This is a genomic window from Mycobacterium sp. E735 (assembly GCF_001666955.1).
Lineage (GTDB): Bacteria > Actinomycetota > Actinomycetes > Mycobacteriales > Mycobacteriaceae > Mycobacterium.
This window is the reverse complement of record NZ_LZIX01000178.1, coordinates 1-51,243: the sequence shown is the minus strand read 5'-3', so window position 1 is coordinate 51,243 and position 51,243 is coordinate 1. Positions and strand designations below refer to the sequence as shown.

At 69.4% G+C, this 51,243-nt stretch carries 49 protein-coding genes; 38 read left to right on the top strand and 11 right to left on the bottom strand.

Going from position 1 to position 51,243, the window contains the following annotated elements; translation table 11 throughout:
- The 3 genes from A5704_RS14210 to A5704_RS14200 form a co-directional block, all read right to left on the bottom strand.
- Positions 1–1,694, bottom strand: a 1,694-nt coding sequence (locus tag A5704_RS14210; protein ID WP_231969105.1) for a beta-ketoacyl synthase N-terminal-like domain-containing protein, incomplete at its 3' end; no start/stop codon positions are given.
- The gene (gene fadD26 / locus A5704_RS14205; RefSeq protein ID WP_067889520.1) at positions 1,691–3,445 is read right to left on the bottom strand and encodes a long-chain-fatty-acid--AMP ligase FAAL26/FadD26; all 1,755 of its coding nucleotides are present in this window, start codon (positions 3,443–3,445) and stop codon (positions 1,691–1,693) included. The genes fadD26 and A5704_RS14210, both read right to left, overlap by 4 nt.
- A gap of 563 nt (positions 3,446–4,008) precedes the next feature.
- Positions 4,009–4,749 carry a thioesterase II family protein gene (locus A5704_RS14200; RefSeq protein ID WP_067889514.1) on the bottom strand — a complete coding sequence of 247 codons (741 nt, stop codon included), beginning with the start codon at positions 4,747–4,749 and terminating at the stop codon, positions 4,009–4,011.
- A 334-nt stretch (positions 4,750–5,083) separates the two neighbouring features.
- Between A5704_RS14200 and sepIVA the strand changes: the two genes are divergently transcribed.
- The 14 genes from sepIVA (at position 5,084) to A5704_RS14130 (ending at position 21,542) form a co-directional block, all read left to right on the top strand.
- On the top strand, positions 5,084–5,821 hold the full coding sequence (sepIVA, locus tag A5704_RS14195; protein WP_055405516.1) for a cell division protein SepIVA: 738 nt from the start codon (positions 5,084–5,086) through the stop codon (positions 5,819–5,821).
- Positions 5,822–5,877: 56 nt separating this feature from the next.
- Positions 5,878–6,462 (top strand): DUF177 domain-containing protein, encoded by a 585-nt coding sequence (locus tag A5704_RS14190; protein WP_197499236.1) that lies wholly within the window; start codon positions 5,878–5,880, stop codon positions 6,460–6,462.
- Positions 6,459–7,172 carry a ribonuclease III gene (rnc, locus tag A5704_RS14185; protein ID WP_067889512.1) on the top strand — a complete coding sequence of 238 codons (714 nt, stop codon included), beginning with the start codon at positions 6,459–6,461 and terminating at the stop codon, positions 7,170–7,172. Before A5704_RS14190 ends, rnc begins: the two co-directional genes overlap by 4 nt.
- A gap of 167 nt (positions 7,173–7,339) precedes the next feature.
- Positions 7,340–8,200: a DNA-formamidopyrimidine glycosylase gene (gene mutM, locus A5704_RS14180; RefSeq protein WP_067889509.1), complete on the top strand. Its 861-nt coding sequence runs from the start codon at positions 7,340–7,342 to the stop codon at positions 8,198–8,200.
- Positions 8,201–8,408: 208 nt separating this feature from the next.
- On the top strand, positions 8,409–8,645 hold the full coding sequence (locus A5704_RS14175) for a FeoA family protein (protein WP_067748198.1): 237 nt from the start codon (positions 8,409–8,411) through the stop codon (positions 8,643–8,645).
- Positions 8,642–10,552: a ferrous iron transporter B gene (locus A5704_RS14170; protein WP_067889506.1), complete on the top strand. Its 1,911-nt coding sequence runs from the start codon at positions 8,642–8,644 to the stop codon at positions 10,550–10,552. Before A5704_RS14175 ends, A5704_RS14170 begins: the two co-directional genes overlap by 4 nt.
- Complete coding sequence (locus A5704_RS14165) at positions 10,549–11,112, top strand: NifU family protein (RefSeq protein ID WP_067889504.1); 564 nt, start codon at positions 10,549–10,551, stop codon at positions 11,110–11,112. The genes A5704_RS14170 and A5704_RS14165 overlap by 4 nt, the downstream gene beginning before the upstream one ends.
- A gap of 125 nt (positions 11,113–11,237) precedes the next feature.
- Positions 11,238–11,651 (top strand): OsmC family protein, encoded by a 414-nt coding sequence (locus A5704_RS14160; RefSeq protein ID WP_067748193.1) that lies wholly within the window; start codon positions 11,238–11,240, stop codon positions 11,649–11,651.
- Complete coding sequence (locus A5704_RS14155) at positions 11,638–11,931, top strand: acylphosphatase (RefSeq protein WP_067748192.1); 294 nt, start codon at positions 11,638–11,640, stop codon at positions 11,929–11,931. Before A5704_RS14160 ends, A5704_RS14155 begins: the two co-directional genes overlap by 14 nt.
- Positions 11,932–12,066: 135 nt before the next feature.
- The gene (gene smc / locus A5704_RS14150; protein ID WP_067889501.1) at positions 12,067–15,675 is read left to right on the top strand and encodes a chromosome segregation protein SMC; all 3,609 of its coding nucleotides are present in this window, start codon (positions 12,067–12,069) and stop codon (positions 15,673–15,675) included.
- A gap of 131 nt (positions 15,676–15,806) precedes the next feature.
- A complete protein-coding gene (ftsY, locus tag A5704_RS14145; RefSeq protein WP_067748189.1) occupies positions 15,807–17,117 on the top strand; it encodes a signal recognition particle-docking protein FtsY in 1,311 nt (436 codons plus the stop codon).
- 187 nt (positions 17,118–17,304) lie between these two features.
- On the top strand, positions 17,305–18,696 hold the full coding sequence (locus tag A5704_RS14140; protein WP_067748186.1) for an ammonium transporter: 1,392 nt from the start codon (positions 17,305–17,307) through the stop codon (positions 18,694–18,696).
- Positions 18,693–19,031, top strand: a complete 339-nt coding sequence (locus A5704_RS14135; RefSeq protein ID WP_067748184.1) for a P-II family nitrogen regulator — start codon at positions 18,693–18,695, stop codon at positions 19,029–19,031. The genes A5704_RS14140 and A5704_RS14135 overlap by 4 nt, the downstream gene beginning before the upstream one ends.
- A 45-nt stretch (positions 19,032–19,076) precedes the next feature.
- Entirely contained in the window at positions 19,077–21,542 is a 2,466-nt protein-coding gene (locus A5704_RS14130; protein ID WP_082950485.1) for a [protein-PII] uridylyltransferase, read from the top strand.
- Positions 21,543–21,556: 14 nt separating this feature from the next.
- Here the strand turns inward: A5704_RS14130 and A5704_RS14125 are convergent, their stop codons facing one another.
- Together A5704_RS14125 and A5704_RS14120 are read right to left on the bottom strand one after the other, a co-directional pair.
- Positions 21,557–23,290: a DEAD/DEAH box helicase gene (locus tag A5704_RS14125; protein ID WP_067889498.1), complete on the bottom strand. Its 1,734-nt coding sequence runs from the start codon at positions 23,288–23,290 to the stop codon at positions 21,557–21,559.
- A gap of 105 nt (positions 23,291–23,395) precedes the next feature.
- Entirely contained in the window at positions 23,396–24,190 is a 795-nt protein-coding gene (locus A5704_RS14120) for an alpha/beta hydrolase (RefSeq protein ID WP_067748180.1), read from the bottom strand.
- 154 nt (positions 24,191–24,344) lie between these two features.
- Here A5704_RS14120 and ffh point away from each other — a divergent pair, with 154 nt between their 5' ends.
- The 4 genes from ffh to A5704_RS14100 all read left to right on the top strand — a co-directional run bounded on the left by ffh (position 24,345) and on the right by A5704_RS14100 (position 29,611).
- Positions 24,345–25,901: a signal recognition particle protein gene (gene ffh / locus A5704_RS14115; RefSeq protein ID WP_067889495.1), complete on the top strand. Its 1,557-nt coding sequence runs from the start codon at positions 24,345–24,347 to the stop codon at positions 25,899–25,901.
- A 65-nt stretch (positions 25,902–25,966) separates the two neighbouring features.
- Complete coding sequence (locus A5704_RS14110; RefSeq protein WP_156669883.1) at positions 25,967–27,046, top strand: amidohydrolase family protein; 1,080 nt, start codon at positions 25,967–25,969, stop codon at positions 27,044–27,046.
- 158 nt (positions 27,047–27,204) lie between these two features.
- On the top strand, positions 27,205–29,007 hold the full coding sequence (locus A5704_RS14105; RefSeq protein WP_067889517.1) for an amidohydrolase family protein: 1,803 nt from the start codon (positions 27,205–27,207) through the stop codon (positions 29,005–29,007).
- A gap of 1 nt (position 29,008) precedes the next feature.
- Complete coding sequence (locus tag A5704_RS14100) at positions 29,009–29,611, top strand: TetR/AcrR family transcriptional regulator (RefSeq protein WP_067889492.1); 603 nt, start codon at positions 29,009–29,011, stop codon at positions 29,609–29,611.
- Here the strand turns inward: A5704_RS14100 and A5704_RS14095 are convergent.
- Positions 29,606–30,481, bottom strand: a complete 876-nt coding sequence (locus A5704_RS14095; protein WP_067748163.1) for a D-alanyl-D-alanine carboxypeptidase family protein — start codon at positions 30,479–30,481, stop codon at positions 29,606–29,608. The genes A5704_RS14100 and A5704_RS14095 overlap by 6 nt on opposite strands.
- A 59-nt stretch (positions 30,482–30,540) precedes the next feature.
- On the opposite strand from A5704_RS14095, the gene A5704_RS14090 reads away from it, so the two are divergent.
- The 5 genes from A5704_RS14090 to trmD all read left to right on the top strand — a co-directional run bounded on the left by A5704_RS14090 (position 30,541) and on the right by trmD (position 33,501).
- Positions 30,541–30,960 carry a nuclear transport factor 2 family protein gene (locus tag A5704_RS14090; protein WP_067748161.1) on the top strand — a complete coding sequence of 140 codons (420 nt, stop codon included), beginning with the start codon at positions 30,541–30,543 and terminating at the stop codon, positions 30,958–30,960.
- A 532-nt stretch (positions 30,961–31,492) separates the two neighbouring features.
- Positions 31,493–32,017 carry a 30S ribosomal protein S16 gene (rpsP, locus tag A5704_RS14085; protein ID WP_067889489.1) on the top strand — a complete coding sequence of 175 codons (525 nt, stop codon included), beginning with the start codon at positions 31,493–31,495 and terminating at the stop codon, positions 32,015–32,017.
- Between the two features lie 7 nt (positions 32,018–32,024).
- On the top strand, positions 32,025–32,267 hold the full coding sequence (locus A5704_RS14080) for an RNA-binding protein (RefSeq protein ID WP_003878715.1): 243 nt from the start codon (positions 32,025–32,027) through the stop codon (positions 32,265–32,267).
- Positions 32,268–32,284: 17 nt separating this feature from the next.
- Positions 32,285–32,809 (top strand): ribosome maturation factor RimM, encoded by a 525-nt coding sequence (gene rimM / locus A5704_RS14075; protein ID WP_067889486.1) that lies wholly within the window; start codon positions 32,285–32,287, stop codon positions 32,807–32,809.
- Positions 32,806–33,501 (top strand): tRNA (guanosine(37)-N1)-methyltransferase TrmD, encoded by a 696-nt coding sequence (gene trmD, locus A5704_RS14070; RefSeq protein ID WP_067889483.1) that lies wholly within the window; start codon positions 32,806–32,808, stop codon positions 33,499–33,501. The genes rimM and trmD overlap by 4 nt, the downstream gene beginning before the upstream one ends.
- Here trmD and A5704_RS14065 read toward each other — a convergent pair.
- On the bottom strand, positions 33,498–34,466 hold the full coding sequence (locus A5704_RS14065; protein ID WP_067748154.1) for a hypothetical protein: 969 nt from the start codon (positions 34,464–34,466) through the stop codon (positions 33,498–33,500). The two genes, trmD and A5704_RS14065, sit on opposite strands and share 4 nt — an antisense overlap.
- A 354-nt stretch (positions 34,467–34,820) precedes the next feature.
- Between A5704_RS14065 and rplS the strand changes: the two genes are divergently transcribed.
- From rplS to A5704_RS14045, 4 genes are all read left to right on the top strand, one after another.
- Positions 34,821–35,162, top strand: a complete 342-nt coding sequence (rplS, locus tag A5704_RS14060; protein WP_055403251.1) for a 50S ribosomal protein L19 — start codon at positions 34,821–34,823, stop codon at positions 35,160–35,162.
- A gap of 69 nt (positions 35,163–35,231) precedes the next feature.
- Positions 35,232–36,122 (top strand): signal peptidase I, encoded by an 891-nt coding sequence (gene lepB, locus A5704_RS14055; RefSeq protein ID WP_067748152.1) that lies wholly within the window; start codon positions 35,232–35,234, stop codon positions 36,120–36,122.
- 2 nt (positions 36,123–36,124) lie between these two features.
- On the top strand, positions 36,125–36,919 hold the full coding sequence (locus A5704_RS14050; RefSeq protein WP_067748151.1) for a ribonuclease HII: 795 nt from the start codon (positions 36,125–36,127) through the stop codon (positions 36,917–36,919).
- A gap of 4 nt (positions 36,920–36,923) precedes the next feature.
- Positions 36,924–37,229, top strand: a complete 306-nt coding sequence (locus tag A5704_RS14045) for a DUF2469 domain-containing protein (protein ID WP_007171389.1) — start codon at positions 36,924–36,926, stop codon at positions 37,227–37,229.
- 6 nt (positions 37,230–37,235) lie between these two features.
- Here A5704_RS14045 and A5704_RS14040 read toward each other — a convergent pair whose 3' ends face one another.
- Positions 37,236–37,985, bottom strand: a complete 750-nt coding sequence (locus A5704_RS14040) for a GAF and ANTAR domain-containing protein (RefSeq protein WP_067748149.1) — start codon at positions 37,983–37,985, stop codon at positions 37,236–37,238.
- 270 nt (positions 37,986–38,255) lie between these two features.
- Between A5704_RS14040 and A5704_RS14035 the strand changes: the two genes are divergently transcribed.
- The 4 genes from A5704_RS14035 (at position 38,256) to A5704_RS14020 (ending at position 42,127) form a co-directional block, all read left to right on the top strand.
- Positions 38,256–39,236 (top strand): SDR family oxidoreductase, encoded by a 981-nt coding sequence (locus tag A5704_RS14035; RefSeq protein ID WP_067748147.1) that lies wholly within the window; start codon positions 38,256–38,258, stop codon positions 39,234–39,236.
- Between the two features lie 70 nt (positions 39,237–39,306).
- Positions 39,307–40,125, top strand: coding sequence for a formate dehydrogenase accessory sulfurtransferase FdhD (gene fdhD, locus A5704_RS14030; RefSeq protein ID WP_067748145.1), 819 nt, complete (start codon positions 39,307–39,309; stop codon positions 40,123–40,125).
- Positions 40,126–40,238: 113 nt separating this feature from the next.
- On the top strand, positions 40,239–40,616 hold the full coding sequence (locus A5704_RS14025; protein WP_067748206.1) for a YraN family protein: 378 nt from the start codon (positions 40,239–40,241) through the stop codon (positions 40,614–40,616).
- Positions 40,616–42,127 (top strand): YifB family Mg chelatase-like AAA ATPase, encoded by a 1,512-nt coding sequence (locus tag A5704_RS14020; RefSeq protein WP_067748143.1) that lies wholly within the window; start codon positions 40,616–40,618, stop codon positions 42,125–42,127. Before A5704_RS14025 ends, A5704_RS14020 begins: the two co-directional genes overlap by 1 nt.
- A 14-nt stretch (positions 42,128–42,141) precedes the next feature.
- Here the strand turns inward: A5704_RS14020 and A5704_RS14015 are convergent, their stop codons facing one another.
- Positions 42,142–42,417 (bottom strand): DUF4190 domain-containing protein, encoded by a 276-nt coding sequence (locus A5704_RS14015; protein ID WP_067748141.1) that lies wholly within the window; start codon positions 42,415–42,417, stop codon positions 42,142–42,144.
- 113 nt (positions 42,418–42,530) lie between these two features.
- Here A5704_RS14015 and dprA point away from each other — a divergent pair, with 113 nt between their 5' ends.
- From dprA to A5704_RS13995, 4 genes are read left to right on the top strand one after another with little or no spacing between them, the layout of a single operon-like run.
- Complete coding sequence (dprA, locus tag A5704_RS14010) at positions 42,531–43,697, top strand: DNA-processing protein DprA (protein WP_067748139.1); 1,167 nt, start codon at positions 42,531–42,533, stop codon at positions 43,695–43,697.
- A gap of 32 nt (positions 43,698–43,729) precedes the next feature.
- Positions 43,730–44,581, top strand: a complete 852-nt coding sequence (locus tag A5704_RS14005; RefSeq protein ID WP_067889480.1) for a siderophore-interacting protein — start codon at positions 43,730–43,732, stop codon at positions 44,579–44,581.
- A 42-nt stretch (positions 44,582–44,623) separates the two neighbouring features.
- The gene (locus tag A5704_RS14000; RefSeq protein ID WP_067889477.1) at positions 44,624–45,787 is read left to right on the top strand and encodes a lactate 2-monooxygenase; all 1,164 of its coding nucleotides are present in this window, start codon (positions 44,624–44,626) and stop codon (positions 45,785–45,787) included.
- Positions 45,788–45,820: 33 nt separating this feature from the next.
- Positions 45,821–46,717, top strand: coding sequence for a tyrosine recombinase XerC (locus tag A5704_RS13995; protein WP_067748132.1), 897 nt, complete (start codon positions 45,821–45,823; stop codon positions 46,715–46,717).
- A 108-nt stretch (positions 46,718–46,825) separates the two neighbouring features.
- Here the strand turns inward: A5704_RS13995 and A5704_RS13990 are convergent, their stop codons facing one another.
- A complete protein-coding gene (locus tag A5704_RS13990) occupies positions 46,826–47,320 on the bottom strand; it encodes a M23 family metallopeptidase (protein ID WP_067748130.1) in 495 nt (164 codons plus the stop codon).
- Between the two features lie 273 nt (positions 47,321–47,593).
- Here A5704_RS13990 and rpsB point away from each other — a divergent pair, with 273 nt between their 5' ends.
- Genes rpsB through A5704_RS13975 form a run of 3 tightly spaced genes read left to right on the top strand, consistent with a single transcriptional unit; the run spans position 47,594 to position 50,691 of the window.
- Entirely contained in the window at positions 47,594–48,427 is an 834-nt protein-coding gene (gene rpsB / locus A5704_RS13985; RefSeq protein WP_067748127.1) for a 30S ribosomal protein S2, read from the top strand.
- A 10-nt stretch (positions 48,428–48,437) separates the two neighbouring features.
- The gene (tsf, locus tag A5704_RS13980; protein WP_067748125.1) at positions 48,438–49,253 is read left to right on the top strand and encodes a translation elongation factor Ts; all 816 of its coding nucleotides are present in this window, start codon (positions 48,438–48,440) and stop codon (positions 49,251–49,253) included.
- Between the two features lie 31 nt (positions 49,254–49,284).
- Positions 49,285–50,691 carry an amidase gene (locus tag A5704_RS13975; RefSeq protein ID WP_067889474.1) on the top strand — a complete coding sequence of 469 codons (1,407 nt, stop codon included), beginning with the start codon at positions 49,285–49,287 and terminating at the stop codon, positions 50,689–50,691.
- 7 nt (positions 50,692–50,698) lie between these two features.
- Here the strand turns inward: A5704_RS13975 and A5704_RS13970 are convergent, their stop codons facing one another.
- Positions 50,699–51,118 carry a MarR family winged helix-turn-helix transcriptional regulator gene (locus A5704_RS13970; RefSeq protein WP_067748121.1) on the bottom strand — a complete coding sequence of 140 codons (420 nt, stop codon included), beginning with the start codon at positions 51,116–51,118 and terminating at the stop codon, positions 50,699–50,701.
- Positions 51,119–51,243: the final 125 nt, after the last annotated feature.

The window sequence follows — 51,243 nt, the reverse complement described above, 5'->3', positions numbered from 1 at the left end:
ATCCACTCGGCCAGCACCGACGCCGTCGCCGCCACCCGCCGCGCCGTCTTACCCGACACCACCAACGTCGACACCCCCGGATCGGCGTCTGGCCGAACCGCCGGGGCGACGTCCTGGCCCTGCTCGATCACCACGTGCGCGTTCGTCCCGCCGAATCCGAACGAGGACACACCGGCCCGGCGCGGGTGCTCGCGGACCGGCCAACTGGTTTGAGTCCGAACGACTTTCATCCGCAACTCGTCGAACGGGATGTGCGGGTTCGGGCTTTCGAAGCGCTGGTTCGGCGGGATCTGGCCGCGCTGCACCGCGAGCACCGCCTTGATGAAGCCCGCGATGCCCGCGGCCGCCTCCGTGTGGCCGAGATTCGTCTTGATCGCGCCGATGAGCAGGGGGGCGTCCTCGGGACGTCCGCGGCCGAGCACCGTGCCGAGTGCTCGTGCTTCGATGGGGTCGCCCAATAGTGTTCCGGTGCCGTGTGTTTCGACGTAGTCGACGTCGCTGGGCTGCATCCCGGCGTTGCTGTAGGCGGCTCGCAGGACGGCCATCTGCGCCGCGGGGTTGGGGGCCATCAGCCCGTTGGACCGCCCGTCCTGGTTGATCGCCGAGCCGCAGATCACGGCCAGTACCCGGTCGCCGTCCCGCTGCGCGTCGGTCAGCCGCTTGAGCACCACGACCCCCGCGCCCTCGCCGCGGACGAACCCGTCCGCCGCTGCGTCGAACGCGCGGCACTTACCCGTCGGCGATAGGGCGCCCACCTGGTCGAAGCCGCGAAACACCGCCGGTGACAACAACAGATTCACGCCGGCGGCGATCGCCAACTGGGAATCTTCGGTCCGAAGGCTCTGGCAGGCCAGGTGGATGGCCACCAACGACGACGAGCACGCCGTGTCGACCGCCACCGAGGGGCCGCGCAGGTCGAGGAAATACGAGAGGCGGTTCGCGATGATGCTCATCGCTCCGCCGGTGTTGCTCCAGCCGTCCACCCCGCAGAAGTCGTTCGAGGCGATGGCCCCGTATTCGCTCAGGCATGCACCGGCGAAGACCCCGGTCTGTGACCGGCGCAACGAGCTTGGCGGAATTCCCGCATGTTCCAACGCTTCCCAGGCGACTTCCAGCAGCAGGCGTTGCTGGGGGTCCATCTTGTCGGCTTCGCTCGGGGAGATCTCGAAGAACTCCGCGTCGAAGGCATCGACGTCCGGCAGGAACGATCCCCAGCGCGTCGTCCGGGCGAGCGCCGCCGCCACGTCGGGTGAGCCGGACTCGAACGGCTGCCACCGTTCAGGCGGCACCTGACCGATCGAGTAACCGCGCTCGCAGAGGAATTTCCATAACGCCTCGGGCCCGGCAATGCCGGGGAATCGGCACCCCATTCCGATGACGGCGATCGGCTCGTCGAGTGAGTTACGAGCCGGGCGCTTGAGTGTGGCGTCCGGCTCCGGCTCGGACTCGGGCGCGGTGAGGTAGGCGGCCAGAGCGTTGATGGTCGGGTTTTGCCAGAAATCCACGGGGGATACCTTCTTGCCCAACAACTCTGACAGTTCGCCGGAGAGCACCACCACCTCGCGGGAACTAACGCCGAGGTCGGCCAACGACAGGTTGGGATCGACTTCGTCAGGGGTGCAACCGATGTTGGTCACCAAGTAGTCCACTAACCAGTGGCGGAGGTCGTCTTCGCCACCGATGCCTGACGTCATACCGTCACGTCCAGCCTTATGAATCCGTCGCTTTGGTAGCGCTCGACGCATGCCGAGCGCCGAACCTTACCGCTGGTGGTGATCGGGATGGATCCCGGTGACACCAGAACGAGGTCGGCGATGCGCACGCTGTGCGACTTCGAGATCGCCGACGTGACTTCGCGTTTCACCGAACGCAGGCGCAGCAGTGCCTCTTCCTCGGACGCTCCGCGCCCCTTCAGCTCGATGATTGCGACCAGTTGCTCGGTGATGTCGTCCGGCACCGAGATGGCCGCGACCCGGCCGCCGGTGATCTCCTGGATGGTTGCCTCGATGTCGTCGGGATAATGATTGCGCCCGTCGACGATGAGCAGGTCCTTGATGCGGCCCATGATGAACATCTCGCCGTCGGCGATGACGCCCAGGTCGCCCGTCCGCAACCATGGACCCTTCGGACAGCCCGGAGCCGGGTTGACCAGTTCGGCCTGGAAAACGCGTGCCGTCTGTTCCGGCTTTCGCCAGTAGCCCAGGGCCACGTGGTCGCCGCGCACCCAGATCTCCCCGACCGTGCCCGCGGGGCTCTCGGTCATCGTCTCGGGGTTGACGATTCGCATGGCGGCGGGATCGGGTGAGCCATAACTGATGAGCTCGGTGCCGACCATCCCCTCGGTCCCGCACGGTCGGGCCCGGCCGGCGGTCAAGTGCTCATAGTCGAACCGGACCGTCTTGAGCATGGTGCCGGGTTCGGGACCCCCCACGTACAGGGTCGCTTCGGCGAGGCCATAGCAGGGCCGGACCGTCGTCGGGCGCAGGTTGAAGGGGGCGAAGCGGTCGGTGAAGCGCTTGACGGTGGCCACGTGGATTCGTTCGCTGCCGCTGACGATCGTCTGCACTTCGGCGAGGTCGAGTCCCGCCATGTCGTCATCCGATGTCCGGCGCACCGCCAGTTCGAAAGCGAAATTGGGTGCCGCGGAAAAGCACTGACCATTGGTGGCAAGCATTTTCATCCAACGGGCCGGGCGTTGCAGGAACGCCATCGGACTCATCAGCACAGCGCTGCGGTTTGTCACCAGCGGCGCACAAACTCCCAGAATCAGCCCCATGTCGTGGAACAAGGGCAGCCACGACACCAGAGAAAGGTTTGCCGGGAGGTTTTCCGGTTCACCGAAGAAGGCGTACATACATTGCGTCACATTGGTGACGACATTCTTGTGCGACACGATCACGCCGGCCGGTGTGCGCGTAGAACCGGACGTGTATTGCAGATAGCCCGCACCCGACGCGAACTGCTGAGCGGGCGGCAGCTCGCGAGTGGATTCCAGGTCCAGCAGGTCGACTTCGATGACTAGTGGCGCGGGGTGGCCGTCCTGGCCGCAGGCGTACTTGTTGACGTCGCTGACCACGGCCGACGTGGTGAGAATGGCGGCCGGATTACAATCCCGCAGTACGGAGGAGATCCGGTCGTCGTGGACCCCGTAGAGCGGTGTGGACAGCGGAACGGCGATGAACCCGGCCTGTAGCGCGCCGAAGAAGGCCGCGACGTATTCCAGTCCCTGCGGCGCGAGGATGGCCACACGATCTCCGGGCGAGCCGCAGAGTGACAGCTCGTCAGCAATGATGCGGGCGCGGCGGTAAACCTGGGCCCAGGTAAGGCGCTCGGCAAACCCGGCGGGGTCTTGCTCGTAGTCGATGAACGTGAAGGCGGTTGCGCCGGGCCGCCGCTCGGCTCGCTCCTGCAGCAAACCGGGGATGGACGTGTCGGTAACCGGCATTTGTGGCCCTTCCAGTTCGCTGACGCCGTTCGTGACGTGCACGCATCTCGCGTGCGGCGCGAAGAGTGGCTTCCCCGGTTACCGACAACCACTCTTGTGAAGCAACCTAAGCATTCTTTGCGGACGAGACCCTCCGATTTACAAAATCAAAAAGAGAATGTAGCCCACACCACAGTGGCGTGTCGGGGCTGCGCTCCTGCCGAGATCTGTCTGGCGGATCTTGCACGATATATATGTAGTACGCGCCCGTGGCGTATGGTGCACCTGTTATACGAGTGACAAATAGTGATCAGACGGGTGAGGGCGACTCGGTTTGCACCGGGCGACAGGCTTGGGTCCGTTGTAGTCCCAGCGCCCGGTTTTGACAACCCCTGGCAGTGCTGATATCCGCGGCGGGATGCGACGCCGGCTCGTGTCCTGACCGAACGGCGGGTACCCAGCGGCCGGCCCCGCCGGCCTCCCCGGCCGCGGGGAGTCGCCGCCGGCAAACTCACGGGCGAATCGGCAGCAGGGCCGCAGGCGGTCGGCCCGATCCGCTGACTGGCCTGCGGCCACCCGCGCAGCTATCTACTCGTGCACCGGTCGAGGACCGCTTCCTCGATGTCTTTTGCGAGCTCTGGCAAATTGTTGTTCAGGTAGAAGTGGTCGCCGGGAAACACCCGAATGCGGAAATCGTCGGTAGTGCGATCGCACCAGGCCAGCATGTTCTCCTCGGCCACGATGATGTCGTTGTCCCCGACGAACGCGTAGATCGGACACGACACCTTGACTGCCGGCGGGTGGGTATAGCCCGCGATCGCCCGGACGCTTTGCAGCGTGGGCAGGATCGTCAGGGCGAATTCATCGTTGGCAAGCAGCTCGGGGTTGGTGTCGGTCACCTGGGCGACGACGTTGAGGATGTCGCGGTCGGAGCCCTGCAGCTCCTTGTAGCGGATGTGGCCGGGCGCCGCACTCGACGACACGAACAGGGCGGAGACCGGTTGCCCGGCGGACTGGAACCTCAGTGCCACCTCGAAGGCCATCAGGCCGCCCATGCTGTGGCCGAAGAAGGCCAGCGGTGCATCGGCCGGCGCGGAAGGCGCCATCATCGAATAGATTTCGTCCGCGAGCGCGGGAATGCTCGGCAGCTGGGTCAGGCCCTTGGCGCGCCCGGGATATTGGACGGCGACGCGTCTTACATCCGCAGAGAATGCCTTGGCGAATGGAACGTAATAGCTCGCCGATCCGCCCGCATGCGGGAATATATAAAGCGTCGGCGCGGGCTGTCGCGCGTTGCCGCTATCCGGGTCCGTGGGCCTGTTCACCGCGCCACCCTATCCCGAGGTGATTCGCCGCTCGCCGGTATCGCCACGGCGATATTCGCCCGCCTCGTCGGCCTGCGCGGCGCCGGCGCAGAAGTGCTGGAACAATCGAGCTTGTGATCCGATTGTCGCCCGATTTCTGGCGCTTTTCGCCTCGAATTTCCCGCGTGCCGGGGAGCGTGGGCGCCGCGACGCCGGGTGGCCGCGGGCAGCTGCCCGGGCGGATGGGGCCGGGGCGGTCAAATGTCCGACACACCGGCCCGCCACCGCTGTCACAAGGGCAACACCAGGCACACTGGTAACAACAGGATTTTGCAGACGCCAGGAGGATATGGCCGTGTACCGAGTCTTTGAAGCGCTCGACGAACTGAGCGCCATCGTTGAAGAAGCGCGCGGCGTTCCGATGACGGCCGGCTGCGTGGTGCCCCGCGGTGACGTGCTGGAACTGATCGACGACATCAAGGATGCGATCCCCGGCGAGCTTGACGACGCCCAGGACGTCCTCGACGCGCGTGACTCGATGTTGCAGGACGCCAAGTCGCACGCCGAATCCATGGTGTCCTCGGCGACCACCGAGTCGGAGTCGATGCTCAACCACGCCCGCGCGGAGGCCGACCGGCTGTTGTCGGACGCAAAATCGCAGGCCGACCGCATGGTGAGCGAGGCGCGCCAGCACAGCGAGCGGATGGTCGGTGAGGCGCGCGAGGAGGCGATGCGCATCGCCACCGCGGCGAAACGCGAGTACGAGGCCAGCGTCGGCCGCGCCCAGGCCGAGGCCGACCGGCTGCTGGAGAACGGCAACATCTCCTACGAGAAGGCCGTTCAAGAGGGCATCAAGGAGCAGCAGCGCCTGGTGTCGCAGAACAGCGTGGTAGAGGCCGCCAACGCCGAGGCCACCCGTCTGATCGACTCGGCGCACGCCGAGGCCGACCGGCTGCGCGGTGAATGCGACATCTACGTCGACAACAAGCTCGCCGAGTTCGAGGAATTCCTCAATGGCACGCTGCGCTCCGTCGGGCGCGGACGTCACCAGCTCCGGACGGCGGCGGGCACGCACGACTACGCGGTGCGCTGACGCCTGCGGGAGGCCGTGCCCTGGCATTATGCGGCGCGCGCCGTAGGATTTCTCCTATGACGCGGCAGCACAGCACCACCTCCCAGCGCCGTCTGAGCTCGCCGATGTCGATCGACATCACCAAGCTTGGGCGACGCCCGGGAGCAATGGTGACTTTGCGCAAGAGCGTGCCCAGCCCGTCGCGCATCGGGCTGGACATGATCGCCATCGCACAGGACGCGCCGTTGGATCTGGACCTGCAGATTCAGTCCGTCTCCGAGGGCGTCTTGGTGACCGGGACGGTGGACGCCCCCACGGTCGGCGAATGCTCCCGGTGCCTGACCCCGGTCAACGGTCGGGTGCAGGTCAGCCTGACCGAGCTGTTCGCCTATCCCGACAGCACGACGGAGGCGACCACCGAGGAGGACGAGGTCGGTCACATCGTCGACGACACCGTCGACCTCGAGCAGTCGATCGTCGACGCCGTGGGGCTGGAGCTGCCGTTCGCGCCCCTGTGCACGCCCGACTGCCCCGGGCTGTGTCCTGAATGCGGGATCGCGCTCGCGGCCGAGCCCGGCCATCGGCACGACCGCATCGACCCGCGGTGGGCCAAGCTGGCCGGCCTGTTTCCCGAGCCCGACGCGCCGCGGGGTGAGCAATGACGGCACGCCAGGAACTGCTCGACGCGCTCGGGGTCGAGCTCCCCGACGAGCTGCTCTCGCTGGCGTTGACGCATCGCAGCTATGCCTACGAGCACGGCGGCCTGCCCACCAACGAACGTCTGGAATTTCTCGGCGACGCCGTGCTGGGTCTGACCATCACCGACGAGCTCTACCACCGCCACCCCGACCGCTCGGAGGGCGACCTGGCCAAGCTGCGGGCCAGCGTCGTCAACACCCAGGCACTGGCCGACGTCGCCCGCAAGCTGTCCCCGGACGGCCTGGGCGTTCACCTGTTTCTCGGGCGCGGGGAGGCCAACACCGGCGGCGCCGACAAGTCGAGCATTCTGGCCGACGGGATGGAATCGCTGCTGGGCGCCATCTATCTGCAGCACGGGATCGACACCGCGCGCGAGGTCATCCTGCGGCTGTTCGGCGGGCTGCTGGACGCCGCGCCCACGCTGGGGGCCGGGCTGGATTGGAAAACCAGCCTGCAGGAGCTGACCGCCGCTCGCGGCATGGGCGCGCCGTCCTACGTCGTCACCTCGACCGGCCCGGACCACGACAAGGAGTTCACCGCGGTCGTCGTCGTGATGGACACCGAGTACGGGTCCGGGGTGGGGCGCTCCAAGAAGGAGGCCGAGCAGAAGGCCGCAGCGGCCACCTGGAAAGCGCTCGACGAGCTGGACCCGGCCGACAAGACGTCCGTCTAGATCGATGGTGATGACCCGCTTCGCCCGGCTTCGCCGCGCTTGCGATCATCACTTGGGCCGGTGGTGATGACCCGCTTCGCCCGGCTTCGCCGCGCTTGCGATCATCACTAGGGCCGGTGGTGATGACCCGCTTCGCCCGGCTTCGCCGCGCTTGCGATCATCACTAGGTGCCCGAGCTACCCGAAGTCGAGGTGGTGCGCCGCGGCTTGCAGGCCTGGGTCGTCGGCAAAACGATCACGGCCGTTCGGGTGCATCACCCGCGCGCGGTGCGCCGCCACGAGGGCGGCCCCGCCAACCTCACCGCCCGGCTGCTCGACGCGCGCATCACCGGTACCGATCGGCGCGGCAAGTACCTGTGGCTGCTGCTCGACGGCCCGGGGGACCCGGACACGGCCCTGGTGGTGCACCTCGGCATGAGCGGGCAGATGCTGCTGGGGCAGGTGCCGCGCGCCGACCACGTGCGCATCTCGGCCCTGCTCGACGACGGGACCGTGCTGAGCTTCGCCGACCAACGCACCTTCGGCGGCTGGATGCTCGCCGACCTGGTGAGCGTCGACGGCAGCGCCGTTCCGGCGCCCGTCGCACACCTGGCCCGCGACCCGCTGGACCCGCTTTTCGACCGTGACGCCGTCGTGAACGTCTTGCGGCGCAAGCACTCCGAGATCAAGCGGCAGCTCCTGGATCAGACCGTCGTGTCGGGCATCGGCAACATCTACGCCGACGAGGCGCTATGGCGGGCGAAGGTCAACGGGGCCCGGATCGCGGCGACCTTGAGCCGCCGCCGCCTGGGCGCAATCCTGGACGCGGCGGCGGACGTGATGCGCGACGCGATGGCCCAGGGCGGAACGTCGTTCGACTCGCTGTACATCAACGTCAACGGCGAATCCGGCTACTTCGACCGGTCGCTGGACGCATACGGCCGCGAAGGGCAGAACTGCCGGCGCTGCGGCGCGGTGATACGCCGGGAGAAGTTCATGAACCGGTCGTCGTTCTACTGCCCGAGATGTCAGCCGCGCCCCCGCCTTTGAGCGTGCGAGCAGGGCTTTGAGTGTGCGCCCACGGCGGCGACACGCCGACGGACGTCACCCGGGGCGCACACTCGATGGGCGCCGGCCCGACGTTTGCAAGAAAGGTGAGGTTATCCTCACCTCGCGTCGTTATCCTGGGTGGCATGGTGAACCGATGGAGTCGGGTCGGCTAGTGCGGAGCTCACTTCGTGGATCGGGTTCGCCGACCGTGCTGGCTCAGCTCGCGCCGGGCCAGCGGGCGACCATCCTGGGCGTGGCGCCGGCGGCGTCTCCCGTGGTGGCGGGGCGACTGCGGCAGCTTGGCTTCCGGCCGGCGTCGGACGTCGAGGTCATCCGGCGTGCGCCGATGGGCGACCCGACCATCTACCGCGTCCAAGACACCGAGCTGTGCCTGCGCCGCCGCGAGGCGCGGCTGATCCAAGTCGACCCGGGGAGCGTCGCATGACGTCCTGCCACGAGGAAGGCGCCGCGGTCGCGGTTGCCGGTGCGGCGCGGGTCGCGCTGGTGGGCAGCCCCAACGCGGGCAAGACGTCGGTGTTCAACCACCTCACCGGGCTACGCGCCAAGACCGGCAACTATCCGGGCGTCACCGTGGGTCGCAGGGTCGGCATCGCGAAAATGGACGGCGTCGAGATCGCCGTCGAGGATCTGCCCGGCACCTACAGCTTGCAGCCCATCAGCCCGGACGAACAGGTAGTGGCCGACCTGCTGGCCGGCAACGTCGCCGAAGCCGGCCGTCCCGACGCGATCGTGCTGGTGGCCGACGCCACCACGCTGCACCGCTCGATCACGCTGGTGGCCCAGGTGATGCGGCTCGACGTCCCGTGCCTGTTGGCGCTGACCATGACCGACGAGTTGACCGCGCGCGGCGGCCGCATCGACATCGGCGCCTTGTCGACGGCGCTGGGCATCCCGGTGCTCCCGGTCATCGCGCACCGCGGCGGGGGCATCGACAGCCTGCGCGCCCAACTGGTGTCCTTCGACCGGTGGCAGCGTCCCCCGATTCTGCCGCCGGGTGACGACGACGCCGTCGACGCCTGGGGCAAGTCGGTGCTGCGTGCCGCCGAATACGTTGCGCCGCAGCCGGATCAGCGCACGCGCGGCATCGACAGGATCGTGCTGCACCCGCTGTGGGGAACCGTCATCTTCTTCGCGGTGATGTTCTGCTTCTTCCAGGTCGTCTTCACCGTCGCCGCGCCCCTGCAGGACCGCGTCAGCCAGGGCCTCGGCTGGCTCGGCACGCTGGTCAGCGACCACGTCGGCAACTATGTGGTGCGGGGTCTGCTCGGCCAGGGACTCATCGGCGGCGTGGGGACGGTGCTCCAGTTCATCCCGCAGATCGTGTTGCTGTTCTTGCTGATCGCGCTGCTGGAGAACGTCGGCTACATGGCGCGAGCGGCATTCCTGATGGACCGGGTGATGGCCACGACGGGTCTGGAGGGTCGCGCCTTCGTCGCGATGCTCTCTTCGTTCGCCTGCGCCATCCCGGGGATCATGGCCACCCGGACGCTGCCGTCGTCGCGCGACCGGATCGCCACCATCATCACGGCGCCGTTGATGACCTGCTCCGCCCGGCTCCCCGTCTTCACCCTGCTGGTGGGGCTGCTGGTCTCGCCGCAGACCCAATGGTGGGGGTTCAGCGCGCAGGGTGTGGCGATGTTCTTGCTATATCTGTGTGGGGGCACCTCGGCCCTGATCGCGGCGTCGTTGTTCAAGTCGACGATCCTGCGCAGCGATCTGCTCCCGTTCACGATGGAGCTGCCCCCGTATCGTTTCCCATCGCCCAAGAACGTGCTCATCACCATGTGGGATTCGGCGAAGGTGTTCCTGCGCAAGGCCGGAACCATCATCCTGGGCACCTCGGTGGTGCTCTGGGTGCTGCTCAATCTTCCGGCGCGCCAAGCGGAGACCGCGCACATGTCGCCGACGGAGACCACCGCCTACGTGATGGACCACAGCTACGCCGCCGACGTCGGAAAGGCGATCGGGCCGGTGTTCAAGCCGCTCGGTTTCGATTGGCACATCAACGTCGCCCTGCTCGGTTCCTTCTCGGCGCGTGAGGTTTTCGTGTCCACCCTCGGCCAGGTGTCGGCGGCGACGAGTCCCGACGACCCGCATGAGGCCCTGGTCACGATGGCCGACGACGACGGCCACAAGGTGTTCACCGCCCCTACCGTCATCGCGCTGATGGTGTACTTCATCTTCGCGCTGCAGTGCATGTCCACCGTCGCGGTGATGCGCCGCGAGACCAACTCGTGGCGGTGGCCCGCGTTCGCGTGGTCCTACATGTTCGTCCTCGCCTGGACGATGGCGTTTGCGGCCCGCTCGATCGCGGTCGGAGTGGGCGCATGATTCCGATCCACGCCACCGCGACCGCGGACCCGCGTCAGCTGCGCTGGGTGGTCCCGCCCGACCGGCTGCCGGCGCGCGGCGCGGTCAGGGGCGCCCCCGGCCGGCTGGGCGCCCTGCTGGGCAGCGGGGTGATCACCGAGCTCGTGGTGGGCGCCGGGGACATCCTGATCACGATCGGCGCCGGCAGCAGCTGGCGTGAACTGGGAGACGACGTCCGCGAGGCGCTCGGCGAGGCGCTGCTGGACCCTCAGGGCTGGACGGTCGACGAGTCGTCCGGCCCCGATCTGGAATCCGTTGCCGCGGAACTGCTTGCCGGGCCCGTCGCCGCGCTTGCCGCCTCGCACGGCGGGTCGATCGAGCTGGTCTCGGTGGCCGGCCACACCGTCACGGTCCGGATGGTCGGCGCGTGTGACGGATGCCCGGCCGCGTCGTCTACGCTGCGGGACGTCTTCGAGCGCGAGCTGCGGCAGCGGGTCGGCCAGCAGGTGGTTGTCTCCTGCGAAAACAATTCGGCCGCAATATCATTCGGTAAGAAGCTGCTCTCGCTGATCGTCCGCTAGGGCTTGTCGATTCCAGTGTGCGCTCAGGGCTTTGAGTGTGCGACCCGGGCGGCGACACGCCGGTCGTGATCGCCATGTACGCACACGCGACGCGGCCTCAGGGCACTGCCCGGTAGAAATGAGCCATGACCGAACTCTGGGTGGAGCGCACGGGATCGCGCCGTTACACCGGACACAGCTCGCGCGGTGCGCGGGTACTCGTCGGGTCCGAAGACGTCGACGGCGTGTTCACCCCCGGCGAGCTGCTGAAGATCGCGCTCGCCGCGTGCAGCGGGATGTCCAGCGACCAGCCGCTCGCCCGCCGGCTCGGCGATGACTACCACGCGGTGGTCAGGGTGTCCGGGGACGCCGACCGCGAACGCGAGGTGTATCCGCTCCTGGAAGAGACGCTCGAGCTGGACCTGTCCGGGCTGACGGCGGAGGAGAAGGAGCGGCTGCTGGCGGTGGTCGACCGGGCCATCGACCTGGTCTGCACCGTCGGGCGCACGCTCAAGGCCGGTACGCAGGTCAACTTCAAGGTCGCCGATGTCGGAACCTGACGTCCGGCTCACCGCCTGGGTGCACGGGAAGGTCCAGGGCGTCGGCTTCCGCTGGTGGACGCGCAGCCGGGCGCTCGAGCTGGGGCTCACCGGCTACGCGGCCAACCAGGCCGACGGCCGCGTGCTGGTGGTCGCCCAGGGGCCGCGCGAGGCCGGTGAGCAACTGCTGGCGCTGCTGGAAGGCGGCCAGGCGTGGCCGGCCAGGCCCGGCCGCGTCGACAAGGTGGTCGCCGACTGGTCGCAGCCGCGGGAACGCTTCGAGGGGTTCGTCGAGCGCTGACGCAACCTCCCGGAGCGTGACAGAAGTGGCCACTGTGACCAGTGCGGCAAGGCGTGAACAACCGCCGCATTTCCCGCCTCCCGACACCCCTCGGTGCGGCCGAGCCGGGCGATCCGAGCGGTAGTCTGGCTCGCCGTGTACCTCAAGAGTCTGACGCTGAAGGGCTTCAAGTCCTTCGCTTCGCCGACGACTCTGCGCTTCGAGCCGGGCATCACCGCGGTCGTCGGGCCCAACGGTTCCGGCAAGTCCAACGTCGTCGACGCCCTGGCCTGGGTGATGGGGGAGCAGGGGGCGAAGACGCTGCGCGGCGGCAAGATGGAAGACGTCATCTTCGCCGGCACCTCGTCGCGGGCCCCGCTCGGCCGCGCCGAAGTCACCGTCACCATCGACAACTCCGACAACGCGCTGCCGATCGAATACTCCGAGGTGTCGATCACCCGGCGCATGTTCCGCGACGGCGCCAGCGAATACGAAATCAACGGCGCCAGTTGCCGTTTGATGGACGTACAGGAACTGCTGAGCGACTCCGGGATCGGCCGTGAGATGCACGTCATCGTCGGCCAGGGCAAGCTCGACGAGATCCTGCAGTCGCGACCGGAAGACCGTCGCGCCTTCATCGAAGAGGCCGCCGGGGTGCTCAAGCACCGCAAGCGCAAGGAAAAGGCCCTCCGCAAACTCGACGCGATGTCGGCCAACCTGGCCCGCCTCACCGACCTCACCACCGAGCTGCGCCGCCAGCTCAAACCGCTGGGCCGCCAGGCCGAGGTGGCCCGCCGCGCCCAGACCATCCAGGCCGACCTGCGCGACGCCCGGTTGCGCCTGGCCGCCGACGACCTGGTCAACCGGCAGACCGAGCGCGACGCCATCTTCGAGGCGGAAGCCGCGATCCGCCGCGAGCACGACGAGGCCGCCGCCCGCCTGGCCGTGGCTTCCGAGGAGCTCACCGCGCACGAGGCGGCCGTCGCCGAACTCTCGCAGCGGGCCGAATCGGTGCAGCACACCTGGTTCGGGCTCTCCGCGCTGGCCGAACGGGTGGCCGCGACGGTCCGTATCGCCAGCGAACGCGCGCATCATCTGGACGTGGAGCCGGCGCCGCCCAGCGACACCGACCCCGACGCGTTGGAGGCCGAGGCCGAGCGGGTCGCCGTCGCCGAGCGGCAATTGCTGGCCGAACTCGCCGAGACACGCACCCGGCTCGATGCCGCGCGCGCCGAGCTGGGCGAGCGCGAGCGCGAGGCCGCCGAGGCCGATCGGGCCCACCTGGCGGCGGTGCGGGCCGAGGCGGACCGGCGCGAAGGCCTGGCGCGGCTGGCAGGTCAGGTCGAGACCATGCGGGCGCGCGTCGAATCCATCGACGACAGCGTCGCCCGGCTGTCCGAGCGCATCGAACAGGCCGCCGCCCGCGCGCAGCAGTCCAAGGCGGAGTTCGAAACCGTGCAGGGCCGCGTCGGCGAGCTCGACCAGGGCGAGGTGGGCCTCGACGAGCACCACGAGCGCACTGTGGCCGCCCTGCGGTTGGCCGACGCGCGCGTCGCCGAACTGCAGGCCGCCGAGCGCGACGCAGAACGCCGGGTGGCCTCGCTGCGGGCCCGCATCGACGCGCTGGCGGTCGGGCTGGAGCGCAAGGACGGCGCGGCCTGGCTGACCGAAAACCACGCCGGGACAGGGCTTTTCGGGCCGATCGCCAAGCTGGTCAAGGTCCGCTCCGGCTACGAGGCGGCGCTGGCCGCGGTGCTGGGATCGGCGGCCGACGCCCTGGCCGCCGAGAGCTTCGGCGCGGCCCGGTCCGCGGTCGCCGCGCTCAAGCAAGCGGACGGCGGACGGGCGGCGCTGGTGCTCGGCGATTGGCCCGCCGAGGACGCCGCGGCGCGCGACGCGCTGCCCGGATCCGCCCTGTGGGCGCTGGACCTGATCGAGGCGCCCGCGCGGCTGCGCGGCGCCATCACGGCGATGCTCTCGGGCGTCGCGGTGGTCGACGACCTGGATCAGGCGCTCGAGCTGGTGGCGGCGCGTCCGCGGTTGCGTGCGGTCACGCTCGACGGTGACCTCGTGGGCGCCGGCTGGGTGAGCGGGGGCTCCGACCGCAAGCTGTCCACGCTCGAGGTGACCTCGGAAATCGATAAGGCCGGCAGCGAGCTGGCCACCGCGGAATCGCAGGTCGCCCAGCTGACCGCGGCGCTGTCCGGCGCGCTGACCGAGCAGGCCGCCCGCCAGGACTCCGCCGAGCAGGCGTTGGCCGCGCTCAACGAATCCGACACCGCGATCTCGGCGATGTACGAGCAGCTGGGCCGGCTCGGGCAGGAAGCCCGCACCACCGAAGACGAGTGGACCAGGTTGTTGCGGCAGCGCGAGGAGCTCGAGGCCGGCCGCGCGCAGACCGTCCAAGAAGTCACGGAACTGGAAAACCGGCTGCGCAACGCCCAAGAGACGCAACACGTTCAGGCCGAAGAGCCCAACCATGCCGAGGTCCGCCAGCGGATCGCCGCCGCCGCAGAGGCGGCCCGCAGCGCGGAGGTGGAGGCCCGGCTGGCGGTGCGCACCGCCGAGGAGCGGGCCAACGCGGTGCGCGGGCGAGCGGATTCCCTGCGCCGCGACGCGGCCGCGGAACGCGAGGCGCGGCTGCGAGCCCAACAGGCGCGCGAGGCTCGGTTGCGCGCGGCCGCGGTGGCCGCGGCGGTGGCCGACGCCGGACGCCTGCTGGCGCAGCGACTGGACCTGGTGGTCGGGGCGGCATCGAAGATCCGCGACGCGCTGGCGGCCGAACGCCAGGGCCGGGCGACGGCGATGGCGGCAGTGCGCGACGAGGTGAACGCGCTCAGCGCCCGGGTCGCCACGCTCACCGACTCGCTGCACCGCGACGAGGTGGCCAACGCGCAGGCCGCGATGCGTATCGAGCAGCTCGAGCAGATGGTGCTCGAGCAGTTCGGAATGGCGCCCGCCGACCTGATCGCCGAGTACGGGCCGGACGTGTCGCTGCCGCCCACCGAGCTGGAGATGGCCGAGTTCGAGCAGGCCCGCGAACGCGGTGAGCAGGTGGTCGCCCCGGCGCCGATGCCGTACGACCGGCCCACCCAGGAGCGGCGGGCCAAACGCGCCGAGCGGGAGCTCGCGGAGCTGGGCCGGGTCAATCCGCTGGCGCTCGAGGAGTTTGCCGCGCTGGAGGAGCGCTACAACTTCCTGTCCACCCAGCTTGAGGACGTAAAGGCGGCCCGCAAGGATCTGCTGGACGTCGTCGCCGACGTGGACGCCCGCATCCTGCAGGTGTTCAGCGACGCGTTCGTCGACGTGGAACGCGAATTCCGGGAAGTCTTCACCGTGCTGTTCCCCGGCGGCGAGGGGCGGCTGCGGCTGACCGATCCCGACGACATGCTCACCACCGGCATCGAGGTCGAGGCGCGCCCGCCCGGCAAGAAGATCACCCGGTTGTCTTTGCTGTCCGGTGGCGAGAAGGCGCTGACCGCGGTCGCGATGCTGGTGGCCATTTTCCGCGCCCGCCCCTCGCCGTTCTACATCATGGACGAGGTGGAAGCGGCGCTCGACGACACCAACCTGCGCCGCCTGATCAGCCTCTTCGAGCTGCTCCGGGCGCGCTCGCAGCTGATCATCATCACGCACCAGAAGCCCACGATGGAGGTCGCCGACGCCCTGTACGGCGTGACCATGCAGGGCGACGGCATCACCGCGGTGATCTCGCAGCGGATGCGCGGGCAGCAGGTCGAGCAGCTGGTGTCCAGCTCCTCCTAGCCCTAGCGCGGGTGCCCAACCGGGTACTGACGGCGGAGTTTCGGCGATTTCTGCGCCCAGGACGCACGCTCGACGCCCGGGACGCACACCCGATGCCCCCTGAGCGCCGGCCCGCTTGAAACAATGTCAGCGTGTCGCAAGGTCTTTGGATCGCCATCGCGGTCGTCGCCGTCCTGGTTGTCATCGCCGCGCTGGTCCTGGGCCTGGTGCGCTACCGCCGCCGGCGGATCAGCTTCACGGCCAAGCCGGAGCCCGGCGCGATCGACCGGTCGGGCGGCTACACCGCGTCGTCCGGCATCACCTTCAGCCAAACGACCCAGGCCGACCGGCTCGACACCACCGGCCTGCCCGCGGTGGGCGACGACGCCACCATTCCCCGCGACGCGCCGCGGCGCACGATCTCCGAGGTCGAACTCCCGGAGCCGGAGGCCCCGGAAACGATCGCCCCGCCGCCGGTAGCGCCCCCCGAGCCGCCGCCGGCGGCCCCCGAGGTGCCCGAGGCCCCCGAGATCGAGGCCATCGCGCCGCCGGAGGGCCGGCTGGAGCGGCTGCGCGGCCGGCTGGCCCGCTCGCAGAACGCGCTGGGGCGCAGCGTGCTGGGCCTGATCGGCGGCGGCGACCTCGACGAGGACGCCTGGCAGGACGTCGAGGACACCCTTCTGGTCGCCGACCTGGGCCCGGTGGTCACCGATTCGGTGATGACGCAGCTGCGCGCCCGCCTGGCCGGCAGCGACGTGCGCTCCGAGGCCGACGCGAAGGCCGTCCTGCGCGACGTGCTCATCCGCGAGCTGCACCCCGAAATGGACCGCTCGATCCGCGCCCTGCCGCACGCCGACCACCCGTCGGTGCTGCTGGTCGTCGGAGTGAACGGCACCGGAAAGACCACCACCGTCGGCAAGCTGGCGCGGGTCTTGGTGGCCGACGGACGCCGCGTCGTGCTGGGCGCCGCCGACACCTTCCGGGCCGCCGCGGCCGACCAGCTGCAGACCTGGGCCTCCCGGGTGGGCGCGGAGGTGGTGCGCGGGCCCGAAGGCGCCGACCCCGCATCGGTGGCTTTCGACGCCGTCGACAAGGGCATCGCCGCAGGCGCCGACGTGGTGCTCATCGACACCGCCGGCCGGCTGCACACCAAGGTCGGGCTGATGGACGAACTCGACAAGGTCAAGCGCGTGGTTACACGACGCGCCGCCGTCGACGAGGTGCTGCTGGTGCTCGACGCCACCATCGGACAGAACGGGTTGGCCCAGGCGCGGGTGTTCGCCGACGTCGTCGAGATCACGGGCGCCGTGCTGACCAAGCTGGACGGAACGGCCAAGGGCGGCATCGTATTCCGCGTCCAACAGGAACTCGGCGTGCCGGTGAAGCTTGTCGGGCTCGGGGAGGGGCCCGACGACCTGGCGCCGTTCGAGCCGGGCGCTTTCGTCGACGCGCTGCTCGGCTGAAACCGCTTACACGGCGAGCGGGACGTTAATACCGCCGAAACACAGTGGCCCCATTGCGGAAACAACCATTGCGCAAGGTTCTGGATCAGGTCACAGGCGTCGCCTGACGGCCATTCATGTCCTGACCGGAGGTGAGCGAGTGGCATTCCCGCAATTGGGCCAACCCGATACCGGCGATACCGCCTGGATGTTGGCGAGTTCCGCGCTTGTGCTGTTGATGACGCCGGGCCTTGCGTTCTTCTACGGCGGCATGGTGCGCACCAGAAGCGTGCTCAACATGATCATGATGAGCATCAGCGCGATGGGCGTCGTGACAGTGCTCTGGGTGCTCTACGGCTACTCGATGTCGTTCGGTGACGACAGGGGCGGAGTCGTGGGCAACCCGACCGATTATTGGGGCCTGGCAAAGCTTATCGGCGGCAACGCCGTCAAGGCGGACCCGAGCAAGGGCGTCACGCAGGTGGACATCCCGCTGGCAGGCACCATGCCCGCGACCGTCTTCGTGGCCTTCCAGCTGATGTTCGCGATCATCACCGTCGCGCTGATCTCGGGTGCGGTCGCCGACCGGCTCAAGTTCACCGCCTGGCTGGTGTTCTCCGGACTGTGGGCGACGCTGGTCTACTTCCCCGTCGCGCACTGGGTGTTCGCGGCGGACGGCTTCGCGTCCGAGCACGGCGGCTGGATCAACAACAAGCTGCACGCCATCGACTTCGCCGGAGGGACCGCGGTCCATATCAACTCCGGTGTGGCGGGCCTTGCGCTGGCGATCGTGCTGGGCAAGCGCAAGGGCTGGCCCACGACGCTGTTCCGTCCGCACAACCTGCCGTTCGTGATGCTCGGCGCCGGCTTGCTGTGGTTCGGCTGGTTCGGGTTCAACGCCGGTTCGGCGACCAGCTCGAACGGCTCCGCCGGTGCGACCTTCATGACCACCACCGTCGCCACGGCCACGGCCATGCTGGCCTGGCTGCTTACCGAGCGCATCCGTGACGGGAAGCCCACGACGCTGGGAGCGGCGTCGGGCATCGTGGCGGGCCTGGTGGCCATCACACCGTCCTGCTCGTCCGTCAACGTGCTGGGCGCCATCGTCGTCGGCCTGGTGGCCGGCGTGGTGTGCGCGCTGGCGGTCGGGCTGAAGTTCAAGCTGGGCTTCGACGACTCGCTCGACGTGGTCGGGGTGCACATGATCGGCGGTCTGACGGGCACGCTGCTGGTGGGGCTGCTCGCCGCGCCGGAGAGCACCGCCATCAACGGCGTCACCGGGGTGTCCAAGGGGCTGTTCTACGGCGGCGGCTGGTCACAGCTGGAAAGGCAGGCGGTCGGCGCCTTCGCGGTTCTGTTCTACTCCGGCATCGTCACCCTGATCCTGGCTTTGATCCTGAAGTACACGATCGGGCTGCGTGTCCCCGCCGAAGAAGAATCAACGGGCATCGACGAGTCCGAGCACGCGGAGAGCGCGTACGATTTCGGAACGATCGGTGGGCAAGGATCCGTCCTCCCGGCGGCGCGCGTTCCCGTCGATGACCGCAACGGGCTGGAGGAGGATCGAGTGGGCGACAAGGTGGAGGCAGAGCAGGCATGAAGCTAGTCACCGCAATCGTGAAGCCGTTCACCCTCGATGACGTGAAGACCAGCCTCGAGGAAGCGGGCGTCCTGGGGATGACGGTCAGCGAAATCCAGGGGTACGGGCGGCAGAAGGGCCACACCGAGGTTTACCGGGGTGCTGAGTACTCGGTGGATTTCGTGCCGAAGGTGCGAATCGAGGTGGTGATCGACGATTCCCTGGTGGACAAGGTCGTGGACAGCATCGTCCGGGCGGCGCGCACCGGCAAGATCGGTGACGGCAAGGTCTGGGTCACCCCCGTGGAAACCATTGTGCGAGTGCGCACGGGTGAACGCGGAACCGATGCCCTCTGAACGCAGTCGCACATCGTTGAACCAGGCCGGACGGGCCGGGAGGGTATGACTAACCCACCCGGCCCGTCCGGCTCATCCGGAGCGGAAGCACAAACCGCCTGCGGTGCAAGCGATCTGGCAGCCTCGCGGCGCCGGCTGCTGGCGGAGGGCCGCGAGCTTGGTCCCGCAGAGCTGCGCAAGGCGTGGCTGGAGCTGCATGAATCCTGGTTGGCGGCCAAGGCGGACGAGATCGGCATCACCGACGACAGCGGTTTCGCCATCGTCGGGGTGGGTGGGTTGGGGCGCCGCGAACTGCTGCCCTATTCCGATCTCGACCTGATGTTGTTGCACGACAACAAATCCGACGAGGTGCTGCAACGAGTCGCCGATGGTCTGTGGTATCCGTTGTGGGACGCCAACGTTCGGCTCGACCACAGCGTGCGGACCGTCTCGGGGGCCCTGAGCGTCGCCAACAACGACCTGGTGGCCGCGTTGGGCATGCTCGACGCGCGCCACATCGCCGGGGACGAGCGGCTGTCGGCGGAATTGATCGCCGGGGCGCGACGCCAGTGGCGCAGCGCGATTCGATCCCGCATGGACGAACTAGTCGCGATGACATACGAACGCTGGCAACGATGTTGGCGCATCGCGCAGCGGGCCGAGCCGGACCTCAAGTCGGGCCGTGGTGGCCTGCGCGATGTCCAACTTCTCGACGCGCTGGGCGTCGCCCAGCTCATCGACCGCCGCGGTATGGGCCATCCCGACGCGCCGGGGGGCTCGCTGGACGCGGCGTACCTGACGATGCTCGACGTGCGCACCGAACTGCACCTGGTATCCGGGCGCGGACGCGACCAACTGCTGGCCCAGTTCGCCGACGAAGTGAGCGCCGCGTTGGGCGTCGGGGATCGATTTGCGTTGTCGCGCTTGCTGTCCAGCGCCAGCCGCACCATCGCCTACCACGCCGAGACCGGCCTGCGGACCGCGCAGAACGCGCTGCCCCGCCGCGGGCTGACGGCGCTGGTGCGGCGCCCCAGGCGGCGACCGCTGGACGAGGGCGTGGTCGAATACGACGGCGAGGTGGTGCTCGCCCGCGATGCCCAACCCGGAAGCGACCCCGGGCTCGTCCTGCGGGTCGCGGCCGCTTCGGCGGGCACCGGCCTGCCCATCGGCGCAGGCACGCTCAAACGGCTGGCCGACAGCGCTCCGGACCTGCCCTTGCCATGGCCGCGGGAGGCGCTGGACGACCTGCTGGTGGTGCTTTTGGCCGGGCCCACGGCGATCGACACGATCGAGTCGCTGGACCGCACCGGGCTGTGGGGCCGCCTCTTCCCGGAGTGGGACGCGGTGCGCGATCTGCCGCCGCGCGACGTCTCGCACAAGTGGACCGTCGACCGGCACATCGTCGAAACCGCCGTCAACGCCGCGCCGCTCACCACCCGCGTGGCGCGCTCGGACCTGCTCGCGCTCGGCGCGCTGCTGCACGACATCGGCAAGGGGCGCGGCACCGACCACTGCGTGCTCGGCGCGGAACTGGCGATCCCGATCGCCAAGCGGCTGGGCCTCTCCGCCGAGGACACCGCCACGCTCGCGGGCATGGTCCGCCACCATCTCCTGCTGCCGGTGACGGCCACCCGAAGCGACCTCAACGACCCCCAGATCATCGAGGCGGTGGCCGCCGCCCTACAGGGGGACCCGCACCTGCTCGAACTCCTGCAGGCGCTGGCGGAGGCCGACTCCAAGGCCACCGGGCCCGGGGTATGGAGCGACTGGAAGGCGTCCCTGATCGAGGACTTGGTCCGCCGCTGCCGGTTGGTGATGGCGGGCGAGCGGCTTCCCGAGGCGGAACCGATTGCGCCGCATTACCTTTCGCTGGCGGCCGACCGCGGTGTGCATGTTGAGATCAAGCCCAACGATCGCGAGCGCCTGACCGCGGTGATGATCGCGCCCAATCAGCGGGCGCTGGTCTCCAAGGCCGCGGCGGTGCTGGCATTGAACTCGCTGCGAATCCATTCGGCCCTGGCCAACGTTCACGACGGCGTCGCGATCGTCGAGTTCGTCGTGTCCCCGCTGTTCGGCTCGCCGCCCGAATCGGGCTTGCTGCGTCAACAATTCAACGGAGCGCTGGCCGGTGACCTCGACATCCTCAGCACGCTGGAGAAGCGTGACAGCGACGCGATCAGCGCCGCGACCGCGCGGGCCGGCGAGATTCAGGCCGGGGTGCCCGTCACCCGGTCGACCGCCCCGCCGCGCATCCTGTGGCTCGACGCGGCGACCGCCGGCCAGTTGATCTTCGAAGTCCGCGCCATGGACCGGCTGGGGCTGCTGGCGTTGCTGACCCGCGCGCTGGAACAGGCGGGGGCCGACATCGTCTGGGCCAAGGTCAACACGTTCGGTTCGACGGCCGCGGACGTCTTCTGCGTGTCGGTGCCCGCCGACGCCGAGCGCGACGCGCGAGCCGCGATCGAGGAGCATCTGCTCGCCGTGTTGGGCGGCCCCGCGGTGGAAGTGCTCCAAGAGCCGGTCGGCGACTAAGGCGTACTCAGGCGTCAGGAGTGCTCGGCGTTGAGGCGCCGCAGGGCCTCGATGCGGGCCTGGATCTGCTCGCGGGTCGCTGCGGCGATCGGCGGCCCCCCGCAACGACGGCGAAGTTCGCTGTGAATCCAGCCGTGCGGCTTGCCCGTTCGGTGGTGGGTGGCCGACACGAGGGAGTTCAGCTCGCGGCGCAGGTCGCGCAGCTGGCCGTGCAACGTGGGCCCCGCGGACACCGCGGCCGGCGTGCCCTGCGCGGCCCGCCGCTGCAGCTGCTCGTCCTGGCGGCGGTGCAGCAGCGCCCGCATCTGCTCGGCGTCGAGCAGGCCAGGGATGCCGAGGTAGTCGGCCTCCTCGTCGCTGCCGGCCGGGGCGGCGGTGCCGAACGACGACCCGTCGAAGATCACCTGGTCCAGCTCCGCGTCGGCGCCCAATGAGGTGAAGCCGGTGTCGGTCTCGGTCTTCTCGGTCTGCGTTCTGATGGCCGGGTCACCGTCGAGGGGGTCCTCGTCCGGGCGATGCGGTTCGCCGAGCACGTGGTTGCGCTGGGCCTCCAGCTCGCTGGCGAGTTGCAGCAGGTTGGGCACCGACGGCAGGAAGATGCTCGCGGTCTCACCGACGCGGCGCGAGCGCACGAACCGGCCGATGGCCTGTGCGAAGAACAGGGGCGTCGACGCGCTGGTGGCGTAGATCCCGACCGAGAGTCGCGGCACGTCGACGCCCTCGGAGACCATGCGCACCGCGACCAGCCACCGGCTGGTGCCGGCGGCGAATTCGCTGATACGGGCCGACGATCCGGGGTCGTCGGACAGCACCACCGTCGGCGCCTCCGAGGTCAGCTTCGTCAGCAGGGCGGCGTAGGCGCGGGCCGCCGTGCGGTCGGAGGCGATGATCATGCCGCCGGCGTCGGGCACGTGCTCGCGCTTCTGGCGCAGCCGTTGGTCGGCGGCCGCGATCACCGCGGGCATCCATTCACCGGCGGGGTCGAGCGCCGTGCGCCAGGCCCGGGCCGTGTGTTCGGCGGTCAGCGGCTCGCCCAGCCGGGCGGCGTGCTCCTCGCCGGCGCTGTCCCGCCAGCGCGCCTCCCCGGAGTAGGCCAAGAACACCACCGGCCGGACCACCCCGTCGGCCAGCGCCTCGGCATAGCCGTAGGTGTGGTCGGCCCGCGAACGCCGCACCCCGTCGGCGCCGGATTCGTAGGCGACGAACGGGATGGGGCTGTCGTCGCTGCGAAAGGGCGTGCCGGTCAGGGCGAGCCGGCGGGTCGCGTCGCCGAAGGCCTCGCGGATGGCGTCACCCCACGTCTTGGCGTCGCCGCCATGGTGGATCTCGTCGAAGACGACCAGCGTCTTGCGCTGCTCGGTGCGCACCCGGTGCAGCGTGGGGTGGGCGGCAACCTGCGCGTAGGTGACCATCACGCCGTGGTATTCGCCCGACATCTGGGCGTTGGAGTTGGAGAACTTGGGGTCCAGGGCGATGCCGTGCCGCGCCGCGGCCTGCGCCCACTGCACCTTCAGGTGCTCGGTGGGCACCACGACGGTGATCTGCTCGACGGCGCGCTGGCCCAGCAGTTCGGCCGCCACCCGCAACGCGAACGTCGTCTTCCCGGATCCCGGGGTCGCCACGGCCAGGAAATCGCGCGGCTGGCCGGTCAGGTATTTGACCAGCGCCCTGCGCTGCCATCCGCGCAGCGCCCGGCCGCCGCTGTCGTCGACGGAAGTCTCCGTGCGAGCGACCGGTTGCACGGACATTTCCCCCCGGGTGGTTGTAGTTTTCGATGTGGCCAGCCAGATTAGGCGATGGCTGTGAAATCTAGCACGCCAACGCTTTTCGGCGCAGTAACGACTCGAGCGCGGCTACCGCGCCCGGCTCGCCAGGTCGCGCGCCGACAACCATGCATGGATGCGTTCGGCGACGTCAGCCCAGCCGGGCTCGAGCATCATGTTGTGCCCCATCGAGAAGAAATGCGGCTCGGTCCGGTAGGCGCGCGCGGTGGCGCGTACTTCGCCGATGCTCACGAACCCGTCGTGCTCGGCGCCCAGGACCAGGATCGGGGTGGTCACCCGCCGGGTTCGGACGCGGCGGAGCACCGGGTCGGTCATGGCCGCGCGGACGCTCTCGGCCCCGGCGCGTTGCCTGCAGGATTCGACGATGTCCTCGGGCGTGTCGGCGCAGAACAGGTACTCGCGGGCCAGCGCCGGGGTCGCCAGGAATTTCAGTAGCGTGGGGTCGCTCCACGCTTCCATGGTCATCGACGGCCGGCGACGCCAGACCCGCAACGCCAAGGTGAGCACGCCCTTCGGCGGCACAGAGCCCACCAGCACCGCCGCCGGCGCGTTGTGCTCTTCGAGATAGCGCTGGATGACGAAGCCGCCCAGCGAATGGCCGATGAGCACCGGCCAACCGCCCAATTCGTCGGCCACCGAACGGACGTCCTCGATGTAGTCGGCGATGGAAACCTTGTGCAGCGGCTTCGCGGTCGGGCTGCCCCCGTGCCCGCGCAGGCTCACCGCAACCGCGCGATAGCCCGCGTCGGCGAAGAAGTCCAGGAAATGTTCCCAGCACCATGCGCCGTGCCAGCCGCCGTGCACGAAGAGCAGCGGCACCGGGTGGTCTCGGGTGCAGGATCCTTTGTCGATCACCTCGAGCATCCGACCATTCAATAGCGCGATCGCCTGCACCGGTGCCGGTTCGCGAGACATAAACCATTGCGACCGGCCTCGGCGTGTCGTCACAGCCGGTTATGTGTCGCGGTCGATGGGCGGCGGCGGGGCCGCCAACCCGTACAACCACTAGGCTGGCGGGGTGTTTGAATCGCTGTCCGACCGGTTGACCGGTGCACTTCAGGGACTACGCGGCAAGGGTCGACTGACCGACGCCGACATCGAGGCCACCACCCGCGAGATCCGGCTGGCGCTGCTGGAAGCCGACGTGTCGCTGCCCGTGGTGCGGGCATTCGTCACCCGGATCAAGGACCGCGCCAGGGGCGCCGAGGTCTCGGGTGCGCTCAACCCGGCGCAGCAGGTCGTCAAAATCGTCAACGAAGAGCTCATCGGCATCCTGGGCGGCGAGACCCGCCAGCTGGCCTTCGCCAAGACACCGCCGACCGTGGTGATGCTCGCCGGTCTGCAGGGTTCCGGTAAGACCTCGCTGGCCGGCAAGCTGGCCGCCTGGCTGCGCGGCCAGGGGCACACCCCGCTGCTGGTGGCCTGCGACCTGCAGCGGCCGGCCGCCGTGAACCAGCTGCAAGTCGTCGGTGAGCGCGCCGGGGTCCCGGTGTTCGCGCCCCACCCGGGCGAGTCCCCCGAATCGGGTCCCGGCGACCCGGTCGCCGTGGCCGCCGCCGGGCTCGCCGAAGCCCGCGCGAAGCACCACGACGTCGTCATCGTCGACACCGCCGGGCGCCTGGGCATCGACGAGGAGCTGATGGCCCAGGCCGCGGCCATCCGCGACGCCGTCAACCCCGACGAGGTCCTGTTCGTGCTCGACGCGATGATCGGGCAGGACGCCGTCACCACCGCCGAGGCGTTCCGCGAGGGCGTCGGCTTCACCGGCGTCGTGCTGACCAAGCTCGACGGCGACGCCCGCGGTGGCGCCGCGTTGTCGGTCCGCGAGGTGACCGGCGTCCCAATCCTTTTCGCCTCCACCGGAGAAAAACTGGAGGACTTCGACGTCTTCCACCCGGACCGGATGGCCAGCCGCATCCTGGGCATGGGCGACGTGCTGAGCCTGATCGAACAGGCCGAGCAGGTCTTCGACGCCGAGCAGGCCCCGGCCGCCGCCGCCAAGATCGGCACCGGCGAGCTGACACTCGAGGACTTCCTGGAGCAGATGCTCGCCATCCGCAAGATGGGCCCGATCGGCAACCTGCTGGGCATGCTGCCCGGGGCCGGGCAGATGAAAGACGCGCTGGCCCAGGTCGACGACAAGCAACTCGACCGCCTGCAGGCCATCATCCGCGGCATGACGCCCGAGGAGCGGGCCGACCCGAAGATCATCAACGCCTCGCGGCGGCTGCGCATCGCCAACGGGTCCGGCGTCTCGGTGTCCGACGTCAACCAGCTGGTCGACCGCTTCTTCGAGGCCCGCAAGATGATGTCGTCGATGCTCGGCGGCATGGGCATCCCCGGCATGGGCCGCAAGTCCGCGACCCGAAAGGCCAAGGGCGCGAAGGGCAAGAAGGGCAAGAAGGGCGGACGCGGTCCCACTCCGCCCAAGGTCCGCAACCCGCTCGGCGCCGGGATGCCCGGCATGCCCGCCGGGTTCCCCGACCTGTCGCACCTGCCCGAGGGCCTCAACGAGTTGCCGCCCGGGTTGGCCGACTTCGACCTGTCCAAGCTCAAGTTTCCGGGCAAGTCGTGACGATCGCGAGCGCGGCGGAGCCGGGCGAAGCGGGTCGTCACGGTAGGAACTAGCCCGCCGTGCGCATGCACGTGCGAGGTGTCGGGCTGCCCGACGAGACGCCGACCGAGCTCTGGATCGTCGACGGCCGGATCAGCGCCGAACCGGTCGCCGGCGCCGACACCGTCTTCGACGGCGGCTGGATCCTGCCCGGCCTGGTCGACGCGCACTGCCACGTCGGCCTCGGTGAGCACGGCGAGATCCCGCTCGACGACGCGATCGCCCAAGCCGAAATCGAACGCGACGTCGGTGCGCTGCTGTTGCGAGACTGCGGCTCACCCACCGACACCCGCAGCCTCGACGACCACGACGACCTGCCCCGCATCATCCGGGCCGGGAAACATCTGGCCAGGCCCAAGCGCTACGCGGCCGGCTTCTCGCGCGAACTGGAAGACGAGTCGCAGCTGCCCGAGGCGGTCGCGCAAGAGGCGCGCCGCGGGGACGGCTGGATCAAGCTGGTCGGCGACTGGATCGATCGCAGCGTCGGCGACCTCGCCCCGCTCTGGTCCGACGACGTGCTCAAGGCCGCGATCGAGACGGCGCACGCCCACGGCGCCCGTGTCACGGCGCATGTCTTCAGCGAGGACGCGCTGCCCGGCCTGATCAACGCCGGCATCGACTGCATCGAGCACGGCACCGGCCTGACTGACGACACCATCGAGCTGATGGTCGAGCGCGGCACCGTCCTGGTTCCCACGCTGGTCAACATCGTCGAGAATTTTCCCGGCATCGCGAACGCCGCCGCCGCGAAGTACCCGACCTACGCCGCCCACATGCGCGACCTGCATGCCCGCGGCCCGGGGCGGCTCGCCGCGGCCCGCGACGCCGGCGTGCCGATCTATGCGGGCAGTGACGCGGGCACCATGGTCGCGCCCGGGCGCATCGCCGACGAGGTCGAGGCGCTCAAGGGCATCGGGATGAGCCCGACCCAGGCCCTGGGCTCGGCGTGCTGGGAAGCCCGCCGGTGGCTGGGACGCCCCGGCCTCGATCACGGCGCGTCCGCGGACCTGCTGTGCTATTCCGACGACCCGCGATCGGGCGCTGACGTGCTGCGCCGGCCCGACTTGGTGATCCTGCGCGGCAAGGTTTTCCCCCCTTCGGCGTAACCCCCGCGCGGCCGCGAGGACTGTGTTCGCGTGGCCTACCGCGGGCCGCATGCCCGTTGCCGAGTTCGCGTCGGCCCTGGTCAGGGGCGCGCCACGCCGAAGCGCAGAAAAGATTGCGAGTACTTGCTATCTATGTTACGGTCTGTTTCACACGACGACTGGAGGCAAAAGTGGCGTACGACGTGATCATTCGCGACGGGCTGTGGTTCGACGGCACCGGCGGTGCACCGCAGACCCGCACGCTGGGCATCCGCGACGGCGTGGTGGCCACGGTGTCGGACGGCCCGATTGACGAGACGGGTTGCCCCGAGGTGATCGACGCGGCGGGCAAGTGGGTGGTGCCCGGCTTCATCGACGTGCACACCCACTACGACGCCGAGGTGTTGCTGGACCCTGGCCTGCGGGAGTCCGTGCGCCACGGCGTCACCACCGTGTTGCTCGGAAACTGCTCGCTGTCCACCGTGTACGCCGACTCCGAGGACGCCGCCGACCTGTTCAGCCGCGTGGAGGCCGTGCCCCGCGAATACGTCTACGGCGCTTTGGAGAACAAGACCTGGTCCTCGGCGGCGGAATACATCAAGGCGATCGACGACCTGCCGCTCGGCCCGAATATCGGCTCGCTGCTTGGCCATTCGGACCTGCGGGCCGCGGTGATGGGCCTCGACCGGGCCACCGACGCCGCCGTGCGGCCCACCGATGCCGAAGTCGAGCGGATGGCAAGCCTGCTCGACGAGGCGCTCGACGCCGGGGTGCTCGGCATGTCGGGCATGGACGCGGCCATCGACAAGCTCGACGGTGAACGCTTCCGGTCGCGGGCGCTGCCGTCCACCTTCGCGACCTGGCGCGAGCGGCGCAGGCTGATCAAGGTACTGCGCAAGCGCGGCCGCATCCTGCAGAGCGCCCCCAACGTGGCCAAGCCGTCCACCGGGATGCTCTTCTTCCTCGCCAGCAGCCGAATCTTCAATCGGGGCAAGGGCGTTCGCATGAGCATGTTGGTATCCGCCGACGCCAAGTCGATGCCGCTGTCGGTATACGTCTTCGGCCCGGGGACGCGCCTGCTCAACAAGATCCTAGGCGCCAGCGTCCGTTTCCAGCATCTGCCGGTGCCGTTCGAGCTGTACTCCGACGGGATCGACCTGCCGGTCTTCGAAGAGTTCGGCGCCGGGACGGCCGCGCTGCACCTGCGGGACCAGTTGCAGCGCAACGATTTACTGGCGGATAAGGAATATCGCCGCCAGTTCCGGCGCGAATTCGACCGCATCAAACTCGGCCCATCGCTGTGGCACCGCGACTTCCACGACGCGGTCATCGTCGAGTGCCCCGACAAATCGTTGATAGGCAAGAGCTTTGGCGCCATCGCCGACGAGCGCAAGCTGCACCCGCTCGATGCATTCCTCGACGTGCTGGTCGAGAACGGCGAACGCAATGTCCGCTGGACCACGATCGTCGCCAACCATCGCCCCAAGCTGCTCGACGCGCTCGCCAAGGAGGGCAGCGTGCACATGGGCTTCTCGGACGCCGGCGCGCACCTGCGCAACATGGCCTTCTACAACTTCCCGCTGAAGCTGCTCAAACGCGCCCGGGACGCCCACCGGGCCGGCGCGCCGTTCATGTCGACCGAACACGCGGTGCATCGCCTGACCGGCGAACTGGGGGAGTGGTTCGGCATCGACGCCGGCACGCTGCGCCAGGGCGACCGTGCGGACTTCGTGGTGATCGACCCGGCCGGCCTGAACGAGGCGGTCGAGGGCTACTACGAGGAGGAGGTGCCCTTCTACGGCGGCTTGCGGCGGATGGTCAACCGCAACGACGACGCCGTCGTCGCGACGGGCGTGGGCGGTGCCGTGGTCTTCCGCGCGGGCCGGTTCCGCGAGGGCTACGGCCAGACCGTGAAGTCGGGCCGCTACCTGCGTGCGGGCCAGCGTCACCGGGGCCAGAGCCCCGCGAAAATCGGGGCCTGACGTGGCCAGAACCCAACAGCAGCGTCGTGAGGAGACGGTGGGCCGGCTTCTCGACGCCTGCATCGACACCATCATCGAGGTCGGGTACGCCCGGGCGTCGGCCGCCGTGATCACCAAGCGGGCGGGGGTGTCCGTGGGTGCCCTGTTCCGGCACTTCGAGACGATGGGCGATTTCATGGCGGCCACCGCGTCCGAGATGTTGCGCCGTCAGCTCGAGACATTCACCAAACGGGTCGCCGAGATACCGCCCGATCGGCCGGCGCTCGAAGCCGCGCTGGCGATCCTGCGCGACGTCACGGCCGCCCCCAGCAACGCGGTGCTCTACGAGCTGCTGGTCGCCGCGCGGACCGACGAAAAGCTCAGGGACACTTTGCAAAACGAGCTGCGGCAATACTCCACGAAGATTCTGGAGGCGGCCCGCACCCTGCCCGGCGCCGAGAGCTTTCCCGAGGAGACGTTCCCGGTTCTGGTGGCGGTGCTGACCAACGTGTTCGACGGGGCCGCCGTGGTGGAGGGGGTGCTGCCGCAGCCGCAGATCGCCGAGCAACGGATCCCGATGCTGATGACGCTGCTGTCCGCGGCGGCGCCGGGCGCGGACCTATAGCGAGCCGATGCCGGACTCCGGGTTGAGCGCGAATCCCCAGTCGAACAGCGTCGCGGCCTGGTCCCAGTAGCTCGGGCCGCCGGCCTTCACCAGGCCGTACATCATGGCTATGACCAGCCGCCGGCCACCGCGCGCCGCCGCGCCGACGAAGGTCTTGCGCGCGGCGTCGGTGAACCCGGTCTTGCCGCCGATCGCGCCGGGGTAGCGCTGCAACAGCTCGTCCTGGTTGACGATCGGCTGATCCCCGTGATCGCCGGGGAACATCGCGGACGGCTCGGCGGTGATCTGGGCGAACACCGGATTGGCCATCGCGGCGCGGAAGATGACGGCCAGGTCGTGCGCCGTCGAGGACCCGGATCCGCCTGGCCCGTCGAGGCCGGACGGCGTCGCGGCGTGGGTGCTGGTCGCGCCGAGGGAGGCCGCCTTGGCGTTCATCTTGGCGACCGTGGCGTCGGGTCCGCCCAGCATGTGCGCCAGCGTGTTGGCCGCGTCGTTGCCCGAGACCAGCAGCAGGCCGTCCAGGAGCTGGCGCGCGGTGTAGAGGTGGCCCGGTTTGACGCCGACGCAGTTGCACTCCACCTGGGTGTCGGCGGTATCGGCGACCACGGTGGAATCCAGGCTCACCTGGTCCAAGGTCACCAACGCCAACAGCACCTTGATGGTGCTCGCCGGCGGGTGGGCCACATTCTGGTCGCGGCCGGCAAGCACCTGACCGCTGTCCAGGTCGGCGACGATCCAGGTCTGGGCCGGGCCGTCCGGTATCGGCATCGAGCCGACCGGCTGCATGCTGTCTGCCCAGGACGTGGGGACGGTGGCATTGCACGCCCCGACCGTCAGCAGGGCCGCTGCTGCGGCCATGACCTTGCGCATGGGCCGAAAGTCTAACTTCCTGGCCTTTTCGGCGACGATTTTCGTCTACTGTCCGATGCATGTTGAGCCTGGCCGAGATTTCCGACCGCTTAGAGATCCAGCAGCTGCTGGTGGACTACTCCACCGCGATCGACAACCGTCGCTTCGACGACCTGGACAGGGTCTTCACCGAAGACGCGTACATCGACTACACCGCCCTCGGCGGCATCGAGGGCCGCTATCCCGAGGTCAAGAAGTGGCTGTCGGAGGTGCTGCCGAACTTCCCGGTGTACGCGCACATGCTGGGCAACTTCTCGGTGCAAATCGACGGCGACAAGGCTTCGTCGCGGGTGATCTGTTTCAACCCGATGGTGCTCGGGGGTGACAAGGATCAGGTGCTGTTCTGCGGGCTCTGGTACGACGACGAGTTCGTCCGCACGCCCGAAGGCTGGCGGATGACCCGGCGGGCCGAGTCCAAGGTGTTCCAGAAGGTCATGTAGACGCGGCAAGATTGAGCCGGCTCAGCCATTTCGCTACGGGAGGCACCATGAGGCGCAGCATCGACGGCTGAACTGGGCACACGATCATGAAACGATCCTTTTTAGTAGGGCTGGCGGCGGGACTGCTGGGCGGAGCTTCGATCGTCTTGGCGCCGCCCGCCGGCGCCGGCTGCCTGTATGGCGGGTTGTCCGTCAGTAGGTGTGACGGACCGGTTGATCCGGACGGCAACTGGCAACGCTGCGTGGTGTTCTACTCCGCCTATGGTGGGTCGGGTTCCCGCGGCGCCACACGCTGCGACATGATGGGTCCTGACCTGCATCCATGGGGTTTCGAATTCAGTAACCCACCCACGCACATCGACGACTGAGCGCAAATTTCTGCTTAGGCACGGCTGTCTGGCACAATGGGCGGCTGTCCGCGGCGCGATCACGATCGCGTTCCGGTCATCACACTCGAGGCAAAACCGGACCCGGGCATCCCGCCCCGGTTGCTGAATTGCAGCGTGACAAACACAGGAGAACTCGCTTAACCATGGCTGTGAAGATCAAGCTCACCCGGCTTGGCAAGATCCGCAATCCCCAGTACCGCATCGCCGTCGCCGACGCGCGGACGCGGCGCGACGGTCGCTCCATCGAGGTCATCGGTCGCTACCACCCGAAGGAAGACCCGAGCCTCATCGAGATCAACTCCGAGCGTGCCCAGTACTGGCTGTCCGTGGGCGCTCAGCCCACCGAGCCCGTCCTCAAGCTGTTGAAGATCACCGGCGACTGGCAGAAGTTCAAGGGTCTGCCGGGCGCCGAGGGCCGGTTGAAGGTGGCCCCGCCCAAGCCCAGCAAGCTCGAGCTGTTCAACGCCGCGCTGGCCGAGGCCGAGGGCGGTCCCACCACCGAGGCCGCGAAGCCGAAGAAGAAGGCGCCGGCCAAGAAGGCCGCGAAGGCCGCCGAGCCGGAGGCCGCCGCGCCCGAGGCCGCCGCGCCGGAGGCTCCTGCTGAAGCCGCGCCGGCCGAGACGGCCGCCGAGGGCGGCGAGCAGGCCGAGTCGAGCACAGAAAGCTGACGCGGCGATGAGCACGGTCGTCGTTGACGCGGTCGAGCACCTGGTTCGCGGGATCGTCGACAACCCCGACGACGTCCGGGTGGACATGGTGACCAGCCGCCGCGGCCGAACTGTCGAGGTCCACGTCCATCCCGACGACCTGGGCAAGGTGATCGGTCGTGGCGGCCGCACCGCGACCGCCCTGCGCACGCTGGTCGCCGGTATCGGTGGCCGCGGCATCCGCGTCGACGTGGTGGACACCGACCAGTAGCCGCTCATGGAACTCCGTTGGAGTTGACCGTCGGGCGCGTCGCGAAAGCGCACGGCATCGGCGGCGAGGTCGTCGTCGAGATCCGCACCGACGACCCCGGCTCGCGCTTCGCGCCCGGTAATACCTTGCGCGGCAGGTCATCCCGCGGTGGCGGCGGTGCACGCGACTTCGTCGTCGAGAGTGTGCGCGAGCACGGTGGGCGGCTGCTGTTGCGATTGGTCGGGGTGACCGATCGCGGCTCCGCCGACGCGCTCCGGGGAACCCTGTTCGTCGTCGATTCCGATGACCTGCCGCCCATCGACGAGCCGGACACCTACTACGACCACCAGCTCGAGGGACTGCACGTCCGGACCGTGACGGGCCAGGACGTCGGTGTCGTCGCCGAGGTGCTGCACACCGCCGGCGGCGAGCTGTTGGCGGTGCGCCGGGGCGACGGCGGGGAAGTGTTGGTGCCGTTCGTCGCCGCGATCGTCACGTCGGTGTCACTCGACGACGGTGCCGTGGAGATCGATCCACCCGAGGGCCTGCTGGATCTGGCATGAGAATCGACGTCGTCACCATCTTTCCCGCCTTCCTCGACCCGCTGCGGCAATCGTTGCCGGGCAAGGCGATTGGTTCGGGCCTGGTCGACCTGCGGGTTCACGACCTGCGGAGGTGGACGCACGACGTGCACCGTTCGGTCGACGACGCGCCCTACGGCGGCGGTCCCGGGATGGTGATGAAGGCGCCGGTGTGGGGCGAAGCTCTGGACGAAATCTGTTCGGAGCGAACCGTTTTGGTCGTTCCGACACCAGCCGGGTCGTTGTTCACGCAGGCCGACGCCCAGCGGTGGAGCGTCGAGGAGCACCTGGTGTTCGCGTGCGGTCGCTACGAGGGTATCGACCAGCGGGTCGTCGAGGATGCCGGCCGACGGATGCGGGTCGAGGAGGTCTCGATCGGCGACTACGTCCTGCCGGGTGGGGAGTCGGCGGCCGTGGTGATGATCGAATCCGTGGTGCGCCTGCTCGACGGAGTGCTCGGTAATCCCGTCTCGCACCTGCAGGATTCGCATTCGCCGGCCCTGGACCGGCTGCTCGAGGGCCCCAGCTACACCCGCCCGCCGAGCTGGCGCGGGCTCGACGTTCCCGAGGTCTTGCTATCCGGCGACCACGCGCGGGTCGAGGCCTGGCGGCGGGAGGTTTCGCTGCAGCGCACCCGGGAACGGCGCCCCGAGCTGCTGGACCCCTCCGATTAGAGGCCCCGCCGCAGCGGGTCGATCCGGCCTTCGGGAAATATCGTCTTGACCGCCCGGGTGATGGTCTCGCGGGCGGTGGCGTCGTCGGCGGGCTGCAGGGACTGCACCACCATGATGTAACGACGGTCCGCGCCGATCACGCCGGTCGACAGGTGCATCCAGTCGCTGCCGATGCAGCACATCCAGCCCTGCTTGACCGCCACCGGTTCGGCGTACAACCCCTCCGGGATGCCGAAGCGCTGCGGATAGCCGTCGAGCCCGTTCGGGGTGGACTGGGCCAGGTCGTCGACGATGAGCTTCGCCTTGTCCGGCGGCAGCCCGCCGGACCCGTCCAGCAGCATCTCGTAGTAGCGGACAAGGTCGGTCGTGGTGCTCATGGTGTTCCACCAGCGTCCGTCGCCGGGCGGCGTGGTCGACGCCAGGCCGTAGCGGGCCGCGACCGCGGTGATGATCGCATTCTGGCCGCCCTGGGCCCAGAACCGCTCGGCTGCGCCGTCGTCGGAGGACTGCAACATGATGTCCAACGCCTGGCGGTCGTCGGCGCTCAGCGCGGCCTTGCCCTCGGATTCGTGGAGCAGCAGGTCGTCGGCGATGAACAGTTTGGCCACCGACGCGGTGCCGATGACCTGGCTGTTGCCGGTGGAGACCAGCTGATGCGTCTTGCGATCGAGGATCGCCACCGACAAAGCGGCGCCGCTGGCTGCGGCTTCGTCCGTCGCCTGCTGCACCCGCGCCTGGAGTCCGACGGGCCCCGCGCTGGCCGGCTGCTGCTCCTGCTGCGTTGGCTTGACCGCCTCGAGCATCAGCTGCGCCCTCTGTGGCGGCGGCTGACGCAGGCCGCGGTCGGGGGTGACGTACACCGGGAAGTTGTAGACCTTGGCCTGTACCTTCGCCTCGCAACCGGCGGCCACCACCAACGCCACCGCCGCTGTGGCGGTGAACAAAGTCAGCGGCCGAACGCGCATTCCTCTCCTCCGACTGGCTCGGACGCACCGAAGTGCACAAGCGCGGGCCGCGTCGCGCCACCTGATCCGGCCGTCACGCATGGTCCGGTAGCGCGTTCTGGCCCCAGTCATATGTACCATTCACCAGCGTGTTCGGCTCGCTGTGAACCGCCTCGGAAGCTGTGATTTTCATGGCAAGCGCCCCGTCTGGCACAATTGACCAGTTGTCTCCAGCGGTTGCCGGCCGGCCGGGCCGCTTCCCGCCTGCTGCGAGATACGCGCAAGTTGCCCAAAACCATCGGCTTGGCGACCGCCTCACACCCCAGGTGAGGGCTGTCCCCGCAGGCCGCGACCGCAAGGAAGTGCCTTCTCAAGATGAACCGCCTGGACTTCGTCGACCAAGCGTCGCTGCGCGACGACATCCCGGTTTTCGGCCCGGGCGACACCATCAACGTGCACGTCAAGGTCATCGAGGGCGCCAAGGAGCGCATCCAGGTGTTCAAGGGCGTGGTGATCCGCCGGCAGGGTGGCGGAGTCCGCGAGACGTTCACCGTGCGCAAGGAAAGCTATGGCGTCGGCGTCGAGCGGACCTTCCCGGTGCATTCGCCGAACATCGACCACATCGAGGTGGTGACCCGTGGCGATGTCCGCCGCGCCAAGCTGTACTACCTGCGCGAGCTCCGCGGCAAGAAGGCCAAGATCAAGGAAAAGCGCTGAGCTGGGACGGCCGGGCGGCAGTCCCGGTCGGTTTACAGCGCCACAATCTGCGCTGGCTACTCTGATCTCGTGACCGATCCCACGGACTCATCTGAGCCCCAGTCCGCCCAGTCAGAGCCGAAGGTCTCCACCCGCATCCCGGACCCGCCCGAAGGCGAGGCGCCGAACGCCGCCCAATCGATTCCCGAACCCGCGGACGCGCCCGACCCGGATGCTCCGGAGCGCACCAAGCGATCCGCCCTGCGGGAATTCGCCCTGCTGGCGGTCATTGCGGTGGCGCTCTATTACGTGATGCTGACCTTCGTGGCGCGGCCCTACCTGATCCCGTCGGAGTCGATGGAGCCGACGTTGCACGGCTGCGCCGGCTGCGTCGGCGACCGGATCATGGTCGACAAGGTCACCTATCGCTTCGACCCGCCGCGCCCCGGCGACGTCATCGTCTTCAAGGGGCCGCCGTCGTGGAACCTCGGCTACAAGTCGATCCGGTCCAACAACACCGTGCTGCGCTGGGCGCAGGACGCGCTGTCCTTCATCGGCTTCGTGCCTCCCGACGAGAACGACTTGGTCAAGCGGGTCATCGCGGTCGGCGGGCAGACGGTGCAGTGCCGCGCCGACACCGGGTTGACGGTCGACGGCAAGCCGCTCAAGGAGCCCTACCTGGATCCGGCCACCATGATGGCCGACCCGTCGGTGTACCCGTGCCTGGGCAGCGAGTTCGGGCCGGTCACCGTGCCGCAAGGGCGGCTGTGGGTGATGGGCGACAACCGGACGCACTCGGCGGACTCCCGCGCCCACTGCACCAGCGTTCCGGCCGAGGCGCTCAAGGGCGTGTTGTGCACGGGCGACCCGACGTCGGGGACCGTGCCGGTGTCCAACGTGATCGGCAAGGCGAGGTTCATCGTGTGGCCACCGGGGCGCTGGGGCGGCGTGTCTTCAGTGAACCCGCAACAGCATCAGTAGCCATGGCCACGACGTGGCCGCCGCGGACGGTGATCCGCAAATCGTCGGGATTGCGCACCCTGGAATCCGCCCTGTACCGCAGCGGGTTGGGCCCGGTCGCGGGCGTGGACGAAGTCGGTCGCGGCGCCTGCGCCGGCCCGCTGGTGGTGGCCGCCTGTGTGCTTGGCCCGGGGCGGCTGGAAAGCCTTGCAGCACTTGATGATTCGAAAAAGCTGACCGAGGCCGCGCGGGAGAGGTTGTTCCCGCTGATCCGTCGCTACGCGCTGGCCTACCACGTGGTGTTCATCCCGCCGGCCGAGGTGGACCGGCGCGGCGTGCACGTCGCGAACATCGAGGGCATGCGCCGCGCCGTCGCGGGCCTGGCGGTGCGACCCGGCTACGTGCTGAGCGACGGATTCCGCGTCCCCGGGCTGCCGGTGCCGTCGCTTCCGGTGATCGGGGGCGACGCGGTGGCGGCCTGCATCGCCGCGGCCAGCGTGCTGGCGAAGGTGAGCCGGGACCGGCTGATGGTCGCCATGGACGCCGACCACCCGGGTTACGGCTTCGCCGAGCACAAGGGCTACGGCACGCCGGCGCACAGCGTGGCGCTGACGCAGCTGGGGCCCTGCCCCGAACACCGCCATTCGTTCATCAACGTTCGGCGGGTGGCCATAGGGTCACAAGGGTCGGGTGGCCGCGTGGTGGCCGAATGCAGACCGGACCTCCGCCCGCGCGCGGCGGATATCGGTGAGGAAAGATGGGACCAGGATTCCCTGGGCGGAACGCCGGGGAAGTGTTTCTCCGAGAAGGACGTCTGAACAGATGAGTGCCGAGGATCTCGAAAAGTACGAAACCGAGATGGAGCTCTCGCTATACCGCGAATACAAAGACATCGTCGGACAGTTCAGCTACGTCGTGGAAACCGAGCGGCGGTTCTACCTGGCCAACAGCGTCGAGATGGTGCCGCGCAACGCCGACGGCGAGGTGTATTTCGAACTCCGGCTGTCCGACGCCTGGGTGTGGGACATGTACCGGCCGGCCCGGTTCGTCAAGCAGGTACGGGTGGTGACGTTCAAGGACGTCAACATCGAAGAGGTGGAAAAGCCCGAGCTGCGGCTGCCCGAGTAGCCGGGCCTAGCCTTCTTCCGGGGGCGGCAGCTGGCCGCGCCTCTCGATGACGACCCGCGCCACGTCGGCCAGCTTGATGTTCAGCGACTGGGAATGGCGGCGCAGCAGTTCGAACGCCTGGTCCTCGGTCATGTCGTGCAGCAGCATCAGCATGCCGACCGCCTTGCCGATCTCGCGGTTGCTCAGCAGTCCCCGGCGCAGGCTGCTCGCGTCCTCACCCTTGGCGACCGCGTTGATGGCCACGCTGGCGAACGAGGCGAGCACCGCCGCACGCCCGGCCGCCTCGGAGTCGAACACACCTGCGGTGTCGCTGAAGAGGTTCAGCGCGGCCGCTTTGCGTTTGTCCACCAGCAGCCGAAAACCCATCGCCCCGCGCACCGGGGTCTCCGCCACCAGCACCTTCGCCAGCTTGGGCCACAGCGACGGCGTCCTGAGGTCCGGGTCGATCTGTGGGGTTTCCTCCTCGATCGCGTCGATGCACGGCCCGTCGCCCGAACGCCGTTCCAGCTCGTCGACCTGCTGGGCCAACCGGTCGCTCGCGCCGACGGTGACATAGCTGTCGCCGTCGCGCACCAAGAGGCTGGCGTGATCGCAACCGGGGACGATCAGGGTGGCGGCGACGCAGATGGCCGCGTACATCTGACCGGCGTCCGAGCCCTGGTAGATGATCTCGGCCAGCGCGGCGAAGACGGTCCCGGGGTCGGCCTTCTCCCCGCCGGGCGTCGGTCGGCCTGCGGCCGTCGATTCGTCCCCCATGTGTGCCTCATTCCCTGTGCAATGCACTCTGACCCCGCGTTCGATCGCCGTAGATTATCGGTCTTGCGGGCGCGCCTCACACGCTGTTCGGCGCGATTGCGACGAATTGCACGCGCCCGGCCCGCCGGTGCGCGGACCGCCAGAATCGTTCGCCGACAATACGGGTACCCGCGCGTCCGGCGCTCACGATTTGCGCCACCGGGCGAGATGGTCTGGGTGACGTTTCCCACCCCTGGTTTCGGCGGGCCACCGACGGGAAAAAGCGTTGGGGTGGGAATTACCGTCGCGGTGACCGGGCCGACCGGCGAGATCGGGATGTCGGCGGTGACGGCGCTGGAGCGCGAACCGGCCGTGGACGCCATCATCGGGATGGCCCGCCGCCCGTTCGACCCGTCTTCGCGCGGCTGGCAGAAGACCACCTACCAGCAGGGCGACATCCTGGACCGCGAGGCCGTCGACGCCCTGGTGGCCCAGACCGACGTGGTGATCCACCTGGCCTTCATCATCATGGGATCGCGGGAAGAGAGCGCCCGCATCAACCTGCAGGGCACCCGCAACGTGTTCGAGGCGACGGTCGCCAGCGAGCGGCCCAGGCGCCTGGTGTACACGTCCTCGGTGGCGGCCTATGGATATCACCGCGACAACCCCGACCCGCTGACCGAGGACGTGCCGGCGCGGGGGTCCGAAGAGCACTATTACTCCGAGCAGAAGGCGGCGTGCGAGGCCCTGCTCGGCGAGATCACCAAGGACTCGCCGCTGGAGGTCTTCGTGTTGCGGCCGTGCATCGTCGCCGGCCCCAACGCCACCGCCCTGGCCGATGCGATGCCGTGGAACCAACTGCCCGGCCCGATGCGCGCAGTGGTCAAGGCGGTGCCGATTTTGAAGCCGGTCGTCCCGGACCCGGGCTACCCGCTGCAGCTGGTGCACCACGACGACGTCGCGAGCGCGATCGCGTTGGCGGCCACCACGCCGGCGCCCCCCGGGGCGTACAACATCGCCGGCGACGGTGTCGTCACGGTCGCCGACGTGGCCAGGGCGCTGGGTGGGCGCCCGGTCCGGGTTCCCGCCGTCGCAGCCTCCGCGGCGTCGGCGGCGCTTTCGCGGGTGCCGCTCGTCCCGTCCATGCTGGAATGGCTCCACACCGCGCGCACGTCGATGGTCATGGACACCACGAAGGCGCGCACCCAACTCGGCTGGCGGCCGGTCCACACCTCGGCGGAAACCCTGACCGCGCTGGCCTCGGCGCTATGAGGCCGGGGTAGTTTTGCTGCGTGAGTTCTCAGCGCTCCGCCGCAATACCCGCCGACGGTGAAATCGCCTCGTGCGGCACGTAACTGCGCGCCGGAGGGTGACGCACCTGGCTGCCGGCGAAGCGATCACCCGGCCGGAGACGCTGGTCGTCGAGGAGCCGCTCGAGATCCGGGTGAACGGCGCGGCGGTCACCGTGACCATGCGCACGCCGGGGGCGGATTTCGAATTGGCTCAAGGCTTTCTGCTCACCGAGGGCATCATCGCCGGCCGCGACGACGTGCAGAGCATCCGCTATTGCGGCGGTGCCGTCGACGGCACGAACACCTACAACGTCCTGGACGTGACCTTGGCCGCCGGCGTCGCGGCACCCACCCTCGACGTGACCCGAAACTTCTACACCACCTCCTCGTGCGGAGTGTGCGGCAAGGCGTCGCTGGATGCGGTGCGGGTGATCGGTCGTTTCGCCCCCGGGGCGGATCCGGCGACTGTCGCGGCGGCCACACTTGAAGCGATGCCGGGCCAACTCCGTTCCGCGCAAAAGGTTTTCGACAGCACCGGCGGGCTGCACGCGGCCGCGCTGTTCGGGGTCGACGGGACGATGTTCGCGGTGCGCGAGGACGTCGGCAGGCACAACGCCGTGGACAAGGTCATCGGCTGGGCGCTGGAGCAGCGACGAGTGCCGCTGGCCGGCTCGGTCCTGCTGGTCAGTGGGCGGGCCTCCTTCGAGTTGACGCAAAAAGCGGTGCTGGCCGGGATTCCGGTGCTGGCCGCCGTGTCGGCGCCGTCGTCGCTGGCCGTGTCGTTGGCCGAGGAGTCGGGCATCACATTGGTCGCCTTCCTGCGCGAGGACTCGATGAACATCTACACCAGGGCCGATCGCATCGGCTAGACGGTGTCGGCCGACTGTGGATGAGCGCGGCACTGGGGATAACCGGCCGCGTGGACGGCTCACACGCGCCGCAGTGGCCCGCCGTGTCGGGGCCGGCCCGCACAGTTGCCGGCATGACGACCGAAACGACGATGACCCGGATCCAGCTCGGAGCGCTCGGTGAGGCGCTCGCGGTTGACCATCTGGCGAGGGCGGGATTGCGTGTTCTGCAACGCAACTGGCGTTGCCGCTACGGCGAACTAGACGTCATCGCCTGCGACGACGCCACCCGCACTGTGGTGTTCGTCGAGGTGAAGACCCGTACCGGCGACGGCTACGGCGGGCTGGCGTACGCGGTCACCGAGCGAAAGGTCCGTCGGCTGCGCCGCCTGGCCGGGCTGTGGCTGGCGGGCCAGGACACGCGCTGGGCGGCGCTGCGCATCGACGTGATCCGGGTGCGGATCGGGCGCCGGCGGACGCCCGAAATCACCCATCTGCAAGGGATCGGCTGATGGCGCTCGGCCGCGCGTTCTCGGTCGCCGTCCGCGGAGTGGATGGACAGATCGTGGAAATCGAAGCCGACATCACCTCCGGACTGCCGGGCGTTCATCTGGTGGGTCTGCCCGACGCCGCACTGCAGGAATCCCGTGACCGGGTCAGGGCCGCGGTCACCAACTGCGGCAACGACTGGCCGATGGCGCGGCTCACGCTCGCGCTCTCGCCGGCGACGCTGCCCAAAATGGGGTCGGTCTACGACATTGCCCTGGCCGCGGCCGTCCTGTCGGCGCAGCGAAAGAACCCGTGGGACCGCCTCGAGAAGACGGTGCTGCTGGGCGAGTTGTCGCTGGACGGCCGGGTGCGCCCCGTGCGCGGTGTGCTGCCGGCGGTGTTGGCCGCCAAGCGCGACGGCTGGCCTGCCGTCGTCGTCCCGGTCGACAACCTGGCCGAGGCCAGCCTTGTCGACGGCATCGACGTCTGGGGCGTGCGGACGTTGCGGCAGCTGCAGAAATGGCTCGCCGGGTCCATCGCCCTGCACCACCGCATCACCACGACGGCCACCCCGCCGGAACCCTCGGTGGATCTGGCCGATGTGGTCGGGCAGACCCAGGCGCGGTTCGCGGTGGAGGTGGCGGCCGCCGGGTCGCACCACCTCATGCTCACCGGGCCGCCGGGCGTCGGCAAAACCATGCTGGCCCAGCGGCTCCCGGGTCTGCTGCCGCCGCTCTCGGAGAGCGAGTCGCTCGAGGTCACCGCGATCCATTCGGTGGCCGGGCTGCTGTCGGGGGAGACGCCGCTGATCACCGCGCCGCCGTTCGTGGCGCCGCATCACAGCTCCAGCGTCGCGGCGCTCGTCGGCGGCGGCTCGGGCATGGCGCGCCCCGGCGCCGTCAGCCGCGCGCATCGCGGTGTGCTCTTCCTGGACGAATGCGCAGAGATCAGTGTCAGCGCGCTGGAAGCCTTGCGAACTCCCTTGGAGGATGGGGAGATTCGTCTCGCGCGGCGCGACGGTGTCGCCTGCTACCCCGCGCGGTTTCAGCTGGTGCTGGCGGCCAACCTGTGCCCCTGCGCACCCGCCGATCCGCAGGACTGCATCTGTGCGGCCGCGGCCAAGCGCCGCTACCTCGGCAAGCTGTCCGGTCCACTGCTCGACCGGGTGGACCTGCGGGTGCAGATGCACTCGGTGCGCGCGGGCGCGTTCTCCGGCGGCGAAGCCGAATCGACGGCACAGGTTCGGCTCCGGGTGGCCCAGGCCCGCGCGGCCGCGGCCCAGCGGTGGTCACCGTATGGATTTCGGACCAACGCCGAAGTGAGCGGGGCGCTGTTGCGCCGAAAGTTCCGCCCCGGCAACGCGGCGATGACTCCGCTGCAGAAGGCCCTGGACCGTGGTGCGCTCAGCATCCGGGGCCTGGACCGGACGCTGCGGGTCGCGTGGAGCCTGACCGATCTCGCCGGCGGGGTATCGCCCGGGCCCGAGGAGGTCGCCGCCGCGCTCAGCTTCCGTCAGCCGGGGGCGCAGCGATGAGCGCCGACCGCAAATCACCAGTACGCCTTGGTCAGCCAGTCGTTGTGCCCGCCGCGGACCGCTATCGCGACGGTCACCAGGATGGCGAACGCCCGGGCGAACTGCGCCATCGCGCGGCCGCGCTCGCCGCGCTGTTCCATGTCACGCAGCGCGACGAACGCGAGGACGCCGCTCAGGATCGGGATGGGCAGGCCGCACCAGCTGACCAGGCTCAGCGCGAACGCCGCGATCGCCCAAGGGTTTACCGGGCGAGCGGGCGCCGCGAGCTGGGTCGGCGAGCAGACGATCATTGTTTGCTCCGTTCGTTGCCGGCCGCGCGATGGCGAATGGGGGTCGACGACAACACATTCGCGTATGGGGCTAAACGAATCCTTGGCGGATTCTTGGAAGCCGCAGCGCCCCAATGCTGACGGCGGTCGACGATCCGGCGCTGCGCGCCTGGGCGTACCTGTCCAGGGTGGCCGAGCCGCCCTGTGCCGGGCTGGCCACCCTGGTGCGGTCCGTCGGCCCGGTAGAGGCGGCCGACCGGGTGCGCCGCGGCGTGGTCGACGACGATCTAGCGCGGCACACGGAGGCGAGGCGCGAAATCGACTGCGCCGCGGCCGACCTCGAGCTGCTCGCCCGCCGCGGGGGACGGTTGATCACGCCCGACGACGACGAGTGGCCGCTGCTGGCATTTGCCGCGTTCGGCGGCGCCTCGGGCAGAGCGCGCGGCGCGGCCCCGATGGTGTTGTGGGCGCAAGGTCCGATCCGGCTCGACGAGGTGGCGCACAGGGCTGCCGCCGTGGTGGGCACGCGGGCCGCGACGGCATATGGCGAGCAGGTCGCCGAGGACTTGGCGGTCGGGCTGGTGCAACGCGAGGTGGCCGTCGTCTCCGGCGGCGCCTACGGCATCGACGGGGCCGCGCACCGGGCGGTGCTCAATGCTGACGGCGTCACCGTGGCCGTCCTCGCCGGGGGACTCGACATCCCGTATCCGAGCGGCCACACCACGTTGCTGCATCGCGTGGGCCAACACGGGTTGCTCTTCACCGAATACCCGCCGGGCGTTCGGCCCGCGCGCCACCGATTCCTGACCCGCAACCGACTGGTGGCCGCCGTCGCGGGGGCCGCGGTGGTGGTCGAAGCGGGGCTGCGCAGCGGAGCGGCCAACACCGCCGCGTGGGCGCGGGCGCTGGGGCGGGTGGTCGCGGCGGTGCCCGGGCCCGTGACGTCGTCGGCGTCGGCCGGCTGCCACGCGCTGCTGCGCGACGGCGCCGAGCTGGTCACCCGGGCCGACCACATCGTCGAGCTCATCGGCCGCATCGGGGAGCTGGCCGCCGAGGAACCGCGCCCGGCGACCGAGCTCGACGGGCTGAGTGACGGCGAACGCCGGGTGTACGAGGCGCTGCCGGGCCGCGGCGCCGCAACCGTCGAACAGCTCGCGATTGCGTCGGGGCTGGCGCCCGAGCGGGTGTTGGGGCCGCTGGCCATGCTCGAGCTGGCCGGGTTGGTGTGTCGTCAGGAGGGCAAGTGGCGACTTCCCCGGGCCTCGAGCGGCCGAGCTGCGTCGACGCCGCGGCTCGTATAGTCGACGGGGGTCGGGCGGGGACAGGAGGACAAGTGGCGGGTCGACCTCTGCAACGCTTCGAGGTTGTCGATACCAAGGAGCTCACACCGCACATGGTCGCGGTCGTGCTGGGCAGCAAGGACTTCGACGCCTTCGTGCCCAGCAAATTCACCGACTCCTACGTCAAGCTGGCGTTCGTCGCCGACGACGTCGACGTCACGGACTTGCCGCAGCCGTTGACCCTCGACAGCTTCGCCGGCCTGCCGCCCGAGAAGCGGCCGTCGGTTCGGACCATGACGGTCCGCCGCGTCGACAGCGCCGCCGGTCAGCTCACGTTGAACATCGTCACGCACGGCGAGCACGGGATCGCGGGCCAGTGGGCGGCCGCGGCGCAGCCCGGCCAGCGGATCTTCCTGATGGGTCCCGGCGGTGCCTACACCCCCGATCCGGCCGCCGATTGGCATCTGCTGGCCGGTGACGAATCGGCGCTGCCGGCGATCGCCGTCGCCCTGGAAGCGTTGCCACCCAGCGCCGTCGGCAAGGCGTTCATCGAGGTGGCGGGCCAGGAAGACGAGATTCCTCTGACGGCGCCGGAAGGCGTCGAGGTGCATTGGGTTTATCGCGGCGGCCGGGCCGACCTGGTCCCCGAGGACCGCGCAGGCGACCACGCCCCGCTGATCGAGGCCGTCACCACCACGCCGTGGCTGCCCGGGCGGGTGCACGTGTTCGTCCACGGCGAGGCGCAAAGCGTCATGCACAATCTGCGGCCCTACATCCGCAAGGAGCGCGGCGTTGACGCGAAGTGGGCGTCGTCAATCTCGGGCTACTGGCGGCGCGGCCGCACCGAAGAGACCTTCCGGCAATGGAAGAAGGAACTGGCCGAGGCCGAGGCCGGGGCTTCGTAGCGGGTTCGTCGGTCCGATCGCCGGCTGGCATCCTCTACTTCCATGGCGCATTTCGGCGATTACCAGAACGAGATCTACTTCCAGGGTCTGGGCGGGGTCGCGCCCGCGCTGCCGATGGCCTTCGCGGAGCTGGAGGCCCGGGCGGAACGGGCGATGTCGCCGTCGGTGTGGTCCTACGTCACGGGTGGCGCCGGCGACGAGCGCACCCAACGGGCCAATCGCGAGGCATTCGACCGCTGGGGCTTGATGCCGCGGATGTTCGTCGGCGCCGCCGAGCGTGACCTGTCGGTCGAGATGTTCGGCCTGAGGCTGCCGTCGCCGGTGTTCATGGCCCCGATCGGCGTCATCGGCATCTGCGCTCAAGACGGCCATGGCGACCTGGCCACCGCGCGCGCCGCGGCGGCCACCGGTGTCCCGATGGTCGTTTCCACCCTGACCGCCGACCCACTGGAAGACGTCGCCGCCCAGTTCGGCGACACGCCCGGCTTTTTCCAGCTGTACACGCCCAAGAACCGCGAGCTCGCCGCGAGCCTGGTGCAGCGGGCCGAGGCCGCCGGCTACCGGGGCATCATCGTCACGCTGGACACCTGGGTTCCCGGCTGGCGTCCGCGCGACCTCAGCACGGCGAATTTTCCGCAATTGCGCGGGCACTGCTTGGCCAACTACACCAGCGACCCGGTCTTTCGCGCCGGCCTGGCACGCCCGCCCGAGGAAGACCCGCAGGCCACTGTGCTGCAGTGGATTACGACCTTCGGCAATCCGTTGACGTGGGCCGACCTGCCCTGGCTGCGGTCGCTGACCAAGCTGCCGCTCATCGTCAAGGGCATCTGCCATCCCGACGACGCCCGACGCGCCAGGGACGGCGGCGTCGACGGTATTTATTGCTCGACGCACGGCGGACGCCAGGCCAACGGCGGCCTGCCGGCGCTGGACTGCCTGCCCGGGGTGATCGAGGCGGCCGACGGGCTGCCGGTGCTGTTCGACTCGGGCATCCGCAGCGGCGCCGACATCGTCAAGGCGCTGGCGCTGGGCGCGACCGCGGTGGGGATCGGCAGGCCGTACGCGTACGGCCTGGCATTGGGCGGCGTCGACGGCGTCGTCCACGTGCTGCGTTCGCTGCTGGCCGAAGCGGACCTGATCATGGCGGTCGACGGCTATCCGACACTGAAAGATCTCACCCCGGACACGCTTCGGCGCGTCGACTGAACCGGGTCCCCGGCTCCTGCGAACGTTGCAGGCGTGGAGGCCATCCTCGAGGAATTCGACGAATACCTGTCGCTGCAATGCGGCCGCTCGGCGCACACCCGCCGGGCCTACCTCGGTGACCTGCGCTCGCTGCTGACGTTCCTCGAGAGCCGCGGCGCCGCGCTGGACGGGCTGAGCCTGCCGCTCCTGCGCTCCTGGCTGTCCGCCTCGGCCACGGCGGGAGCGGCGCGCACGACGTTGGCCCGTCGCACGTCGGCGGTCAAGGCGTTCACCGCGTGGGCCGCGCGGCGTGGCCTGTTGGCCGGGGACCCGGCGGCGCGGCTGCAGGTGCCCAAGGCGCACCGCACGCTGCCGGCGGTGCTCCGCCAAGATCAGGCGCTCGACGCGATGGCCGCCGCGAAATCGGGTGCCCAACAAGGTGATCCGATGGCGTTGCGGGACCGGTTGATCGTCGAGATGTTGTACGCCACCGGGATTCGGGTGAGCGAGCTGTGCGGCCTGGACATCGACGACGTGGACACCGGTTATCGGCTGGTGCGGGTGCTCGGCAAGGGCAACAAGCAGCGCACCGTGCCGTTCGGGATGCCGGCCGCCGAGGCGCTGCGCGCCTGGCTCGACGAGGGCCGCCCGGCCCTGGTGACCGCCGAGTCCGGTCCGGCGCTGTTGCTGGGCGCGCGGGGCCGCCGGCTCGACGTGCGCCAGGCCCGCACGGTGGTGCACCAGACGGTCGCCGCGGTGGACGGCGCCCCCGACCTGGGCCCGCACGGGCTGCGGCACAGCGCGGCGACGCATCTGCTGGAAGGTGGGGCCGACCTGCGGGTCGTGCAGGAGCTACTCGGCCATTCCAGCCTGGCGACGACCCAGCTCTACACCCACGTCGCCGTCTCCCGGTTGCGGGCAGTGCATGATCAGGCCCACCCGCGGGCGTGAGCCGGCGATTCCCGGGCGTCACTTCCGCCCCGGCGCCGGGAAGCCCCGAGGCACGAGGGTCCGCCCTCCGGCCGGAGACGGGTGTGGCTGGGGGCACGGCCCGCACGCTCAGCCCCGCAGCGGCTTGAGCCGGATCGGCGTCGATTTCACCAGGCCCAGCGGATCGACGTAATGGGCGCCGGACGCCGGGCCCCACATCGCGCCCCAGTGCAGGCAGGCCGCCGCCCGGCAGCCGGCATGCCCGGGCTCGAGCGAGCCGATCACGGTCCGGGCCGTCACCGGCTGGCCGACCCGCACCGCCGCCCGGACCGGCTCGTAGCTGGTGCGCAGCCCGCCGGGGTGGGCCAGCGACACCACCGGGCGCCCCGCCAGCTGACCGGCGAACACCACCGTGGCGGTGCCCGCCGCGTACACCGGCTGACCAGGGACGCCGGGCAGGTCCACCCCCCGATGCCCCGGCCGCCAGTCTGGGGACGGGGCGTCGAACCCCCGGGCCACGGCGGGCGGCGGGCGCAGCGGCCAGTCCAGGCGGGCGTCGTCCGCACCCGCCGGCGCCGCGCCGAGCACCGTCAGCCACGCCAACAGCCACCAAACCCGTCGCATCGGCTCAGTTGAGTGGGCCACCGGCGCCGTCGCCACTCAGGTGCGGCCGGTGCTGTGCAAAACCACCAGCTGAGTCCGTGTAAACTGCTGGTCGCAGCTCGTTCGCGGGCTGACTTCGCGCGTCCGCCCCGCGTCTCCCGTTCCACTAGGAGTTCGCACCGCGTGCCGGGCGGTCCCCGCCAGGGTTTCCTGGCGAGGTCCGGCATCGCAGCAGGCGCCAGGGCCCGGCTTCACCCGATGCCGGGCGACAACCGACACACGTAAGGCACACGCATGGCCGTCGTAACCATGAAGCAGCTGCTCGACAGCGGCACCCACTTCGGGCACCAGACCCGTCGCTGGAATCCCAAGATGAAGCGGTTCATCTTCACCGACCGCAACGGCATCTACATCATCGACCTGCAGCAGACGCTGACCTTCATCGACAAGGCGTACGAGTTCGTCAAGGAGACCGTCGCCCACGGCGGCACCGTCCTGTTCGTCGGCACCAAGAAGCAGGCGCAGGAATCGGTTGCGGCCGAGGCCACCCGCGTCGGCATGCCGTACGTGAACCAGCGCTGGCTGGGCGGCATGCTCACCAACTTCTCCACCGTGCACAAGCGGCTGCAGCGCCTCAAGGAGCTCGAGGCGATGGAGCAGACCGGTGGCTTCGAGGGCCGCACCAAGAAGGAAATCTTGATGCTGACCCGGGAGAAGAACAAGCTGGAGCGCAGCCTCGGCGGTATCCGCGACATGGCCAAGGTGCCGTCGGCGATCTGGGTCGTCGACACCAACAAGGAGCACATCGCGGTCGGCGAGGCCCGCAAGCTCGGCATCCCGGTCATCGCGATCCTGGACACCAACTGCGACCCCGACGAGGTCGACTACCCGATCCCGGGCAACGACGACGCGATCCGCTCGGCCGCGCTGCTGACCAAGGTGATCGCCTCCGCGGTCGCCGAGGGCCTGCAGGCCCGCGCCGGGGTCGGCCGCGGCGACGGCAAGCCCGAGGCGGAGGCCGCCGAGCCGCTGCCCGAATGGGAGCAGGAACTGCTGGCCTCCGCCGCTGCCAGCGCCCCCACCGACGCCGCTGCGGGCGCACCCGAATCGACACCAGACCCTTCATAGGAAGGCTGACATGGCCAACTTCACCGCCGCCGACGTCAAGAAGCTTCGTGAGCTCACCGGCGCCGGCATGCTCGACTGCAAGAACGCGCTGGCCGAGAGCGACGGCGACTTCGACAAGGCCGTCGAAGCGTTGCGCATCAAGGGCGCCAAGGACGTCGGCAAGCGCGCCGAACGCGCCACGGCCGAGGGCCTGGTCGCCGCCCAGGGCGGCGCGCTGATCGAGTTGAACTCGGAGACGGACTTCGTCGCCAAGAACGCCGAGTTCCAGAAGCTCGCCGACGACATCGTCGCGGCCGCGGCCCAGTCCAAGGCCACCGACGTCGACGCGCTGAAGGCCGCCAAGGCCGGCGACTCCACGGTCGAGCAGGCCATCGCCGACCTGTCGGCCAAGATCGGCGAGAAGCTCGAGCTGCGTCGCGTCGCGTACTTCGACGGGACGGTCGAGGCCTACCTGCACAAGCGGGCGGCCGACTTGCCCCCCGCCGTCGGCGTCCTGGTCGAGTACCAGGGCTCGGATTCCGAGGCCGCGCACTCGGTCGCGCTGCAGATCGCCGCCCTCAAGGCGCGCTTCCTGTCCCGCGAGGACGTTCCTGAAGACGTCGTGGCCAGCGAGCGCCGTATCGCCGAGGAGACGGCCAAGGCGGAGGGCAAGCCGGAGCAGGCGCTGCCCAAGATCGTCGAAGGCCGGCTGAACGGTTTCTTCAAGGACGCGGTGCTGCTGGAGCAGCCGTCGGTGTCCGACAGCAAGAAGACGGTCAAGGCCCTGCTCGACGAGGCCGGCGTGACGGTGACGCGGTTCGTGCGCTTCGAAGTGGGCCAGGCCTAAGTCCCGCGCGAAGGCGGGCTAGCGTCGATTCATGCGACACGTGCATGCGTTCGGCGACGACGCCCTCGGTGATCTCGACGGGGTCGGCCTCGCCCACGCGATACAGGCCGGCTGGGTCAGCAGGGCGGAGGTCGTCGAGGCGGCGATCGCCCGCACCGAGGCCGTCGATCCGGTGCTCAACGGTTTGGCGTATGCGGCCTTCCAACAGGCCCGGGACAGCGCGTCGGGCAGCCCTGCCGACGGCTTCTTCAGCGGGGTCCCGACGTTCCTCAAGGACAACGTCGACATCGCCGGCCAGCCGACGATGCACGGCACCGACGCGTGGACGCCGTGGAATGCCACCTCCGACGGCGAGTTCACCCGGCTGTTCCTGGCTACCGGGCTGGCACCCGTGGGAAAAACGCAGCTGTCGGAATTCGGTTTCAGCGCGTCCGCCGAGCACCCCCGGCTGGGGCCGGTCCGCAACCCGTGGAACACCGACTTCAGTGCCGGCGCATCGTCGTCGGGCTCTGGGGCATTCGTCGCCGCCGGCGTGGTGCCGATGGCCCACGCCAATGACGGAGGCGGATCCATCCGCATCCCCGCCGCCTGCAACGGCCTCGTCGGGCTGAAGCCGTCGCGTGGGCGGCTGCCGCTGGACCCGCACCTGCGCCGGATGCCGGTGGGCATCGTCGCCAACGGTGTGGTCACTCGATCGGTGCGCGACACCGCGGCGTTCTACCGGGAGGCCGAACGCATCTGGCGTAATCCGAAACTGGCGCCGATCGGGGATGTCACCGGTCCCGGCAGGCAGCGGCTGCGAATCGCCGTGCTGACCCGCTCGGTGCAACGGGACTGCAGCCCGCAGGTGCGCGAGCTCACGCTGAAGTCGGCCGGTCTTCTCGAGGAGCTCGGCCACCGCGTCGAATACCTCGAAGAACCCCCGGTGCCGGCCAGTTTTGTCGACGACTTCGTGTTGTACTGGGGCTTCCTGGCGCTGGCCCAGGTCCGCACGGGGCGCCGGATGTTCGGCGCGACCTTCGACCGCAGCAGGCTGGACAGCCTGACCCTCGGTCTGGAGCGCCACACCGCCCGCAACATGCACCGACTGCCGCTGGCGATCATGCGCCTGCGCCGAATCCGTAGGCGCACCGCAAGATTCTTCGGCACCTACGACCTCGTGCTGACCCCGACGCTCGCCGACGAGACGCCCCGCATCGGATATCTGGCACCCACCGATTACCACCAGGTCATCGAACGACTGATCGACTGGGTCTCGTTCACCCCGCTGCAGAACGTCACCGGTGAGCCGGCGATCTCGCTTCCGTTGGCCCAGTCCGACGAAGGCATGCCGGTGGGCATGATGCTCTCGGCCGACATCGGCCAGGAGGCGCTACTGCTCGAGCTGGCCCACGAACTCGAAGAGGCGCGGCCGTGGGCCCGGATCCAAGCCGCTTAGTCGCCGGTCAGTCGGAACCGAGCTTGTCGAGCATTCGTTTGAACTCGCGCTGCTGACTCTCGGTCAGCTTGGCCAGGATGCGGGCGTCGGCGGTCCGCACCGCGCCTTCGGCGCGTTTGAGCAGGGCGCGGCCCTGGCCGGTGAGCGTGGCGGGCAGCGCGCGGCCGCTGGACACCGACGTCGGGCGCGCCACGGCGCCAATGTCTTCCAGCTTGCGCAGCACCGTGTTCATCGCCTGCGGTGTGACGCCGGCCTGCCGAGACAATTCGGCGCTCGACATCCCCGGAAGGATGGAAAGCATTCGTAGGCAGACGAATTCGGGCAGCGTCAGGCCCAGCGGGCCCAACACCGCGGAAACCTCCGGTCGCAGCAAACTGGCCACCCGGTAGAGCAGGTAACCAAGCGGGGCATCTTCGGCCTGAACCATGTCAATCATCTTGACATATTTCGCCCGGCGGGAGGCGGGGTTCGGCGACGCAAAGTGCTCGGCAATTCGTCCTTCTTCGGCTTGCCGCCTTTCGTCGTCTTCGGCATGGAATCCTCCTCGGGTGC

Coding starts and splice junctions, on each gene's coding strand:
- fadD26 (WP_067889520.1), bottom strand. CDS start 3,445: ATGCCGGTTACCGACACGTCCATCCCCGGTTTGCTGCAGGAGCGAGCC.
- A5704_RS14190 (WP_197499236.1), top strand. CDS start 5,878: ATGACGCGGCAGCACAGCACCACCTCCCAGCGCCGTCTGAGCTCGCCG.
- rnc (WP_067889512.1), top strand. CDS start 6,459: ATGACGGCACGCCAGGAACTGCTCGACGCGCTCGGGGTCGAGCTCCCC.
- A5704_RS14170 (WP_067889506.1), top strand. CDS start 8,642: ATGACGTCCTGCCACGAGGAAGGCGCCGCGGTCGCGGTTGCCGGTGCG.
- A5704_RS14165 (WP_067889504.1), top strand. CDS start 10,549: ATGATTCCGATCCACGCCACCGCGACCGCGGACCCGCGTCAGCTGCGC.
- A5704_RS14160 (WP_067748193.1), top strand. CDS start 11,238: ATGACCGAACTCTGGGTGGAGCGCACGGGATCGCGCCGTTACACCGGA.
- A5704_RS14155 (WP_067748192.1), top strand. CDS start 11,638: ATGTCGGAACCTGACGTCCGGCTCACCGCCTGGGTGCACGGGAAGGTC.
- A5704_RS14140 (WP_067748186.1), top strand. CDS start 17,305: ATGTTGGCGAGTTCCGCGCTTGTGCTGTTGATGACGCCGGGCCTTGCG.
- A5704_RS14135 (WP_067748184.1), top strand. CDS start 18,693: ATGAAGCTAGTCACCGCAATCGTGAAGCCGTTCACCCTCGATGACGTG.
- A5704_RS14130 (WP_082950485.1), top strand. CDS start 19,077: ATGACTAACCCACCCGGCCCGTCCGGCTCATCCGGAGCGGAAGCACAA.
- A5704_RS14125 (WP_067889498.1), bottom strand. CDS start 23,290: ATGTCCGTGCAACCGGTCGCTCGCACGGAGACTTCCGTCGACGACAGC.
- A5704_RS14120 (WP_067748180.1), bottom strand. CDS start 24,190: ATGCTCGAGGTGATCGACAAAGGATCCTGCACCCGAGACCACCCGGTG.
- A5704_RS14110 (WP_156669883.1), top strand. CDS start 25,967: ATGCACGTGCGAGGTGTCGGGCTGCCCGACGAGACGCCGACCGAGCTC.
- A5704_RS14095 (WP_067748163.1), bottom strand. CDS start 30,481: ATGCGCAAGGTCATGGCCGCAGCAGCGGCCCTGCTGACGGTCGGGGCG.
- A5704_RS14090 (WP_067748161.1), top strand. CDS start 30,541: ATGTTGAGCCTGGCCGAGATTTCCGACCGCTTAGAGATCCAGCAGCTG.
- rpsP (WP_067889489.1), top strand. CDS start 31,493: ATGGCTGTGAAGATCAAGCTCACCCGGCTTGGCAAGATCCGCAATCCC.
- A5704_RS14080 (WP_003878715.1), top strand. CDS start 32,025: ATGAGCACGGTCGTCGTTGACGCGGTCGAGCACCTGGTTCGCGGGATC.
- trmD (WP_067889483.1), top strand. CDS start 32,806: ATGAGAATCGACGTCGTCACCATCTTTCCCGCCTTCCTCGACCCGCTG.
- A5704_RS14065 (WP_067748154.1), bottom strand. CDS start 34,466: ATGCGCGTTCGGCCGCTGACTTTGTTCACCGCCACAGCGGCGGTGGCG.
- rplS (WP_055403251.1), top strand. CDS start 34,821: ATGAACCGCCTGGACTTCGTCGACCAAGCGTCGCTGCGCGACGACATC.
- A5704_RS14050 (WP_067748151.1), top strand. CDS start 36,125: ATGGCCACGACGTGGCCGCCGCGGACGGTGATCCGCAAATCGTCGGGA.
- A5704_RS14045 (WP_007171389.1), top strand. CDS start 36,924: ATGAGTGCCGAGGATCTCGAAAAGTACGAAACCGAGATGGAGCTCTCG.
- A5704_RS14040 (WP_067748149.1), bottom strand. CDS start 37,985: ATGGGGGACGAATCGACGGCCGCAGGCCGACCGACGCCCGGCGGGGAG.
- A5704_RS14025 (WP_067748206.1), top strand. CDS start 40,239: ATGACGACCGAAACGACGATGACCCGGATCCAGCTCGGAGCGCTCGGT.
- A5704_RS14020 (WP_067748143.1), top strand. CDS start 40,616: ATGGCGCTCGGCCGCGCGTTCTCGGTCGCCGTCCGCGGAGTGGATGGA.
- A5704_RS14015 (WP_067748141.1), bottom strand. CDS start 42,417: ATGATCGTCTGCTCGCCGACCCAGCTCGCGGCGCCCGCTCGCCCGGTA.
- dprA (WP_067748139.1), top strand. CDS start 42,531: ATGCTGACGGCGGTCGACGATCCGGCGCTGCGCGCCTGGGCGTACCTG.
- A5704_RS14000 (WP_067889477.1), top strand. CDS start 44,624: ATGGCGCATTTCGGCGATTACCAGAACGAGATCTACTTCCAGGGTCTG.
- A5704_RS13990 (WP_067748130.1), bottom strand. CDS start 47,320: ATGCGACGGGTTTGGTGGCTGTTGGCGTGGCTGACGGTGCTCGGCGCG.
- rpsB (WP_067748127.1), top strand. CDS start 47,594: ATGGCCGTCGTAACCATGAAGCAGCTGCTCGACAGCGGCACCCACTTC.
- tsf (WP_067748125.1), top strand. CDS start 48,438: ATGGCCAACTTCACCGCCGCCGACGTCAAGAAGCTTCGTGAGCTCACC.
- A5704_RS13975 (WP_067889474.1), top strand. CDS start 49,285: ATGCGACACGTGCATGCGTTCGGCGACGACGCCCTCGGTGATCTCGAC.
- A5704_RS13970 (WP_067748121.1), bottom strand. CDS start 51,118: ATGGTTCAGGCCGAAGATGCCCCGCTTGGTTACCTGCTCTACCGGGTG.